Origin of the sequence: Limnohabitans sp. MMS-10A-192 (assembly GCF_003063335.1) — a bacterium.
Lineage (GTDB): Bacteria > Pseudomonadota > Gammaproteobacteria > Burkholderiales > Burkholderiaceae_C > Limnohabitans_A.
Genome location: NZ_NERX01000010.1, coordinates 1 through 56513 on the forward strand (window position 1 = coordinate 1; position 56513 = coordinate 56513).

General features: G+C 63.4%; 52 protein-coding genes and 1 pseudogene. 35 read left to right on the forward strand and 18 right to left on the reverse strand.

From position 1 onward, the window contains the following. Positions 1-38 precede the first annotated feature (38 nt). On the reverse strand, positions 39-449 hold the full coding sequence (locus B9Z43_RS15810; RefSeq protein WP_108326916.1) for a DUF3489 domain-containing protein: 411 nt from the start codon (positions 447-449) through the stop codon (positions 39-41). After that, entirely contained in the window at positions 446-664 is a 219-nt protein-coding gene (locus B9Z43_RS15815) for a hypothetical protein (RefSeq protein WP_108326917.1), read from the reverse strand. Before B9Z43_RS15815 ends, B9Z43_RS15810 begins: the two co-directional genes overlap by 4 nt. A gap of 107 nt (positions 665-771) precedes the next feature. Here B9Z43_RS15815 and B9Z43_RS17580 point away from each other — a divergent pair, with 107 nt between their 5' ends. Beyond that, positions 772-1152, forward strand: coding sequence for an HNH endonuclease (locus B9Z43_RS17580; protein ID WP_108326918.1), 381 nt, complete (start codon positions 772-774; stop codon positions 1150-1152). A 568-nt stretch (positions 1153-1720) separates the two neighbouring features. Here B9Z43_RS17580 and B9Z43_RS15825 read toward each other — a convergent pair. Both B9Z43_RS15825 and ytfE read right to left on the reverse strand, forming a co-directional pair. Beyond that, positions 1721-2947, reverse strand: coding sequence for a nitronate monooxygenase family protein (locus B9Z43_RS15825; protein WP_108326919.1), 1227 nt, complete (start codon positions 2945-2947; stop codon positions 1721-1723). A 3-nt stretch (positions 2948-2950) separates the two neighbouring features. Continuing rightward, on the reverse strand, positions 2951-3649 hold the full coding sequence (gene ytfE, locus B9Z43_RS15830) for an iron-sulfur cluster repair protein YtfE (protein ID WP_108326920.1): 699 nt from the start codon (positions 3647-3649) through the stop codon (positions 2951-2953). 164 nt (positions 3650-3813) lie between these two features. On the opposite strand from ytfE, the gene B9Z43_RS15835 reads away from it, so the two are divergent. The 21 genes and pseudogenes from B9Z43_RS15835 to B9Z43_RS17285 form a co-directional block, all read left to right on the forward strand. Beyond that, positions 3814-5133, forward strand: a complete 1320-nt coding sequence (locus tag B9Z43_RS15835) for an acyl-CoA dehydrogenase family protein (protein WP_108326921.1) — start codon at positions 3814-3816, stop codon at positions 5131-5133. Between the two features lie 179 nt (positions 5134-5312). Continuing rightward, positions 5313-7778: an adenosylcobalamin-dependent ribonucleoside-diphosphate reductase gene (locus tag B9Z43_RS15840; protein WP_108326922.1), complete on the forward strand. Its 2466-nt coding sequence runs from the start codon at positions 5313-5315 to the stop codon at positions 7776-7778. 269 nt (positions 7779-8047) lie between these two features. After that, the gene (locus tag B9Z43_RS15845) at positions 8048-8680 is read left to right on the forward strand and encodes a TetR/AcrR family transcriptional regulator (protein ID WP_255417105.1); all 633 of its coding nucleotides are present in this window, start codon (positions 8048-8050) and stop codon (positions 8678-8680) included. Further along, on the forward strand, positions 8677-9870 hold the full coding sequence (locus B9Z43_RS15850; protein ID WP_108326923.1) for an efflux RND transporter periplasmic adaptor subunit: 1194 nt from the start codon (positions 8677-8679) through the stop codon (positions 9868-9870). The genes B9Z43_RS15845 and B9Z43_RS15850 overlap by 4 nt, the downstream gene beginning before the upstream one ends. After that, on the forward strand, positions 9867-11069 hold the full coding sequence (locus B9Z43_RS15855) for an ABC transporter permease (protein ID WP_108326924.1): 1203 nt from the start codon (positions 9867-9869) through the stop codon (positions 11067-11069). Before B9Z43_RS15850 ends, B9Z43_RS15855 begins: the two co-directional genes overlap by 4 nt. Positions 11070-11079: 10 nt before the next feature. Then, complete coding sequence (locus B9Z43_RS15860) at positions 11080-11796, forward strand: ABC transporter ATP-binding protein (RefSeq protein ID WP_108326925.1); 717 nt, start codon at positions 11080-11082, stop codon at positions 11794-11796. 174 nt (positions 11797-11970) lie between these two features. Beyond that, positions 11971-12456, forward strand: coding sequence for an Rrf2 family transcriptional regulator (locus B9Z43_RS15865; RefSeq protein ID WP_108326926.1), 486 nt, complete (start codon positions 11971-11973; stop codon positions 12454-12456). After that, on the forward strand, positions 12453-14363 hold the full coding sequence (locus B9Z43_RS15870; protein WP_108326927.1) for a type IV pili methyl-accepting chemotaxis transducer N-terminal domain-containing protein: 1911 nt from the start codon (positions 12453-12455) through the stop codon (positions 14361-14363). Before B9Z43_RS15865 ends, B9Z43_RS15870 begins: the two co-directional genes overlap by 4 nt. Next, positions 14360-15046: a response regulator gene (locus tag B9Z43_RS15875; protein WP_108326928.1), complete on the forward strand. Its 687-nt coding sequence runs from the start codon at positions 14360-14362 to the stop codon at positions 15044-15046. The genes B9Z43_RS15870 and B9Z43_RS15875 overlap by 4 nt, the downstream gene beginning before the upstream one ends. Before the next feature lie 141 nt (positions 15047-15187). Next, positions 15188-16465, forward strand: coding sequence for a nitrate/nitrite transporter (locus B9Z43_RS15880; RefSeq protein WP_108326929.1), 1278 nt, complete (start codon positions 15188-15190; stop codon positions 16463-16465). A 22-nt stretch (positions 16466-16487) separates the two neighbouring features. After that, positions 16488-18128, forward strand: a complete 1641-nt coding sequence (locus B9Z43_RS15885; RefSeq protein WP_108326930.1) for an MFS transporter — start codon at positions 16488-16490, stop codon at positions 18126-18128. Between the two features lie 60 nt (positions 18129-18188). Further along, positions 18189-21983 carry a nitrate reductase subunit alpha gene (locus tag B9Z43_RS15890; RefSeq protein ID WP_108326954.1) on the forward strand — a complete coding sequence of 1265 codons (3795 nt, stop codon included), beginning with the start codon at positions 18189-18191 and terminating at the stop codon, positions 21981-21983. 12 nt (positions 21984-21995) lie between these two features. Continuing rightward, positions 21996-23528 (forward strand): nitrate reductase subunit beta, encoded by a 1533-nt coding sequence (narH, locus tag B9Z43_RS15895; RefSeq protein ID WP_108326931.1) that lies wholly within the window; start codon positions 21996-21998, stop codon positions 23526-23528. Positions 23529-23540: 12 nt separating this feature from the next. Then, positions 23541-24221, forward strand: coding sequence for a nitrate reductase molybdenum cofactor assembly chaperone (gene narJ, locus B9Z43_RS15900; RefSeq protein ID WP_108326932.1), 681 nt, complete (start codon positions 23541-23543; stop codon positions 24219-24221). Then, positions 24218-24937: a respiratory nitrate reductase subunit gamma gene (narI, locus tag B9Z43_RS15905; RefSeq protein ID WP_108326933.1), complete on the forward strand. Its 720-nt coding sequence runs from the start codon at positions 24218-24220 to the stop codon at positions 24935-24937. The genes narJ and narI overlap by 4 nt, the downstream gene beginning before the upstream one ends. Positions 24938-24979: 42 nt before the next feature. Continuing rightward, on the forward strand, positions 24980-25948 hold the full coding sequence (locus B9Z43_RS15910) for a peptidylprolyl isomerase (RefSeq protein ID WP_199222328.1): 969 nt from the start codon (positions 24980-24982) through the stop codon (positions 25946-25948). Beyond that, complete coding sequence (locus B9Z43_RS15915; RefSeq protein ID WP_108326934.1) at positions 25945-26643, forward strand: carbonic anhydrase; 699 nt, start codon at positions 25945-25947, stop codon at positions 26641-26643. Before B9Z43_RS15910 ends, B9Z43_RS15915 begins: the two co-directional genes overlap by 4 nt. A gap of 36 nt (positions 26644-26679) precedes the next feature. Then, positions 26680-27279, forward strand: coding sequence for a nitroreductase (locus B9Z43_RS15920; protein ID WP_108326935.1), 600 nt, complete (start codon positions 26680-26682; stop codon positions 27277-27279). After that, positions 27261-27854 carry a hemerythrin domain-containing protein gene (locus B9Z43_RS15925; protein WP_233250060.1) on the forward strand — a complete coding sequence of 198 codons (594 nt, stop codon included), beginning with the start codon at positions 27261-27263 and terminating at the stop codon, positions 27852-27854. The genes B9Z43_RS15920 and B9Z43_RS15925 overlap by 19 nt, the downstream gene beginning before the upstream one ends. 265 nt (positions 27855-28119) lie before the next feature. Next, on the forward strand, positions 28120-28257 hold the full coding sequence (locus B9Z43_RS17185; RefSeq protein WP_158270135.1) for a hypothetical protein: 138 nt from the start codon (positions 28120-28122) through the stop codon (positions 28255-28257). A gap of 184 nt (positions 28258-28441) precedes the next feature. Beyond that, positions 28442-28576, forward strand: a pseudogene (locus B9Z43_RS17285) (glycerol-3-phosphate dehydrogenase); the annotation flags it as partial. Between the two features lie 74 nt (positions 28577-28650). Here B9Z43_RS17285 and panC read toward each other — a convergent pair. Both panC and panB read right to left on the reverse strand, forming a co-directional pair. Further along, positions 28651-29508 carry a pantoate--beta-alanine ligase gene (panC, locus tag B9Z43_RS15935; protein WP_108326937.1) on the reverse strand — a complete coding sequence of 286 codons (858 nt, stop codon included), beginning with the start codon at positions 29506-29508 and terminating at the stop codon, positions 28651-28653. 31 nt (positions 29509-29539) lie between these two features. Next, positions 29540-30427, reverse strand: coding sequence for a 3-methyl-2-oxobutanoate hydroxymethyltransferase (panB, locus tag B9Z43_RS15940; RefSeq protein WP_108326938.1), 888 nt, complete (start codon positions 30425-30427; stop codon positions 29540-29542). 65 nt (positions 30428-30492) lie between these two features. On the opposite strand from panB, the gene nadC reads away from it, so the two are divergent. From nadC to pabB, 4 genes are read left to right on the forward strand one after another with little or no spacing between them, the layout of a single operon-like run. After that, positions 30493-31368 (forward strand): carboxylating nicotinate-nucleotide diphosphorylase, encoded by an 876-nt coding sequence (gene nadC, locus B9Z43_RS15945; RefSeq protein ID WP_108326939.1) that lies wholly within the window; start codon positions 30493-30495, stop codon positions 31366-31368. Next, on the forward strand, positions 31368-32474 hold the full coding sequence (gene nadA, locus B9Z43_RS15950) for a quinolinate synthase NadA (protein WP_108326940.1): 1107 nt from the start codon (positions 31368-31370) through the stop codon (positions 32472-32474). The genes nadC and nadA overlap by 1 nt, the downstream gene beginning before the upstream one ends. 13 nt (positions 32475-32487) lie before the next feature. After that, entirely contained in the window at positions 32488-33111 is a 624-nt protein-coding gene (locus B9Z43_RS15955; RefSeq protein ID WP_158270137.1) for a chorismate lyase, read from the forward strand. Next, a complete protein-coding gene (gene pabB / locus B9Z43_RS15960) occupies positions 33095-34819 on the forward strand; it encodes an aminodeoxychorismate synthase component I (protein WP_108326941.1) in 1725 nt (574 codons plus the stop codon). Before B9Z43_RS15955 ends, pabB begins: the two co-directional genes overlap by 17 nt. Positions 34820-35150: 331 nt before the next feature. Here the strand turns inward: pabB and B9Z43_RS15965 are convergent, their stop codons facing one another. The 9 genes from B9Z43_RS15965 to nadB form a co-directional block, all read right to left on the reverse strand. Further along, positions 35151-36389, reverse strand: a complete 1239-nt coding sequence (locus tag B9Z43_RS15965) for a cytochrome P450 (RefSeq protein ID WP_108326942.1) — start codon at positions 36387-36389, stop codon at positions 35151-35153. Then, on the reverse strand, positions 36386-37426 hold the full coding sequence (gene bioB, locus B9Z43_RS15970) for a biotin synthase BioB (RefSeq protein WP_108326943.1): 1041 nt from the start codon (positions 37424-37426) through the stop codon (positions 36386-36388). Before bioB ends, B9Z43_RS15965 begins: the two co-directional genes overlap by 4 nt. Before the next feature lie 32 nt (positions 37427-37458). After that, complete coding sequence (gene bioD / locus B9Z43_RS15975) at positions 37459-38247, reverse strand: dethiobiotin synthase (RefSeq protein ID WP_108326944.1); 789 nt, start codon at positions 38245-38247, stop codon at positions 37459-37461. Continuing rightward, positions 38244-39461: an 8-amino-7-oxononanoate synthase gene (gene bioF / locus B9Z43_RS15980; RefSeq protein WP_108326945.1), complete on the reverse strand. Its 1218-nt coding sequence runs from the start codon at positions 39459-39461 to the stop codon at positions 38244-38246. Before bioF ends, bioD begins: the two co-directional genes overlap by 4 nt. Beyond that, positions 39427-40818 carry an adenosylmethionine--8-amino-7-oxononanoate transaminase gene (bioA, locus tag B9Z43_RS15985; RefSeq protein ID WP_108326946.1) on the reverse strand — a complete coding sequence of 464 codons (1392 nt, stop codon included), beginning with the start codon at positions 40816-40818 and terminating at the stop codon, positions 39427-39429. Before bioA ends, bioF begins: the two co-directional genes overlap by 35 nt. A 403-nt stretch (positions 40819-41221) precedes the next feature. Further along, positions 41222-41602 carry an aspartate 1-decarboxylase gene (gene panD / locus B9Z43_RS15990; RefSeq protein WP_108326947.1) on the reverse strand — a complete coding sequence of 127 codons (381 nt, stop codon included), beginning with the start codon at positions 41600-41602 and terminating at the stop codon, positions 41222-41224. A gap of 60 nt (positions 41603-41662) precedes the next feature. Further along, on the reverse strand, positions 41663-42031 hold the full coding sequence (locus B9Z43_RS15995; protein ID WP_108326948.1) for a 6-carboxytetrahydropterin synthase: 369 nt from the start codon (positions 42029-42031) through the stop codon (positions 41663-41665). Positions 42032-42045: 14 nt separating this feature from the next. Further along, positions 42046-42684, reverse strand: coding sequence for a 7-carboxy-7-deazaguanine synthase (queE, locus tag B9Z43_RS16000; protein WP_108326949.1), 639 nt, complete (start codon positions 42682-42684; stop codon positions 42046-42048). Continuing rightward, the gene (nadB, locus tag B9Z43_RS16005) at positions 42681-44288 is read right to left on the reverse strand and encodes an L-aspartate oxidase (protein WP_108326950.1); all 1608 of its coding nucleotides are present in this window, start codon (positions 44286-44288) and stop codon (positions 42681-42683) included. The genes queE and nadB overlap by 4 nt, the downstream gene beginning before the upstream one ends. A gap of 105 nt (positions 44289-44393) precedes the next feature. Between nadB and B9Z43_RS16010 the strand changes: the two genes are divergently transcribed. The 3 genes from B9Z43_RS16010 (at position 44394) to B9Z43_RS16020 (ending at position 46220) form a co-directional block, all read left to right on the forward strand. Beyond that, a complete protein-coding gene (locus B9Z43_RS16010) occupies positions 44394-44984 on the forward strand; it encodes a branched-chain amino acid ABC transporter permease (RefSeq protein WP_108326951.1) in 591 nt (196 codons plus the stop codon). 633 nt (positions 44985-45617) lie between these two features. Further along, positions 45618-45914 (forward strand): type II toxin-antitoxin system RelE/ParE family toxin, encoded by a 297-nt coding sequence (locus B9Z43_RS16015; RefSeq protein WP_104801852.1) that lies wholly within the window; start codon positions 45618-45620, stop codon positions 45912-45914. A 3-nt stretch (positions 45915-45917) separates the two neighbouring features. Beyond that, positions 45918-46220, forward strand: coding sequence for an addiction module antidote protein (locus tag B9Z43_RS16020; RefSeq protein ID WP_104801853.1), 303 nt, complete (start codon positions 45918-45920; stop codon positions 46218-46220). 662 nt (positions 46221-46882) lie between these two features. Here B9Z43_RS16020 and B9Z43_RS16025 read toward each other — a convergent pair. Beyond that, the gene (locus B9Z43_RS16025) at positions 46883-47791 is read right to left on the reverse strand and encodes a hydrogen peroxide-inducible genes activator (RefSeq protein ID WP_104801849.1); all 909 of its coding nucleotides are present in this window, start codon (positions 47789-47791) and stop codon (positions 46883-46885) included. Between the two features lie 132 nt (positions 47792-47923). On the opposite strand from B9Z43_RS16025, the gene B9Z43_RS17195 reads away from it, so the two are divergent. Both B9Z43_RS17195 and B9Z43_RS16030 read left to right on the forward strand, forming a co-directional pair. Next, positions 47924-48064, forward strand: a complete 141-nt coding sequence (locus B9Z43_RS17195) for a hypothetical protein (RefSeq protein WP_158270138.1) — start codon at positions 47924-47926, stop codon at positions 48062-48064. A 29-nt stretch (positions 48065-48093) separates the two neighbouring features. Next, entirely contained in the window at positions 48094-48522 is a 429-nt protein-coding gene (locus B9Z43_RS16030) for an organic hydroperoxide resistance protein (protein ID WP_104801850.1), read from the forward strand. Positions 48523-48773: 251 nt separating this feature from the next. On the opposite strand, the gene B9Z43_RS16035 is transcribed toward B9Z43_RS16030, so the two are convergent. Together B9Z43_RS16035 and fabR are read right to left on the reverse strand one after the other, a co-directional pair. Next, positions 48774-50105, reverse strand: a complete 1332-nt coding sequence (locus tag B9Z43_RS16035) for a D-alanyl-D-alanine carboxypeptidase family protein (RefSeq protein WP_233250061.1) — start codon at positions 50103-50105, stop codon at positions 48774-48776. 7 nt (positions 50106-50112) lie between these two features. Continuing rightward, positions 50113-50790, reverse strand: coding sequence for an HTH-type transcriptional repressor FabR (gene fabR / locus B9Z43_RS16040; RefSeq protein WP_104801857.1), 678 nt, complete (start codon positions 50788-50790; stop codon positions 50113-50115). Between the two features lie 63 nt (positions 50791-50853). Here fabR and B9Z43_RS16045 point away from each other — a divergent pair, with 63 nt between their 5' ends. From B9Z43_RS16045 to B9Z43_RS16060, 4 genes are read left to right on the forward strand one after another with little or no spacing between them, the layout of a single operon-like run. Continuing rightward, complete coding sequence (locus B9Z43_RS16045) at positions 50854-52254, forward strand: 3-oxoacyl-ACP reductase (protein ID WP_104801858.1); 1401 nt, start codon at positions 50854-50856, stop codon at positions 52252-52254. 1 nt (position 52255) lies between these two features. Further along, positions 52256-53170 (forward strand): MaoC family dehydratase, encoded by a 915-nt coding sequence (locus B9Z43_RS16050; RefSeq protein ID WP_158270139.1) that lies wholly within the window; start codon positions 52256-52258, stop codon positions 53168-53170. A gap of 8 nt (positions 53171-53178) precedes the next feature. Further along, complete coding sequence (locus B9Z43_RS16055) at positions 53179-54489, forward strand: acetyl-CoA C-acetyltransferase (protein WP_104801860.1); 1311 nt, start codon at positions 53179-53181, stop codon at positions 54487-54489. Positions 54490-54491: 2 nt separating this feature from the next. After that, positions 54492-56312, forward strand: a complete 1821-nt coding sequence (locus B9Z43_RS16060; RefSeq protein WP_108326952.1) for an acyl-CoA dehydrogenase C-terminal domain-containing protein — start codon at positions 54492-54494, stop codon at positions 56310-56312. The last annotated feature ends 201 nt before the right edge of the window (positions 56313-56513 follow it).

Below are 56513 nucleotides of genomic sequence, written 5' to 3' on the forward strand. Positions count from 1 at the left end.
TTGAAATAGGGGCTCTCATCATGCGCGTGACATTTTTTTTATGCCGACTTCATCGCAACTCTTTCCGCTACACAGGCCGGATTTCCGACGCAGGTCGGCATAACCAGGACATCGGCGTAATGAACCTGCCAACCTGTGGCCTCGGTCATCTGGGGCAGCGTGGCACCTTCTGCGCGTGTGAGCAGCTCAATCAGCACAGCTTGCTTGGTGCCTTCACGTTTGGCGCGCGGCGCTTGACTCGTGAAGCCAATCGCCTGCAGTCCTGTGGCTGTGGCCACAAACACCTCAGGCTCTGCGGCGCTTGGCTCGATGAGCTCTGCGTTGTGCATCGAGGTCAGCACCTTGATGCGAGCCCCGCCTTTGAGGGTGTCGGGGAAGTTGATCAGTTTCTTTTGTGGATGCTGCGCAGCCGCTTCGAGCAGCGCGCGTTGGGTATCCGTGAGTTTCATTGTTTGCCTTTCGATGTTGTTGATGTGTTTTTTGCTGCGCCGTTACCTGATGCTTTACCTGCGGCGTAAGCAGCCTCCAGTGCGCTCTTGATGGCCCAGACCGCGACGTCGTGGAAGTCCGATCGATCGCTGTTTTGTGTCTCAAGCGTCTCAATGAACAAATGCTCTTTGGCGATCTGCGCGAGCAGCTTGTTCAGGTCCTTGTTTTGTTTCATTGGCTTGATTCCTTTCGTTCATCCAATGTGATGGATTGACGCTCTGAATCAAGATGAAGCCAAGTCAATTTTTGAAGCTGTCGCTTATTCCTTGAAAGACGATTGAGATGCCGCGAAGTGCGCCCACTCCATGCAGATATCCGGGTTGCGCGCAGGTGCTGAACGTGCCTGGGTACTGCACCAATCACCAGTCGCAAGTGCACCGTGAGTACGGGCGTGCGCGCAGAGGGTTTGATACGGAGCTGGGCTTTTATCAATCGGCCAGGTGGCGTAACACCCGTGCAGCGGTGTTACGGGATAACCCGCTTTGCTTTAGGTGCCAGGCCAAAGGGCTGTTGCAACCGGCCAAGGTCGTAGACCACATCGTTGCGGTCAAGCAAGGCGGCGAGCGCTTTGAGCGAGCGAACCTGCAGAGCCTGTGTGTGTCCTGTCACAACGCCAAGACCGCCTCAGAGACGGCATCCCTGCGCAACCAGGCCCCGTCCTGAGGGGGTAGGGGGGATGAATCTCTACAGACTGCCTTCGAAGATGCGTTGGCCTGCGCAAATTTTTGTGCGTGCAAATTGAACAAGGGGGGGTACTCACTTATTCTTGACTGCCTGTGGATATTTCTTACGCATGCTTTAGGTGTGGGGGGGCATTCCAGGAGTTTTCGGTCCACTTGCCCTGTGCATTGAACAAAGGTCCGTGATAGCCGCATCTGACACTGTCACCGGCTCGAATACGAGGACCCTCGTGGCAATCAGGGGTTGTGCAAGGCCCTGCAAGCCCGCCTGTGCCAAACGCGGGGGCTGTCGTGCTCGGTCGAGCAATTGATGATTGTCAACGGCTCTTCGCAAGCTCTCGATCTGTGAGCGCGTTTGCTTGTCAATCCAGGTGATGACGTAGTCGTTGAAAACCCGGGCTACCAGATGGGGCACCGGGTATTTGAAGCCTACGGGACAAATTTGCACGTTGTCAATGTAGACGATCAGGTTCTAGTTACTGATCACTTGCGTCTTTTGATTAAAATTTCATAAAGTCTTTTGAACGGCTGTTGTGCTCTTGGCAATTGATTCAAGTCTCATTTGAAATGGCTAATCTTGGCGTGAGAAGGTGATGCACCAGGTCGGCCACTCCACGGATTTGTTCGCCAAAGGGCAGGCGACCGGCCCCCCGGAAGAACAGGCCGCGATCAGCGTCACCCGCCATGGCGTGCCCCAACTGCTGGTCGATGCAGAACTGGCCGATGCCCGAAATGCCATCGCGCAAGCCGCAGGTTTGCAGGCAATCAAACGACATATTGCATTTGGCCTTGGGGTGGGCGCGCTCTTGCAACACCGGCAGGATGCGCAGGTATTTTTCCAGCCAGGGCGTGCGCACGGCACGGGCGGGCAAACCGGCCACGCTGGTGAATTCGACCAGATCTTGCGGCCCGGCTTGCGCCAGGATGCGTTTGAAGACGGCGGACGCGTCGCATTCTTCGGTCACGGCAAAGGCGGTGCCCAGCTGCACGCCTGCAGCGCCCAGGCCTTGCAGTCGCACGATGTCGGCATGGCAGCCGATGCCGCCCGCCGCAATCAAGGGGATGTCGCGCTCGTACCCGGCCTGGCGAAAGAATTCGCGCACCTGCGGCAGCACCACTTCGAAGTCAAAACGCGCATCGCTCAGGTCGGCCACCTTGGCCGCACCCAGATGGCCACCGGCCAGACGCGGGTTTTCGATGACGACGGCATCGGGCAGGCGGCCTTTCTTTTCCCACTTGCGCACCAGCAACTGCACACCACGGGCGTCCGACAAGATCGGAATCAGCGCCACATCGGGGTGATCGCGGGCCAGATCGGGCAAGTCCAGCGGCAGGCCTGCACCCACCACCAGGGCATCGGCACCGCTGTGCAGGGCTTGCCGCACATAGGCTTCGTAGGCGCTGAGGGCCTTCATCACGTTGACGGCTATCCAGCCGCGGCCTTGCGCCGCTTCGCGTGCGGCGCAGATTTCGCGGTCCAGCGCGATCAGGTTGGCTGCGTTGATGCGTTCGCCTGCATCCGGCTCTTTGTCCAGATGCGCGGTTTGCACCATCAGGTCCGCATGGCGGCGGCGCAGGTCCACCGACGAGATGGTACCCATGCCGCCCAGTCGGGCCACGGCCGAAGCCAGACCGGAAGCCGACACGCCCACGCCCATGCCGCCTTGCACGATGGGCAGCAAGGTCTTGCCGCGTATGCGCAGAGGCTTCAGACCGGCAGCCTCGGTCATGGGCAGCCATGAGGCTGTCTCAGGGTGCAGGCCCAGGTTCGTCGCCATGGCTCAGTGCTGCGCCTGGCCTTCAAAGGCCGGGAACAGCAGGTTGTTCTCAAGGTGGATGTGCTCGATCAGGTCTTCGGTCAAGCGGGCGGTGCCTGCATAAAGCGCCTGCCAGGTGTTGCAGGCACCGGCGGGTGGCTGGTGCTGGGTGGTCAACTCGGCCAGTTGTTCCAGCTGGGCCCCGTGGCTCACATGTTCGTGGCGCATCATGCCAATCGGGTGCACCACCATCGGGTGGCCGCCTTGCTTGAGCAGCGGGAACAAGATCTGTTCTTCCTTGGCCATGTGTTCCAGCAGTTCCTGTTCCATAGTTTCGAGCTGGTCGGCCAGCCCGTGCGGCACTTGGGGGTGATCACGGTGCACGGCCTCGACACGGCGGGCCATGCGGATGAGCTCGGGCAGTTGCTGGCGGTGCACCTCGTGGTAGCGCTGCAAGATGTGGTCCACCAAATCGCTGGCCGAGGGGGCAGGGGGCAGCTCGTCGCTGCACTGCAATGCGTTCAGGGCTTGCAGCACTTCTTCGGTGTTCAGGCCTTTGTCCTCGCAGGCTTTGGCCAGAGGCTGTTGACCGCCGCAGCAAAAGTCGAGCTTGAATTTGCGGAAGATGGCGGTGGCCCCGGGGATCTGCATCGCCAGCGAGCCGATGCTTTGTTGGGCCTGGCTTGCAGGCTGGGCGGTGTTCTGGACTGCAACTGGTGTCATGTGTTTTCCTTTAAAAATTTATTTTTGGTGAATCTATTATCAGATAAGATTCATTTCATGTGAATATTCACCTTGTTGACTTTCAGGTCTTTGCATCCCACCAAAGAACGATGGCGCTTTGTGCCCGGTTGGGGCACGCTGTAGGTTCTGTCTGGAGTAATTCCATGGATTTTTCGCCGTCTCCTCAAGCGCAGCACTGGCATCAGCGTCTGCAAGCTTTCATGGACCGCTACCTCTTGCCCTACAACGCAGCGTGGCACCAGTCGGTGAAAAACAGCGAGTTCCCGCCGCCCTTCATGGCGGACCTGCAGGCGCTGGCGCAAGAAGAGGGACTGTGGAATTTGTTTCTGCCCTGCTTGAAGCCGGATGAGCCCGGAACGGGCCTGAGCCATCTGGATTACGCTCCTCTGGCCGAAACCATGGGCCGATTGCCTTGGGCGGCTGAGGTGTTCAATTGCAATGCGCCCGACAGCGGCAACATGGAACTCTTGCACCGCTTTGCCAGTCCAGCGCAGCGCGTGCGCTGGCTGGAACCCTTGCTGCATGGCCAGATCCGCTCGGCTTTTGCCATGTCCGAACCCGATGTGGCCTCGTCTGATCCGACCAATTTGCAAACCACGCTGCGCTCGGACGGCGGCGACTGGGTGCTCAATGGGCGCAAGTGGTTCATCACCGGCGCGGCGCACCCGCATTGCCAGCTGCTGATCGTCGTGTGCAAAAACGAAGGACCCTCCGGGCTGGCCGCAGCAGATGTGCAATGGCCGCCAGAGCAAGCCGCGCACCACCAGCACAGCATGGTGCTGGTGCCCATGGGCACGCCGGGCGTGCAGGTGCTGCGCAACATTCCGGTGGTGCACCACCTGGCACCCGAAGGGCATTGCGAGATCGTGTTTCGCCAGGTGCGCATCCCCAAAGACCATTTGCTTGGCGGTTGGGGCCAAGGCTTTGCCATGGCGCAGGCGCGCCTGGGGCCGGGGCGGGTGCACCACTGCATGCGCACCATTGGCCAATGCGAGTTGGCACTGGAAATGGCGACCGAGCGCGCACTGGAGCGCACCGCATTTGGCAAGCATTTGTCCGACCAATCCAATGTGCAGGACTGGCTGGCCGAGTCGCGCCTGGAGATCGATCAGGCGCGACTTTTGGTGCTCAAGACCGCCTGGCTGCTGGACCGGGGCGACGCGCCTGCCGCCGAGCTGCGAGCCCAGGTCTCGGCCATCAAGGTGGTGTCGGCCCGGCTGCAAACCCGCGTGGTGGACCGTGCCATGCAGGTGTTTGGTGCCATGGGTTTGTCGCCCGACACCCCGCTGGCTTATTTCTGGACTTGGGGGCGTGCCATGCACTTGATGGACGGCCCTGATGAAGTGCATCTGCGCACCCTGGCCCGGCATGAGCTGCACAAGGCGCGTGAGCGTCTGGGGCAGACCGCGGCCTACTTCACCACGCCCGAGCAAATGCGCGCAGTGCCGCATCTGTCGGCTTGATGGGGTGGCCTGATATGACGAATTTGTCTGTGGGCTGGCGTACCGAAAAGGCCTTGATGCAGCGCTGTTTGACGCAAGGCAAATCCAGACCCGCTGAGGGTCGATAACCTGCCAGTGAGATCGGCCAGCAGACTTTGCAAGCCCACCGAACCCCTCCAAACTTCCAAGGATCACCCTGAATGAACCGCCCCGCTGAAGACCCTCAGTTGTCTGCCATCTTGCCCCTCATGGCCGCGCAGCCCATCAGCACTGATGTGCTGAAAGAAAAATACCTCAAGGCCGACGAAAGCAGCGCCAGTAAGTTGTTCGACCGCGTGGCGCGTGCTCTGGCCAGCGTTGAAAAACCCGAGCTGCGTCCCGAATACGAGCAAAAATTCCGGTGCAATCTGGACGCGGGAGCGATTGGTGCAGGCCGCATCATGAGTGCAGCGGGCACCGGTATCCAGGCCACCTTGATCAACTGTTTTGTGCAGCCCGTGGGCGATTGCATTCAGGGTCGTGATGAGGGCGGCTACCCCGGCATTTACGAGGCACTGCGAGAAGCGGCTGAAACCATGCGCCGAGGCGGTGGCGTCGGCTATGACTTTTCGCGCATCCGGCCCAAAGGAGCGCGGGTCAAGGGCACGGCCTCCACGGCGTCGGGGCCATGCAGCTACATCAATGTTTTTGATCAGTCCTGCGCCACGGTGGAAAGCGCAGGCGCCCGGCGCGGCGCCCAAATGGGCGTGCTGCGCATCGACCACCCGGACGTGATCGAGTTCATCACCGCCAAGCGCACGCCGGGGCGCTGGAACAATTTCAACGTGTCGGTTGGCGTGAGCGATGCTTTCATCGAAGCGGTGCATCAAGGCCGCAGCTGGGATCTGGTGCACGCCGCACACCCCGGGCAGGATTTGATTGACCAGGGTGCGCACCAGCGCGAAGACGGCCAATGGGTCTATCAGAGTCTGCCCGCGCAAGACCTGTGGGACGCCATCATGCGCTCAGCCTACGACTTTGCCGAGCCGGGCATTTTGTTTCTCGATCAAATCAACCGCGACAACAACCTGCGTGCGATCGAGTCGATCAGCGCTACGAATCCCTGCGGCGAACAACCCTTGCCGCCTTATGGCTGCTGCGATTTGGGGCCGGTCATCTTGCCGCGTTTTGTGCGTCGGCCTTTTGACCATGGCGGGCCTGCCGAGTTCGATTTTGAAGCCTTCGCGCAAAGTGTGGCCCTGCAGGTGCGCGCTTTGGACAACGTACTGGACCTGACCCATTGGCCCTTGCCCGAGCAGCAAGAAGAAGCCCGCATCAAGCGCCGCATTGGCGTGGGCTTCACCGGGCTGGGTGATGCCCTGGTGATGCTGGGCCTGCGCTACAACGCCGCCGAGGGCCGCGAGATGGCGCAAAAAATCGCACGCTGCATGCGCGATGCCGCCTACACCGCTTCGGTGGCACTGGCCCGTGAGAAGGGCGCGTTTGAGTTGTTCGATCCCGACGCTTACCTGGCCGATGGCACCTTTGCCAGCCGCCTGCCCGAAGCGCTGAAGGCCGACATCCGGGCTCACGGCATCCGCAACAGCCATTTGCTGTCGATTGCGCCCACCGGCACGGTGAGTCTGGCTTTTGCCGATAACGCATCCAACGGTATCGAGCCCGCATTTTCGTGGACTTACACCCGCAAAAAGCGCGAGGCCGATGGCACGCGCAGCGAATACGAAGTGCAAGACCACGCCTGGCGTCTCTACAAAATGCTGGGCGGCGACACCACCCAGTTGCCACCGGCTTTTGTGGGCGCCATGGACATGAGCGCCAACGAGCACATCGCCATGATGCAAGCCGTGCAGCCCTTTGTGGACACCGCGATCTCAAAAACGGTGAACGTGCCTGCCGATTACCCTTACCAAGAGTTCAAGGGCCTGTACCTGCAGGCCTGGCGCTCGGGCCTGAAGGGCCTGGCCACTTACCGACCCAATGCCATTTTGGGATCGGTGCTGGAACTCACGCCATCACCCGCCACCGCCAAAGCCGAGGTGCCTGCTGCCGCCACCACAGACCCGATGCGCACCGTGATCGAAAGCCGCCCCAACGGTGCGCTGGATGCGGTGGCCGAAAAAATCGAGTACTGGACCAGCGAAGGCGCCAAGTCGCTGTACCTGGTCGTGTCGTTTTTGCCGGTCTCGCGTGGCGAGGGCTTGGGCACGGTGGACCGCGCCATCGAGTTTTTCATGCCGGTGGGGCAAAGCGGCGAGTCGCAGCAGTGGATCACGGCCAGCATGCGTTTGCTGTCACTGGCCGCGCGCGGTGGTTTTCTGGAGCGGGCCTTGTCGGACATGCGCAAAGTGGCCTGGGACCGTGGCCCTGTGCGTGGCGGCTACAAAGTGCGCGAAGACGGCACCCGCGTGCCGATGTGGCACGACTCCGAAGTGGCGGCGATGGCCTGGGCGATCCAGAACATCCTGGCGCAGCGCGCTCAGCGTCAGGGCACAGCCGAGCAAATGCCCTTGCCGCTGCCCGAGGTGCCAGAGCCCACGCCAGCACCCGCCATGGGAGCCAGCGTGATGGCGGGCAAAAAATGCCCTGATTGCGGGGCCCATGCCGTCATCAAGAAAGACGGGTGCGAGTACTGCACGCAATGCGGTTTTGTGGGCGCTTGCGGTTGAGCATCGCTATTCGGTAGCTGTTGCCCAATACAAAAGCACCTGCTTTCAGCCAGCTGAATGAAATGAATGCAGTGGTTGCAGCCGATCAATCTTTGATTTTCAAGGGCGGTAGTCGGCCAGAAGCCGTCCGCCGCTGCCTTTCGCGATAGCTGTCGTTCATGATCAAGCTTCGTTTGCTCCACCCCAGCGATCTATAGCAGTCCCGCTTACCTTCTGGACCCATCAGTTTCGTGATAAAGTAATTCATTAATTACTTATTAAAAGTCAATGTGCTGACCCGTACCAAGCTCAAAACAGAAGACCGTCAAGCCGAGTTAGTCCAAGCCGCTTTGGATTTAGCGGCTATGAAAAGTCCTGCAGAGATCACGACAGGTGACCTGGCACAGGCCATCGGGATCACGCAGGGTGGCGTGTTCAAGCACTTCGAGAGTAAGGAAGCGATTTGGCTGGCGGTGCTCGATTGGGCACACCAGACCTTGATTGGAAGATTGCAGCAGGTAGCGCAGGCGCAACAGACCAGCCCTGTGCAGGCATTGCGCGCAGTTTTCACGGCCCACATCGGTTTTGTGCAGACATACCCCGGAGTTCCACGGCTGATTTTTCAGGAGCTACAGCATGCCAAGCCTACGGCACTTAAGGGCAAGGTTCAGCTGCTCATGGCCGACTACCGTGGCTTGGTTGCCGGATTGCTGGCACAAGCGCATGAGGAGGGTCTGATCACAGCCGAGGTGGATCCCAAGGGTGCGGTCGTTCTTTTCATGGGGGCTGTTCAAGGGCTGGTCATGCAGTCACTCGTCACAGGCCGCCTCAAAGACATGGCACGTCATGCCCAGGCGGTTTTCAACATTTACGAGGCCGGTTTACTGATGCAGTCTGCGGCCGAATCAAGGAAGCGCAAATGATCCTCTTCAAATTGAACAAGCGACAGGTCGTGATCGTCCTCGGCCTTGCAGCAGCGGTGCTTGCATTCGGATTCGTTGTCTTTCGCATGGGGCCGTTGGCTCCCACCAGAATCACTGTCGCACAGGCCAGCAACGAGCGCCTGACGCCGTCGGTGTTCGGCATTGGCAGTGTGGAAGCTCGCCAAAGCTGGCTCATGGGGCCGACGGTGGCCGGACGCGTGCTGCATGTGCATGTGGATGTAGGACAGACGGTCAAGGCCGGACAACTCTTGGCCGAGATGGACCCGGTGGACCTGGACCAGCGCCTGCAGGCGCAGGATGCTGCCCTGACCAAGGCAGTCAGTGTTGAAGCGGCAGTCAACGCCCAGGTGGCTGACACACAAGCGCGACGCGCATTGGCCATGACCAACCTGAACCGGCAAAAAGAGCTGGCCCGGCAAAACTTCATCAGCCCCTCGGCTCTGGAAGGCAGGGAGCAGGAGCTGCAGTCTGCCGATGCTGCGCTGGCGGCGGCGCAAGCCAACTTGCAGGCAGCCAAGCAGGACACACGACGTCTGCAGTCTGAACGCGCAGCAGCATCGCTTCAAAAACAGAACACTCGGTTGCTCGCTCCTGCCGATGCCGTGGTGATCAGCCGGGATGCCGAATCAGGCAGTACGGTGGTTGCCGGACAACCGGTGCTCCGACTGGCCAACCCCGACAGCCTCTGGGTCAAGTTGCGGGTAGACCAGGCTCGGTCAACTGAGCTGGCTGTCGGCTTGCCAGCCCAAATTGTGTTGCGCTCACGGCCACAGCAGGTTCTGGCAGGCAAAGTGGATCGGGTTGAGTTGCAGGCGGACGCTGTGACAGAAGAGCGGATTGCGCAAGTGGCGTTCGAGCAGATTCCTGCGGCGCTTTCGATTGGCGAGATGGCTGAGGTCACTCTCCAGCTCCAGCCGACCGAGCAGGCGCTGGTGGTGCCGCAGGCCAGTGTACAGACCCATCAGGGCCGCACAGGCGTATGGCGTCTCAAAGACAGCGCACTCGATTTTGTGCCTGTCCAATGGGGCGCCGCCAGCCTGGATGGGCGTGTGCAGGCGCTCAGCGGCTTGGCATCAGGCGATACGGTGGTGGTGTACAGCGAAAAACCGCTGTCCGCAGGGGCGCGCTTCAAGGTGGTCGATACGCTCGTGAAAAAGGCCAAACCATGATCAGCCTGGCGGCGCGCGACATTCAGCACAGTTGGGCTAAGTTCGTGCTCACCGGGCTGGGGCTGGGTTTGCTCATTGGTGTGACGCTGACCATGGCCGGTGTGTTTCGCGGCATGGTGGACGATGCGCAGGCTTTGCTGAACAACAGCGGCGCCGACTTGTGGGTGGTCCAAAAGGACACGCAGGGGCCGTATGCCGAAGCTTCCAGCCTCAAAGACGATGTGGTGCGCAGCATTGCGGGTATGCCCGGTGTTGCTATGGCAGCCAACATCACTTACTTCACCATGCAGATCAAAGCCGTGGGAGGCAAGGAGGCCCGAGCCATGGTGGTCGGCATTGAACCCGGTGCTGCTGGGTTGCCCGGGCAACCTGGCCATTTGCTGGCAGGTCGGCACCTCACTCGCAGCCACTACGAAGCAGTGGCAGACATCAAGACAGGGCTGTCGCTGGGCGACAAGGTCGAGATCCGGCGTCACACCTACGAAGTGGTGGGCTTGACGCGCCGCATGGTGTCCTCCGGTGGAGACCCGATGGTGTTCATTCCGCTCAAGGACGCTCAGGAAGCGCAATTCATCAAGGACAACGACGCCATCGTGAACGACCGGTCGCGCACAGCGGCCAACCCCGCGTTCAATCGGCCTGCGGTACCAGGTCTGCTCGATGCCGTGCAAAACCTGCAAACCAGCAGTCGCAACGTCAATGCGGTGCTGGTGCGCGTGACCGAGGGCTGGTCAGCTGCGCAGGTAGCCGAACCGATCCGGCGCTGGAAGCATCTGACTGTCTTCACCCGCGAGGACATGGAAGACATCCTGGTCGACAAACTGATTGCAACCTCGGCGAAGCAGATCGGCATGTTTCTGGCCATCCTGGCCGTGGTCAGTGCAGCGATTGTGGCCTTCATCATCTACACCATGACGTTAGGCAAGATTCGCGAAATTGCCGTTCTCAAGTTGATCGGCACCCGCAACCTGACCATTGCGTCCATGATCCTGCAACAGGCCCTGGGCCTCGGTGTGATCGGCTTTGTGGTGGGCAAAGTGGCCGCTACCCTTTGGGCACCAGTCTTTCCAAAGTTCGTTCTTTTGCTAACGCAAGATGCCGTGTTGGGCTTTATCGCCACCATGCTCATTTGCACTCTGGCAAGTACCCTGGCCATCCGGATTGCCCTGCGCGTCGATCCTGCACAGGCCATCAGTTGAGGCGCGCCCCATGAACAGCACACCAGGCGGTATCCGCATCGAAAACCTGCGCAAGGTCTATGGCCATGGCGACACTGCCGTGGAAGCGCTCAAGAACGTCAACATGCAGGTCGCGCCGGGCGAGGTGGTGGGCTTGGTGGGGCCATCGGGCTCGGGCAAGAGTACCTTGCTCAAATGTCTCGGTGCGATCATTGAGCCCACGTCCGGGCGCATGACGCTAGGCGATGAAGTCATCTACGACAATGGCTGGAAGACGCCCGATCTGCGCGCCCTGCGCCGCGACCGGATCGGATTTGTGTTTCAAGCGCCCTATCTGATTCCGTTTCTGGACGTGACTGACAACGTGGCCCTGCTACCCATGCTGGCAGGTGTGCCCAATGCAAATGCGCGGCAGCGCGCACTGGAATTGCTCGATGCCCTGGACGTGGCGCACCGCGCCCAGGCCGAGCCTGCACAACTCTCAGGCGGCGAGCAGCAACGGGTGTCGATTGCCCGTGCACTGGCCAACAAGCCACCGGTGATCCTGGCCGACGAACCTACGGCCCCGCTGGACAGCGAACGTGCACTGGGCGTGATGCGCATCCTTAACAATATGGCACGGCAGGCGCAGACGGCCATCATCGTCGTGACCCACGATGAGAAGATCATTCCGACTTTCAAGCGGATTTATCACATTCGTGATGGTCAAACGATAGAGGAGCAAGGTGAGGGAAGAGCACTGGATTAAGTTCGAAATCTCAATTGTTGACGCCCCCTTGATGACAATGGGCGACAGTTACCCAATGCGTTGAACATGAGGTTTGCCAGGCACTCAAAAGCGCTTGGTGTCAGGTGTCGGTCATAAAATGCATTCAAAGAGAATATTTGAGGCATCCTCCTCAAGAACTAGGACTTCAGAACGATGCGACTGACCCACTGGACCGACTACAGTTTGCGTGTGCTGATGTATTGCGCGCAATGCGAGGCGCAACAAAGCGTGGCGACCATCCAAGCGATTGCAGACCAACATGGCATTTCCAAGAGTCACCTGACCAAAATTGTCATGACGCTGGCCGCCGATGGCTACCTGCAAACCAGTCGGGGACGGGGCGGTGGCATTTGCCTGGGGCGGCCTGCTGCGCAGATTGTGCTGGGCGAGGTGGTGCGCAAGACCGAAACGGATTTTCAGATGGTTGAATGTTTTGGTGAAGGCCAAAGCCACTGTGCCTTGCTGCCAGCCTGCCACTTGAAAAACGTGTTGGCGCAAGCTCTGGAAGCTTTTTTTGCAACCCTAGATGGGATCACCCTGGCCGATTTGATGGACACCACACAAGCCCGAATGGCGACGCTGCAAACCCTGGCCTTCAAGCCCCAGGCGGCCAGGTCACGCAAGGTCGTCATGACATGAAGCACACAGCGTCCCTGTCGGCCAAACTAGTGCGCATTGGTGCCGGTTTGCTGGTGGTTGCCCTGATCTCGATTGGCCTGACCTTGTGGGTGACCTGGAAGCTCAGTGGCGGTGCGGCCGCCCTGAACGAGGCGGGGCGCATGCGCATGCAAACCTGGCGACTGACCAGCGAAGTGCAGGCGCAGTTGCCAGCAGCACACATTGAGGCCTTGACCCGCGAATTTGACAGCAGCATGCAGTTGCTCAAAAACGGCGATGCCAGCAGGCCGCTGTTTGTGCCTTGGGATGATCACGTCAGGCTGCGATATGGCGAGGTGGAGCGCCTGTGGCAAAACCAGAAAACCCGCTTCATGGCGCAACCGTCCATGGACCATGCCAGTCTGGTTCAGCATGCCAATACCTTTTTGACCTCGATTGATCGGTTTGTCTTGTCCATCGAAGGCCAGATGGCGGGCTTGACCGCGATCCTCAACCTGTTCCAGTTTGTGATGATGGCGCTGGCCATCGGCGGTGCCGTCATCATGCTCTACACGGGTTATATGTATGTGATCAACCCCTTGAGCAATCTGCGCGATGGTCTGCGCAAAATTGAGTCAGCACAGTTTGCCACCCGGGTCGATGTGGCCTCCAACGATGAGTTTGGCCAAGTGGCTTCGGGTTTCAATCGCATGGCGGCGACCCTCCAGTCCTTGTATGGCAACCTCGAAGCTCAGGTGGCAGCCAAGACGCAACGCATCGCTGCGCAAAAAGAACGGCTGGAGGGGCTTTACGGCATGAGTGCTTTCCTGGCCCAAAGCAATGACTTGAACGAGTTGACGCAAGGCTTTGCACAGCACGTGCGCCTGCTCATGAAGGCAGATGCGATTGTCCTGCGATGGTCGGGCGAAGACGCCAGCAAATTGCTCCTGCTGGCATCGGACGCTTTTCCGCTGGCCATGCAGGAGGAAGAAAAATGCCTGATGGCAGGGGCTTGCGCCTGCGGCCAGCCCCAGAACGATGCCCGCACGCGGGTAATCCCCATCATGAACAGCGAGGTGGCCCCCTTGCAGCACTGCGCCCGCATAGGCTATGTGGGCATGACCTCGGTGCCCGTGCGCATGCACCACAAGGTGCTGGGTGAGATCAACCTGTTCTACAAAAGCCAGGTCAGCCTGCCTGCCGAAGAGCTGGAGCTGATGGACACCCTGGCCAGCCACCTGGCCACGGCGGTGGAGGGTTTGCGTGCTGCGGCCTTGGACCGGGAGGCCGCCATCTCGGGTGAGCGTGCTTTGCTGGCCCGGGAGCTGCACGACTCGATCGCGCAGTCGTTGGCGTTTCTCAAGATTCAGGTGCAGCTGTTGCGCAACGCCATGGCCAAAAACGATGCCGACAAAACAGCACTGGCCCTGGGTGAACTTGACAGTGGCCTGAAGGAAAGCATTGCCGATGTGCGCGAGTTGCTGTTGCACTTTCGCACCCGCACCCAGGCCGATGACATTGACCGAGCGGTGCAGGAGACTCTCCAGAAATTTCAGCACCAGACCGGTCTGCAGGTCAGTCGCAAGGTGATAGGTGAGGGTCTGCCTTTGCCGCAGGATGTTCAGATTCACGTTTTGCATGTCTTGCAGGAGGCGCTGTCCAATGTCCGCAAACACGCGGGTGCGCGTGGCGTCGAGATCGAAATCCACAAGGGCGACTCCTGGCGCTTTGTGGTGCGCGACGACGGGGCCGGTTTTGACGAAGGTGGCCAGCGCAGCGAACTGCAGGTGGGTCTGAAGATCATGCGCGAACGCGCCGACCAGATCGGTGCCTCGGTGACGGTGGACTCCGCTGTGGGCCAAGGCACCGCCGTTACCCTTAGGGTGCCTACCGCCCAATCTCCCAAAACCCAACCGAGCGGGGAGATGTCCCCCACTTTGTACGCATGACCGAACCGATTGCACTTCTTGTGGTCGACGACCACACCTTGTTTCGCCGTGGCCTCATTGCCTTGCTCTCGCAAGACGAGCGTTTTCGGGTGGTAGGCGAGGCTGGTGATGTGGGCGAAGCCCTGCGCGTACTGGCCAAAATCCAGCCAGACCTGCTCTTGCTGGACAACCATTTGCCGGGCGTGAAAGGGGTGGATGCCATCGGGGCGCTCAAGCAAGCCTCGCCCGATTTGCACATCCTGATGCTCACCGTGAGCGAAGATGAGGACGACCTGTCCAAAGCCCTGCAAAACGGGGCCGACGGGTATTTGCTGAAAACCGCGGAGTCAGACCAGCTGTGTGAAGCCCTGGTCAAAGTGCATGAGGGGCATTCGGTCATCAGCCCGGCCATGCTCAACAAGCTGGTGTCGGGTCTGCGCCAACCCGCAGGTGCCAGCCAGCCGCCAAATGAGCGGATTCAAGCCGCCACAGCCCATCCCTTGCAGGAACTGGACAAACTCTCGCCCCGCGAAAAGGACATCTTTTTGCTGATCGCCAAGAGCCTGCGCAACAAGCAAATTGCGCGCGAGCTGGACATTGCCGAGACCACGGTAAAGATCCATGTTCAACATATTTTCAAAAAAATGAATCTGACATCACGGGTGCAAATTGCCATTTTTGCTGCAAGTAACGGCATGAGTTGATAAATATCAAATTTGATAGTTTTATGGGAGGGTGAAGGCAGGTTCTTCATCCTCCTTTTGCTTTGGGGGTAGATACCTTCAGACGGATACCCAAGGCTGCGCCAAAAAACCACACTCGGTGCATGAGTTTGGAGAATAAAAATGGCGAATGAATTGATCCAGCAGCGCAAAGCCTGGTCGGTGCTGATTGTCAGCACCCTGGCGTTCACGGTCTGTTTCATGGTGTGGATGATGTTTGGCGTGATCGGGGTGCCGATCAAGAAAATGCTGAACCTCAACGCCACCGAGTTTGGCCTGTTGATGGCCATGCCGGTGCTGACCGGCTCATTGGTTCGGGTGCCATTGGGCATCTGGACCGACCGCTACGGCGGGCGCATCGTCATGGCGGTGCTGATGGCGCTCACGGTGCCGGCCATCTGGCTCATGTCTTACGCCACCGCTTACTGGCATTTTCTGGTGATTGGCCTGTTTGTGGGTCTGGCGGGCGGCTCGTTTTCGGTGGGCACGCCCTATGTGGCGCGCTGGTTCTCCAAAAACAAGCAGGGCATGGCCATGGGGGTTTATGGCGCGGGCAACTCGGGCTCGGCGGTCAACAAATTTGTGGCCCCGGTGATTCTGGTCGCCTTTGGCTGGGCGGCTGTGCCGCAGGTGTATGCGGCCATCATGGCGGGCACGGTGGTGCTGTTCTGGCTGTTCAGCCACAGCGATCCGGCACACCTGGTGCCCAGCCAGGTGTCGTTCATGGACCAACTCAAAACACTGAAAGACCCCCGCGTGCTCAAGTACTGCCAGTACTACAGCATCGTGTTTGGCGGCTATGTGGCGCTGGCACTGTGGATGGTGCAGTACTACATCGGCGAATACGGCCTGGACATCCGCGTGGCGGCTTTGCTGGCTGCGTGCTTTTCGCTGCCCGGCGGCGTGTTGCGCGCCGTGGGTGGGGTGTTGAGTGACAAATACGGCGCCCACAGCGTCACATGGTGGGTGCTGTGGGTCAGCTGGATTTGCCTGTTCTTGCTGTCCTATCCGCAAACCGAATTCACGATTGCCACCGTCACCGGGCCGCAGACCTTTGTGATTGGCCTGAACGTGTACGTGTTCACCGGCTTGATGTTCATCCTGGGCATTGCCTGGGCCTTTGGCAAGGCCAGTGTCTTCAAGTACATCGCCAACGACTACCCCGACAACATCGGTGCCATCAGCGGCATGGTGGGTTTGGCCGGGGGTCTGGGTGGTTTTGTGCTGCCCATCCTGTTTGGCGCGCTGGTCGATCTTACCGGTGTGCGCAGCAGTGCCTTCATGTTGATGTACGGCGTGGTCTGGGTCTCGCTCATCTGGATGTACTGGACCGAGGTGCGCAAAACCGAATTTATGGGCCAAGCCCCAGCCGACATCACGCAACCAGGCCTGCGCGCCTGAACCCTGCATAAGGAACAAAAAAATGAATACCGCATCCAAGCCAACGGCCAACAGCGCGGCCGACATCAACGACTGGCGTCCCGAGGACGAGCAGTTCTGGGAAAGCACCGGCAAGCGCATCGCTTACCGCAACCTCTGGATCTCGGTGCCGGCGCTGTTGTGCGGCTTCGCCATCTGGGGCATGTGGGGCATCATCACGGTGCAGATGCTTAACCTGGGCTTTCCGTTCAGCCAGGCTGAGTTGTTCAGCCTCACCGCCATCTCGGGCCTGGCGGGCGCGACCATGCGCATCCCGGCTTCGTTCCTCATTCGCCTGTCGGGTGGTCGCAACACGATTTTCCTGACCACCGCGATGCTGCTGGCTCCGGCCACGGGCACGGGCATTGCCTTGCAGCACCCCGAGTGGCCTTTGTGGGTGTTCCAGCTCATGGCCCTGTGGTCGGGCGTGGGCGGCGGCAACTTCGCCAGCTCCATGTCCAACATCGGCACCTTTTTCCCCAAGCGCCTGCAGGGCACAGCGCTGGGTTTGAACGCGGGCCTAGGCAATTTTGGCGTGACGACCATGCAGATCGTCATCCCACTGGTCATGACCGTCAGCCTGTTTGGCGGCCTGGGCGGAGAGCCCATGACGCTGGTGAAAGACAGTGGCTGGATTTTCGGCAAGATCGCCGCAGGCACGCCCACCTGGGTGCAGAACGCGGGCTTTGCCTGGCTGCTGTCGCTGGTGCCTTTGTCGGTGATCTGCTTTTTCGGCATGAACAACCTGACCACCGTCTCGCCCAACATTGGCAGCACCATTCCTGCATTTCTGAAGATCATCTGGCTCTACACCCTGTCCTTTGTGCCAGCAGGCATTGGCCTGTATTTGTACCTGCCTGCACCCAGCGGCCTGGGCGTTCTCAACATGTGGCTGGCCATGCCGCTCATCATCGTGAGCACCTTGATGGTGATGAAGCTCACCGCTTTCGGCACGATGAAGGACAACATCGCCGCCCAGTTCTCGATCTTCAAGAACAAGCACACCTGGGCCATGACGGTGCTGTACATCGTCACCTTCGGCAGTTTCATCGGTTTTTCGATGGCCTTGCCGCTGTCGATCACTGTGATCTTTGGCATCAGCCATGTGCCCGATGCCAGCGGCGTGCTGCAGCACACCCTGAAAAACCCCAACGCCCCTTCGGCCCTGACCTACGCCTGGATCGGTCCTTTTGTGGGCGCACTGGTGCGTCCTGTGGGCGGCTGGTTGTCTGACAAAACAGGCGGATCGATTGTCACGCAGTGGATCTCTGCCTTAATGGTGGTGGCCTCGGGCGCAGTGGGTTATGTGATGTGGTTGGCCTACCACTCGGCCACGCCCGAGCAGTATTTCCTGACCTTCATGCTGCTGTTTGTCCTGTTGTTCACGGCCAGCGGCATTGGCAACGGCTCGACTTTCCGCAGCATCGCCGTGATTTTTGACCGCCAGCAGGCCGGCCCTGTGCTGGGCTGGACCTCGGCCGTGGCGGCTTATGGCGCTTTCATCGCCCCGGTGGTGATTGGTCAGCAAATCAAGGCAGGCACCCCTGAAGTGGCGATGTACGGCTTTGCAGTGTTTTATGCCTTGTGCCTCTTGCTCAACTGGTGGTTTTACCTGCGCGCCGGGGCTGAAATCCGCAACCCCTGAAACCGACTGATCATTGTTTGCAAACGGGGCTGAACCAGCCCCGCTGAATTGGAGAAAAAGATGAGCCATTTTCTGGACCGACTGAATTACTTTTCAAACCCCAAGGAGTCTTTCTCGGGCGGGCACGGTGTCACCACCGGCGAAGACCGCACCTGGGAAGACGCTTACCGTGCCCGCTGGGCGCACGACAAAATCGTGCGCAGCACGCACGGCGTGAACTGCACGGGTTCGTGCTCGTGGAAGATCTACGTCAAGGGCGGCATCGTCACCTGGGAAACCCAGCAAACCGATTACCCCCGCACCCGCGCCGATTTGCCCAACCACGAGCCTCGCGGCTGCGCCCGTGGCGCTTCGTATTCGTGGTACCTGTACAGCGCCAACCGCGTCAAATACCCGATGATCCGCGCCCGCCTGCTCAAGCACTGGCGCGCCGCGCTGGCCGTGGCCAAGAGCCCGGTGGACGCCTGGGCCAGCATCGTGCAAAACGAAGAAGCCCGCCGCGAGTGGCAGCAGCAGCGCGGCTTGGGCGGCTTTGTGCGCAGCACCTGGGAAGAGGTCAACCAGCTCATCGCCAGCGCCAACGTTTACACCGCCAAGCAATATGGGCCGGACCGCATCATCGGCTTTTCGCCGATTCCCGCCATGTCCATGGTCAGCTACGCCGCAGGCAGCCGCTACCTGTCGCTGATCGGTGGCGTGTGCATGAGCTTTTACGATTGGTATTGCGACTTGCCACCGGCCAGCCCGCAAATCTGGGGCGAGCAGACCGACGTGCCCGAATCGGCCGACTGGTACAACTCGACCTTCATCATCGCCTGGGGCTCCAACGTGCCGCAAACGCGCACGCCCGATGCGCACTTTTTCACCGAGGTGCGCTACAAGGGGGCCAAGACCGTGGCCATCACGCCCGACTATGCCGAGATCAGCAAGCTGGCCGATCTGTGGATGCACCCCAAGCAGGGCACTGACGCCGCGATTGCCATGGCCATGGGCCATGTGATCCTGAAAGAGTTTTACTTTGACAAGCGCAGCGCCTACTTTGATGACTATGTGCGCCGCTACACCGACATGCCCAACTTGGTGCAGCTTGAAGAGCGCACCTTGCCTGATGGCCGCAAGGTCACGGTGCCCGGTCGCTACCTGCGTGCCAGCGATTTCAACGGCAAGCTGGGCCAGGACAACAACCCCGAGTGGAAAACCGTGGCCCTGGATCAGAACGACCGTGTGGTGCTGCCCAACGGCTCGATCGGTTTCCGCTGGGGGGCCGAAGGCCGCAGCGATGCCGGCAAATGGAATCTAGAAAACAAAGAGGCACGAGGCGACAGCGAAGTCAAGCTCAAACTGAGCCTGATGGAGGGGGAGGGCAGTGAATACGAAGTGGGCGACGTGGCTTTCCCGTATTTCGGTGGCATCGACACCCCCAACTTCAGTGCCAACAAGCAAGCCAGCGCGGTGGACGATGTGCTGGTGCGCCAGGTGCCGGTGCGCCGGATCAAGCTGGGCAAGGCGGGCGAAGAACGCTACGCCCTGGTGGCCACGGTGTTTGACCTGACGGCCGCCAACTATGGCGTGGCCCGGGGTTTGCCCGGCGAAAACGCCGCCACCAGCTACGACCACGACACGCCTTACACCCCCGCCTGGCAGGAAAAAATCACCGGCGTGAAGCGCGACCAGGTGATCGCCGTGGCGCGCCAGTTTGCCGACAACGCCGACAAGACCCGTGGCAAGTCCATGGTCATCATCGGTGCGGCCATGAACCACTGGTACCACAGCGACATGAACTACCGGGGCATCATCAACATGCTGATGATGTGCGGCTGCATTGGCCAAAGCGGTGGCGGCTGGGCCCACTATGTGGGCCAGGAAAAGCTGCGTCCCCAAACCGGCTGGACCGCGCTGGCCTTTGCCTTGGACTGGGTGCGCCCACCGCGCCAGATGAACAGCACCAGCTTCTTTTATGCGCACACCGACCAGTGGCGCTACGAACGGCTGGGCGTGGAAGAAATCCTGTCGCCGTTGGCCGACAAGTCCCAATTTGGCGGCAGCATGATCGACTACAACGTGCGCGCCGAACGCATGGGCTGGCTGCCCAGCGCGCCGCAGTTGCAAACCAACCCCATGCAGGTCGTCAAGGACGCGCAGGCTCAGGGCATGGACCCCAAGGACTACGCGATCAAGGCGCTGAAAGATGGCAGCCTCAAGATGAGCTGCGAAGACCCGGACCACCCCCTGAACTGGCCGCGCAACATGTTCGTCTGGCGCTCCAACATTCTGGGTTCGTCGGGCAAGGGGCACGAGTACTTCCTCAAGCACTTGCTGGGCACATCCCACGGCGTGCAGGGCAAAGACCTGGGTGCAGAAGACGCCAAACCGACCGAAGTGCAATGGCACGACCGCGCACCAGAAGGCAAGCTGGACCTGCTGGTGACGCTGGACTTCCGGATGAGCACCACCTGTTTGTATTCGGACATCGTGCTGCCTACCGCCACCTGGTACGAGAAGAACGACCTCAACACCAGCGACATGCACCCCTTCATCCACCCGCTGTCCACCGCGGTGGACCCGGCCTGGCAAAGCAAGAGCGACTGGGAAATCTACAAAGGCTTTGCCAAGGCCTTCAGCGAGGTGTGCGTGGGCCATTTGGGCGTCGAAAAAGAGCTGATGCTCACGCCGCTGATGCACGACACACCGGCCGAGCTGGCCCAGGCCTTTGACGTGAAAGAGTGGAAAAAAGGCGAGTGCGAGCTGATCCCCGGCAAGACTGCACCGCAAATCTCGGTGATCGAGCGCGATTACCCCAACACCTACAAACGCTTCACGGCGCTCGGTCCTTTGATGGAGAAGGTCGGCAACGGCGGCAAGGGCATTGGCTGGAACACCACCGACGAGGTGCACCAGCTGGGCGAACTCAATGGCAAAGTGCGCGCCGAAGGCGTGACTCAGGGCATGCCCAGCATCAGCACCGACATCGACGCTTGCGAGGTGGTGCTGCAGCTTGCTCCCGAGACCAACGGCCATGTGGCCGTCAAGGCTTGGGAGGCACTCTCCAAGATCACCGGACGTGACCATACGCACCTGGCCTTGCACCGCGAAGACGAAAAAATCCGTTTCCGCGACATCCAGGCGCAGCCGCGCAAGATCATCAGCTCGCCCACCTGGTCGGGGCTGGAGAGCGAAAAGGTGTCGTACAACGCCGGTTACACCAACGTGCACGAATACATTCCGTGGCGTACCCTGACCGGTCGTCAGCAGTTCTATCTGGACCACCCCTGGATGCTCGCTTTTGGCGAAGGCATGAGCAGCTACCGTCCACCAGTTGACTTGAAAACGGTGGATGAAATGATCAACCGCAAGCCCAACGGCCACAAGGAAATCTCGCTCAATTTCATCACGCCGCACCAGAAGTGGGGCATTCACAGCACGTACAGCGACAACCTGCACATGCTCACGCTCAACCGGGGTGGCCCGGTGATCTGGCTGAGTGAAGACGATGCGAAAAACGCAGGCATCGTGGACAACGACTGGGTCGAGCTGTTCAATAGCAACGGCGCCATTGCTGCGCGTGCGGTGGTCAGTCAGCGGGTCAACCCCGGCATGGTCATGATGTACCACGCGCAGGAAAAAACCATCAACACCCCAGGCTCCGAAATCACCGGCATCCGTGGCGGCATCCACAACTCGGTGACCCGCATCGTGACCAAGCCGACCCACATGATCGGCGGCTACGCCCAGTTCAGCTACGGCTTCAATTACTACGGAACCATCGGCACCAATCGCGATGAATTTGTCGTGGTGCGCAAGATGCGCAAGGTGGATTGGCTCGACGGTGAAGCCCCTGCCACCGTGCAGGCTTGAAGGAGAAACAACATGAAAATTCGCGCACAAATTGCGATGGTGCTGAATCTGGACAAATGCATTGGCTGCCACACCTGTTCGGTCACCTGCAAAAACGTCTGGACCAGCCGACCCGGCATGGAATACGCCTGGTTCAACAACGTGGAAACCAAGCCCGGCATCGGTTACCCCAAGGACTGGGAAAACCAGGACCGCTGGAATGGCGGCTGGACCCGAAAGGCCGATGGCTCGATCGAGCCCAAACAAGGCGGCAAGTGGAAGCTGCTGATGCGGATTTTTGCCAATCCGAACATGCCCCAGATCGACGACTACTATGAGCCTTTCACCTACGACTACGAGCACCTGCAAGGCGCACCCGAGTCCAAGGCCACGCCCACGGCGCGTCCGCGCAGCCTGATCACAGGCCAGCGCATGCAAAAAATCGAATGGGGCCCCAACTGGGAAGAAATTCTGGGTGGCGAGTTCAGCAAACGCAGCAAGGATGCCAACCTGGCCAACTTCGACCAAGTGCAAAAAGACATGGTCGGCCAGTTTGAAAACACCTTCATGATGTACTTGCCCCGGCTGTGCGAGCACTGCCTGAACCCGGCTTGCGTGGCCTCGTGCCCCTCGGGCTCGATCTACAAGCGCGAAGACGATGGCATCGTGCTGATCGACCAGGACAAGTGCCGTGGCTGGCGCATGTGCGTGAGCGGCTGCCCGTACAAAAAGATTTACTACAACTGGCAAAGCGGCAAAGCCGAAAAATGCAACTTCTGCTACCCCCGCATTGAGGCAGGCCAGCCCACCGTGTGTTCGGAAACCTGTGTGGGCCGCATCCGTTACCTGGGTGTGGTGCTGTACGACGCAGACCGCATTGCCGAAGCGGCCAGCACCGAAAACGAGAAAGACCTGTACCAGGCGCAGCTGGACATCTTCCTGAACCCGCACGACCCCCAGGTGATCGAGCAGGCCCGTCTGGACGGCATTCCCGAGGCCTGGTTGGAAGGTGCACGCAACAGCCCGGTCTACAAAATGGCGATCGACTGGAAGGTGGCCTTGCCGCTGCACCCCGAGTACCGCACGCTGCCCATGGTCTGGTATGTGCCGCCCCTGTCGCCCATCACCTCGGCGGTCAATGCCGGCCATGTGGGCATGAACGGCGAGCTGCCCGATGTGTCGCAGATGCGCATTCCGGTGCAATACCTGGCCAATTTGCTCACGGCCGGTGACACCGCACCCGTGACCCGTGCCCTGGAGCGCATGCTGGCCATGCGCACTTACCAGCGCGGCAAGCACGTCGATGGCGTGGACAACCTGGCGGTGCTGGAGCAAACCGGCCTCACGGTGGCCCAGGTCGAAGAGATGTACCACGTCATGGCGATTGCCAATTACGAAGACCGTTTCGTGATCCCCAGCTCGCACAGGGAGTACGCCGAGAACACTTTCGACATGCGCGGCGGCTGCGGCTTCTCGTTTGGCAATGGCTGCTCGGACGGTCAGTCCGAAGCCAGCCTGTTCGGTGGCGACAAGCGCCGCACCATCCCCATCCAGCCTGTGGTCTGAAGCGAGGTTAACATGAAAAACAACCGTTATTCCTTGCGCGTTTTGTCCTTGCTTCTGTCTTATCCGGACGCAGCGCTGCGCGAACAACTGCCCGCCCTGTTGCCAGCGCTGGCCGAAGAGGGCGCATTGAGCACTGCGCGTCAGGCCGAGCTGCAGACTTTGGTGACGCACCTGCTGCGCGTGGACAGCATGGATTTGCAAGCACGTTATGTCGAGACCTTTGACCGGGGCCGCGCCACCTGCCTGCACCTGTTCGAGCATGTGCACGGGGACTCGCGTGACCGGGGCCCGGCCATGATCGACCTGACCCAAACCTACGAGCAGTCGGGTTTGTTCCTGTCGCCCGACGAGTTGCCCGACCATTTGTGCGTGGTGCTGGAGTTCGCATCGACCCAGACGCCCGAGGTGGCCAAGGCTTTTCTGGGCGAGATGGCGCACATCCTGAACGCGATTTTCAGCGCGTTGCTCAAACGCGAAAGCCCTTATGCCGTGGTGCTGGCCGCCGTGCTGGAGCTGGCCGGGCACAAGGCCCAGGCGGTGCAGATCGCGGCCGACGAAGCGCTGGACGAGAGCTGGCAAGAGCCCGAAGCCTTTGACGGCTGCAGCACACGTGGCCAGGCACGGCCGGGCGAGGCCCAACCCATTCACATCGTGAGAAAAACCACCACCCAGACCCGGGGAGTAGCAGCATGAGTTACCTGGACCACTTCATCTTTGGCATTTACCCCTACATCGCGCTGAGCGTGTTTTTGCTCGGCAGCCTGATCCGTTTTGACCGCGATCAGTACACCTGGAAGAGCGATTCCTCGCAATTGCTGCGTGGAGGCCAGCTGCGCTGGGGCAGCAACCTGTTCCATGTGGGGGTGTTGTTTTTGTTTGGCGGGCACACCGTGGGCATGCTCACACCGCATTTCATGTATGAACACTTCATCAGCGCGGGCGACAAGCAATGGATGGCCATGGTCTCGGGTGGCCTGTTCGGCGTGCTGGGTTTTGTGGGCGTGACGCTGCTCTTGCACCGCCGCTTGTTTGACGCGCGTATCCGGGTCAACAGCCGAACCAGCGACATTGTGCTGCTGGTCTTGCTGTGGGCACAGTTTGCGCTGGGCCTGGCCACCATCCCGCTGTCGGCCCAGCACTTGGACGGCAGCATGATGCTCAAGCTGGCCGAATGGGCGCAGCGCATCGTCACCTTCCGTGGCGGTGCCGTGGAGTTGCTGACCGAAGCCAGCTGGGTGTTCAAGACCCACATGTTCCTGGGGATGAGCATCTTCTTTATCTTCCCGTTCACGCGGCTGGTGCACGTTTGGAGTGGCTTTGGCACGCTGGCTTATGTGGTGCGCCCTTATCAGGTGGTACGCAGCCGCCGTGTGGGCATGACGCCACGGCCTCCGTTTGGGCGCGGCTGATTGGACGCCAACATTCTTGAAACCATGCATCAGGGGCTTCACATGACTTTTGACACATTGACAGACAAACCGCTGGACACCGCCGGCGCATCCGGTTCATGCGGTAGCGGTTCTTGTGGCTGCGGGAGCACGTCCTCGTCTTCATCTTTGGCTTATGAACGCACGGCCGCGGCCATGCCTGCGACGGCGTTTGCAGTCCAGGCAGAAGCGGCCAACGATGTTTTGCTGGCCGAGGCGTCTGCCACTCCACCTTCCATCAACGGCATCGCCTTGCTGTCCCCTGGCGAGATCTTGTCAGCAGAAGACCTGCTGGAGCGGGCGCATGCTGAATTGCTGCGCCAAGAGGCCGTGCGGCTGGGTTTGTTGCCTGCCCATGCGGGTCTGATCGCCCCCGATCTGAGTGCCGACGAGCAGGCCATGATCGACCGCATGCTGGACCAGGAAGTGACTTCGCCCCAGCCCACGCCCGAAGAAGCGCAGCGCTACTACCACGCGCACCAGGCGCAATTCATGGTCGGGCAGGGCAGGCGGGTGCGCCACATCCTGTTTGCCGTCACGCCCGGGGTGAACATGCCTGCGCTGGCGCAACGCGCCGAAGCGGTTTTGCTGGAGTTGAGCCACAAGTCGGTAGCACCCGAGCGTTTTGAGCAATTGGCCGCCGAGTTGTCCAACTGCCCCACGGGTGCGCAGAGCGGCGATCTGGGCTGGCTCACGCCGCAGGACTGTGTGCCTGAATTGGCCAAAGAGTTGTTTTATTCGGCCGAATCCAGCCAAAGCACAGGCCTGCGGCCACGTTTGGTGCACACCCGGTTTGGTTTTCACATCGTCGATGTGCTGGAGGTCAACCTCGGTCATTTGCCTGCGTTTGAGCAGCTGCAGGCACAAATCGCTTCGCGCCTGCAATGGCAGTCGCGGGCCACGGCCCTGGGCCAATACATGCGCCGCCTGGTCGGGTTGGCCCTGGTCGAGGGCATCGAGCTGGACGGGGATGCCTCGCCCCTGGTGCAATGAGCGAGCAGGTGCTGCCAGACACCTCCGATGAGCTGCTGCTGCGTTTGCAGCGCTTTCATGCGGATTATTTTCCGCTGCACCAGCAGCGGTTTCAGGATCTGGTGGCACAGGGGCAGCACCCCAAAACCTTGTTCATCGGTTGTTCCGATTCACGCCTGGTGCCGTATCTGCTGACCGGCACAGGCCCAGGCGAGTTGTTCATTGTGCGCAATGTGGGTGCCTTGGTGCCGCCCTACGACGGTTCGCACGGACTGCACGGCACCATGGCGGGCATCGAGTTCGCGGTGCTGCAATTGCATGTACAGCGCATCATCGTGTGTGGTCACAGCCACTGCGGGGCGATTCGTACCGCCTACGAAGGCGCGCCCGAAGAGGCCAAGGCTCTGCAAAGCTGGCTGAAGCTGGCCGACGAGGCTTTGCTGCCGGTGCGGCCCAGCCCCGAGGCCTTGCTGCGCACTGAACAGCGCTCGGTGGTGCTGCAACTGGAACGTCTGATGGACTACCCCATGGTGCAGCGCGAGGTGCAAGCAGGGCGCTTGACCCTGCACGGCTGGCACTATGTGATCGAGGAGGGCGAAGTGCATGTGTTCGATGTGCAGCGCGGCGATTTTGTGCCAGCATCGCAGTCCTCACACAGCGGCACGGGGCCGTTCCCGCCTTATGTGGAGCATGATGGCCAGATCATTGCGGATTGAACGCGGTGTGTGAGCAGCCCATGGAAAAATATCTGAATGAGTGATACCGACAAAGACACCGCCACCCGCTTGGCCAGCCAGTTGATGGCCTCGCGCCAGACCGTGCTACCCAAACGCCTGGTCGCACCCGGCCCGGATGCGGCAGAACTAACGCAGCTGTTTGAGGCGGCGGCTTCAGCGCCCGATCATGACCTGATCAACCCCTGGCGGTTTTTGATCATCCTGGCGCACAAGAGGGCCGATCTGGGTGAGTTGTTTGCCCAAGCCCTTATTGAACGTGATCCGAGTGCTTCTCAGGAGCAGATTGAACAAGCCCGTGAAAAAGCCATGCGTGCGCCCTTGCTGATGCTGCTCATCGTGGACGAAGCCAAGGGAGATGCCGAGATTGACATGCATGAGCGTGTCCTGAGCGCGGGCTGCGCGGTGCAAAACATCATGCTGCTGGCCAACGCCATGGGCTATGGGTCGGGCCTGACCAGCGGCAAGGCGCTCAAGGCGGCATCGTTCAGATCGGGTTTGGGTTTGCAGCAGCATGAGCAGGCGCTTTGCTTTTTGAGTCTGGGCACGGTGAGTTCGCGCAAACCGTTCAAACCGCGGCCTGATGTTCACAAGTTCACATGCATTTGGGGGAAGTGATCATGGTCGATTCAACGCCCGTGGGTGTCGCCTTCCCGGGGCATCGCGCTCCGGCTGTAGGTTTTGAAGCACCTTTTGAGATGCTTTCGGCATGCCATGAGCGAGTGGAACGCATGCTGGATTTGCTGTCCAAACTCCGAAAGCACTTGGCCCAAAACGGTTGGGATGCACAAGCAGCGTCTGCCGCAGAAGATGTGATGCGCTATTTCGATTTGGCGGCACCGCAGCATCACCTGGACGAGGAAATCCATGTCTTCCCTGCTGTTCTGGCTTTGAATAATGGACGGTTGGACCTTCTGGTTTATCGACTCAAGCAAGAACATCTGGAAATGGAAAAGCTTTGGGTCGGCGTACGCAGTGCGTTGGATTCTGTCGTGCATGCAGATGCTCAGAGCTGGACGGGCTTTAGTGATGCGATGAACGTCGACATGGAGCTATTTTTCGCGGTCTACAAGGACCATATCAATGACGAAGAAATTTATGTCTATCCGGCTGCTGCCAAGGTGCTCAACCCGGAACAGCTTGAGGGCATGTCGCATGACATGGTGCGCCGCAGAAGTCATTCAAGCACTTGAGTTTTTGATATGGATTGTGAAATTCTGAAGCGTTCTTGGATATCGGCATTTTATTGTGTGTATCGATTGCTGGAAAACGCTGGATTTGCTCGCGATCGATCAACGAGCCCTTAGGACTGCAGTTCATCCAGGTCGACGTTTCTCAGCTGGCATAGCGACGGTCAATGACGAGTGACCCAGTCTGGCCGAGGCTGTGTGAAAACCCTCTCCCCGTCAGTGGTCGAACTCTGTAGTGTTGGTAGACATATTGAACAGCGAGGTCAATATGTCCAGATACATCGAAGGTCAGGACAGGCAGCAGGTGACTTTGCTGCCGGAGTGCCTGGATGACTTCATCGCCGAAGACAACCCGATACGCGTGGTCGATGCGTTTGTTGCCGAGCTGGTCAACAAGAAGAAGTGATCTAAGAAAATGCGGCCTTCGGACCGTTTTCTTTTTGAGTCACCCCCTGAAGCCCGGAGTTGCACATGTCCATATTTGTCAACCAACTCAAAACGGAAATCAGCCGCCTTGCCAAGAAAGAGGTCCGTGCCGAGATCCAAGTCCTCAAAAAGACCTCTACCCAGCACCGCAGTGAGATTGCAGCTACAACGCTCGCACCGTGGTGCAGCGCGCGCGTCACCTGGGCGTGGACATGCCGATCAGAGAAGGCATGGTGGCGCTGCTGGACGGCCATTTGCAGCCGGCCGAAGCGGTTGCCGCGCTGATGGGTCGCGAGCCCCCGGGGCGAGTCAGTCTGAACCCTCAGACCGTGGACTCGCAACCTGCGGACTTGCAGATCCGTCCGGTCAAAGATCAGACCTCGAAGTTGTCGATCAAACGCGTCGTGCCCAGCCGCGCTGCACCCAGCACCACCAGCGACTGTCCTGTGTCTCCGGCTTGCGGTGCCTGCAGGTCGGCGCGGCGGCGTAGCGTGAGGTAATCGGGCCGCCAGCCTCGCGCGGCCAAGGCCTGCAGGGCGCGCTGCTCCAAGCCTGGCAGTTGTGCCGGCAGAGCATTCGCCGCGGCCAGCGCATCGCTCGCCAGGGTGCGCAGCGCCAGCGAGAGCTGAACCGCCTCGGCGCGCTCGGTCTCGCTCAAATAGCTGTTGCGTGAACTCAGCGCCAGGCCGTCGGCGGCACGGCCGGTTGGGCCACCGACGATCTCGATCGGCAGCGTGAACTGGCGCACCATCTGGCGGATCACCATGAGCTGCTGGTAGTCCTTCTGGCCGAACAGCGCCACGCCTGCCGCGTGGCCGCTGAACACGGCCGAAAACAGCTTCATCACGACGGTGCTGACGCCGGTGAAGAACCCGGGTCGGAACTGACCCTCCAGGATGTCAGCCAACGCCGGGTCCGGGTGCACCTTGAAGGTCTGGGGCTCGGGATACAGGTCGGTTTCGCGCGGCGCGAACACGATGTCGCAGCCGGCCGCCTGCAGCTTGGCGCAGTCGGCGTCCCAAGTGCGCGGGTAGCTGTCGAAGTCCTCGTGCGGCAGGAACTGCAGGCGGTTCACGAAGATGCTGACCACGGTGGCGTCGCCCAGCAGCCGGGCCTGTTTGACCAGGGCCAGGTGGCCGTCGTGCAGGTTGCCCATGGTCGGGACGAAGGCAGGCTTGGCGTGCGCGGACAGGAGCTGGCGCAATTCTGGGATGGTGCGGGCGATTTCCATGATCGGTGTGGATGTGGGCGGCGGGCCGAGCTTACCAGGCGTGCAGCTTGTCGTCGGGGAAGGTGCCGCTCTTGACGGCCTGGACATAGGCCTCGATCGCCGCCTTCACGTTGCCGGCATCTTGCATAAAGTTATGCACGAACTTGGGTATCTTCCCCAGGTTGATGCCGAGCATGTCGTGAAGCACCAGCACTTGGCCGGCCGTGCCCTTGCCGGCTCCGATGCCGATGGTGTGGCAGTGGTGCAACTCGGATGTGAGTTCGGCCGACAGCCTCGCCGGCACCATTTCCAGCACCAGCATGGTGGCGCCGGCGTCCTGCAATTCATGGGCATGTTGCTTGAGCGTGCGCGCCGCCGCTTCAGTCTTACCCTGCACGCGGTAGCCGCCCAGCGCGTGCACCGTTTGCGGCGTCAGGCCCAGGTGGGCGCAGACCGGGATGCCCCGCTCGACCAGGAATTTAACCGTAGGCGCGGTCCAGCCGCCGCCTTCGAGCTTGACCATGTGGGCACCGGCCTGCATCAGCTGGCAGGCGCTGCGCAGCGCCTGTTCGCGGCTTTCGGCGTAGCTGCCGTGGGGGAGGTCGGCGATCAGCCAGGCCGTGCCCTGCACCCGGTGCAGGCCGCGCGAGACGCTTTCGGTATGGTAGCGCATGGTCTCCAGCGTCACGCCCACGGTGCTGGGCAGGCCCTGGCAGACCATGCCCAGCGAGTCGCCTACCAGCAGGCACTCCACGCCAGCGGCGTCGGCCACGGCGGCGAAGGTGGCGTCGTAGGCTGTGAGCATGGTGATTTTCTCGCCCGACTCCCGCAACTGCTGCAGGCGTGGCAGGCTGACGGGGCGACGCTGCGGCAGCGGCGAGGCCGGGGGCAGGGTGCCGTAGGGCGTGGCGCTGGCGGGGGCCGTTGGGCTGGGGTTCATGGTGGGGCTGCAAGTCAAGTCAGTCGGTGTCGGGAGTCTATTCGATTCGGCTATGCTTCAGGCTCATGACACATTTTACCGATGAATCGCAAAAAGCCATTGCCGAGCTGGCCCGGCAGGATGCGGCGCGCGCGCTGCAGGAAGATGTGGGCAATGGGGATCTGACCGCCGGCCTGATCGACCCGGTCCGGCGCGCGCGGGCGCTTATCCTTGCGCGCGAAAGCGCCGTGCTGTGCGGCGCGCCCTGGCTCGAAGAGGCCGTGCACCAGCTGGACCCGCAGGCGCGCATCACCTGGCTAGTGGCCGAAGGCCAACGCTGCGTGGCGGATCAGGTGGTGGCGGAGATCGAGGGCCAGGCGCGCGCGCTGCTCACCGCCGAGCGCACCGCGCTGAACTACCTGCAATTGCTCAGCGGCGTGGCGACCACCACGGCCATGTATGTGGACGCCGTGAAGGGCACCCGAGCGCGTATCGTGGACACGCGCAAGACCCTGCCCGGTCTGCGGCTGGCGCAAAAGTACGCGGTGCGCACCGGTGGCGGCACCAACCATCGCATCGGCCTGTACGACGCGGTGTTGATCAAGGAAAACCATATCGCCGCGGCGGGCGGTGTGGCGCCGGTGCTGCAGGCAGCGGCGCAATTAATGAGGGAGGGTGCGGCGCAGGCTGCCTTCGTGGAGATCGAGGTCGAAACTCTGGTCCAGCTCGACGAGGCGCTTCAAGCCGGCGCGACCATGGTGCTGCTCGACAACATGGATATCCCTGGACTGAATGAGGCTGTGCGCCTGAATGCCGGCCGCGCGATACTGGAAATATCGGGTGGCGTGACATTGAAGAGCCTGCGCGCCCTTGCAGAAACGGGGGTCGACCGCATCTCCATCGGAGCCCTCACCAAAGACGTGAAGGCGATCGACTTTTCCATGCGTTTTCAGGAGTTGTGATGGGAGCAGTGATCTATCCGGTCATCGATGTGGAATTCGAGCAGCCGGCCTGCCCGACCCGCCATGCCTGGGCCCGCGTGCCGCCCGAGCCGTCGCCGGTGGAGCGCGCGGCGCTGAAGGACCGTATCCGGCAGTTGCTCAAGGCGCGCAATGCGGTCATGGTGTCGCACTACTACGTGCACCCCGACCTGCAGGACTTGGCCGAGGAAACCGGCGGCATCGTCAGCGATTCCCTGGAAATGGCGCGTTTCGGCCGCGACCACGCGGCGCAGACCCTGATCGTGTCCGGCGTGCGCTTCATGGGCGAGACCGCCAAGATCCTGAGCCCCGAAAAGCGCGTGCTGATGCCCGACCTGGACGCCACCTGCTCGCTCGACCTGGGCTGCCCGAACGAGGATTTTTCCGCGTTCTGTGACGCGCACCCGGACCGCACCGTCGTGGTCTACGCCAACACCAGCGCGGCGGTGAAGGCGCGCGCCGACTGGCTGGTGACGTCCAGCTGCGCGCTCGACATCGTGCGCGCTCTCAAGGACAAGGGCCACAGGATCCTCTGGGCGCCCGACAAGCACCTGGGCGCCTACATCCAGCGCGAAACCGGCGCCGACATGGTGCTCTGGCAGGGCTCGTGCATCGTGCACGACGAGTTCAAGGCCTTTGAGCTGGAAGCCCTGAAGAAGGAACACCCCCGAGCCAAGGTGCTGGTGCACCCGGAAAGCCCGGCCGAGGTGGTGGCGCTGGCCGATGCGGTGGGTTCGACCTCGGCCATCCTGAAGGCCGCGCATGAGCTGGACGCACCGGAATTCATTGTCGCCACCGACAGCGGCATGATGCACAAGCTGCGCGCGCTGAACCCCGGCAAGACCTTCATCGAAGCGCCCACGGCCGGCAACAGCGCCACCTGCAAGAGCTGCGCGCACTGCCCCTGGATGGCGATGAACAGCTTGGCGGGTGTACCCATGTGCTGGACCGGCGTCAATGAAGTGCACGTGGACCCGGCCCTGGGCCTGCGCGCGCGGGTGCCGATCGACCGCATGCTGGCCTTCACCGCCGCGCTCAAGGCTGGCCAGCCGGCGGGCGCGCTGGTGCCCCGGATCGGCGCCGCCTGAGGTCGGCGCGTCCGTGAAACCCGCGCATTCCGTGTCGCTGCGGCGCTGGCTGGCCGCGCCGGGCTCGCTGAGCCGCCACCTTGCGGCGCTCGGTTCGGACTACCGTGTGCGGCCCTTGCGCGAAGGCGGGCTGCGCCTGCTGCCCGACGAGGGTGCTGGTTCGAGCCGCGCGCGTTCGCAACGGTATTGGGGCCGCGAAGTCCTGCTCTACGTCAATGGCCAGCCCCTGGTGTTCGCGCGCAGCTTCACGCTCGCACGCGCGGTGCGGGGGCCGTGGCGGGCGCTGCGCCGCCTTGGCACGCGGCCGCTGGCCGACTTGCTGTTCGGCGTGCGCCCGGCGCACCGCGAGGTCCTGCCGCCGCTGCGCCTGCCGCCGGCATCGCCCTGGCACAGCCGGGTCGGGCGCGCGCTGCGGAACTACCCGGCCAGTCCGCAGCCGCGTCTGGGCGTGCTCTGGATGCGCCGCGCCCTGTTCGCCCAGCGCCGGGGCGGCCCGGCGCTGATGGTGCAGGAGGTGTTTCTGCCGGCCATCAGCCGGCGCGCCGGCCCGGGTGGCCGTTCTCCGGCCACGGCTCGGGGGTGGGCGACCGGGCCCGCAGCGGCTTCACATGCGCTGAGCCATGCCAACGCTGATTGACTTTGCCGCCCCGGCGGATGGCGCTGCGCCGCTGCGCTGCGCCTTCGGCGCGCCGCGCCGGGTGCTGGCGGCCCATGCCATGGAAGAGGTGCGCCCCGTACTGGAAGCCGTGGATGCGCTGGCCCGGCAGGGCCGTTGGTGCGTCGGCTACCTGCGCTACGAGGCCGCGGCGGCCTTTGACCCGGCGCTGGCAGTGCATCAGGCCGACGGCCCGCTGGCCTGGTTCGGCGTGCACGACGCCCCGCGGCACTGGCCCGAAGCCGAGGCAGGCGGCACGGCCGAGGCGCAGTGGCAGGGCGGCCTGTCGCGGGCCGCTTTCGACCGAGGCATGGCAGACATCCACCGCGCCATCGCCGACGGCGAGCTCTACCAGCTCAATTACACGGCGCAGCTGCACGGGGTGCTGCGCGGCGCACCACGCGATCTGTTCATGGCGCTGCGGCGGGCGCAGCCGGGCGGCTACGCCGCCTTCATCGACACCGGCGACGAGCAGCTGCTGTCGGTCTCGCCCGAGCTGTTCTTCGACTGGGACGGGGAGCGCATCCTGGTACGCCCGATGAAGGGCACGGCCCCGCGCGGCGCCACGCCCGAAGACGATGCGGCACTGGCCGCGCGGCTGCGCGCCTCGGCCAAGGAGCAGGCCGAGAACGTGATGATCGTCGACCTGATCCGCAACGACCTGTCGCGCGTGGCCCAGCCCTTTTCCGTGCGCGTGCCGCGGCTGTTCCGGCTCGAGGCGCTGCCCAGCGTCTGGCAGATGAGCTCGGACGTCGAGGCGCGCACCCGCGCCGGCACGACGCTGGCCGAGGTGTTCGCGGCCCTGTTTCCCTGCGGCTCGGTGACCGGCGCGCCCAAGGTGCGGGCGATGCGCATGATCCGTGCGCTGGAGCCCGAGCCGCGCGGCGTCTACTGCGGCGCGATCGGCGTGGTCCGGCCCGGCGGAGCGGCCACCTTCAATGTCGCGATCCGCACCGTGGCGGCGCGTGAAGGACGGCTGCGCTGCGGCATCGGCAGCGGCATCACGGCCGATGCCACAGCCGACGGCGAGTGGCAGGAGTGGCGCCACAAGCGTGCCTTCCTGGACCGCGCCAGCCAGTCCTTCGAGCTGCTCGAGACCCTGGCGCTCGAGGACGGCGTGCCGCGCGAGGCGCCGGCGCACCTGGCTCGCATGGCCCGCGCGGCCGCGCATTTCGCCTATCCCTGGGACGAGGCGCAGGCCCGGCAGGCCTTGGACCGGCTGGCCCGGGCCCATCCCCAGGGCCTGTGGCGAGCGCGGCTGCTGCTCGACGCCCAGGGCAGGCTGCAGGCCCAGGCTTTCGCCATGCAGGCCACGCCCGCTCCTGTGCGCCTGCAGCTCGCGGACCGGCCCTTCGAGGCCGCCGACAGCGAGTTCGTGCGCTTCAAGACCACGCGGCGCGCGCACTACGAGGCCTTCGAACCGAGCGCGCCCGGCGTGTTCGACACCCTGCTGTGGAACACGCGCGGCGAGCTCACCGAATGCACGCGCGGCAACATCGCCCTGTGCCTGGACGGCCGCTGGCTCACGCCGCCGCTGGCCAGCGGCCTGCTGGACGGCGTGGGCCGCCAGCGCTGGCTGCGCGAGGGCCGCATCGCCGAGGCGGTGGTGCGCGTCGAGGACCTTGAGCGCGCGAGCGGCCTGGCCTTCTTCAACAGCCTGCGCGGCTGGCTGGCAGCGGAGCTGGTCTGAACGTACCGGTTCGTCTCATCGTGCTGCGACGCGGTGCCGTGTTCCGTTCATGTCCCCCGGCGCCGGCCTTCGGCCGCCACCTCCTCCTTGACTTCACTGCACACGACACCGCGCCGCAGCGCTCCGGCCTGCGTCGTGGTGCGCGAAGCAGCGGCGCGAGAGCGGTGGTGGACCCGAAGGGGACGGTGGGTGAATGGCGCAGTGAAGTCAAGGAGGAGACGAGGGCGGTACGCCCTCGTCGGGGGACATGAACGGAGCCGTTCGCCCGCCGTCCCCGCCTCCCTTAACGCAGGCAGGGACCTCTTTTTGTACCTCTGCTCGCAAGTCGGTATCAGGCGCGCCGTAGCGGCAGCGCCGCGAGGCCACGGTAGGCGGGGTTCGCGCACCACTGCGGCTGGGTGCTGGCCAGTTGCAGGTCAGGCCAGCGCACGAGCAGGCGGCCGAGCACCACCTCGGCCTCCAGCCGCGTGAGCGCCGCGCCCAGGCAGACATGGACGCCTGAGCCGAAGGACAGCGCGCCCGGGTCGGCCCGCGTGATGTCGAGCGCCTCGGCCAGGGCGTGGCGCGCCGGGTCACGGTTGGCCGAGCCGATCAGGGCCAGCACCAAGTCGCCGCGGCGCAGCCGCTGGCCGTGCAGCATCAGGTCCGTCGTGACGCGCCTTCCCGTGTACTGCACCGGGCTGTCGTAGCGCAGCAGCTCGCGCACCGCGCCCGGCACCCCCGCCGGGTCCTGCCGCAGCCCCGCCCATTGCTCGGGGTGGCTCAAGAGCGCGAACAGGCCGTTGCCCAGCAGGTTGCGCGTGGTCTCGTGGCCGGCGAACAGCAGCATCGCGCATTGGGCCAGCAGCTCGGCATCGTCACGGATCTCGCCGCGCTCGCGCGCTTTGAGCAGCTCGCTCAGCAGGTCGTCCCCCGGCGCGGCGCGCTTGGCCGCCAGCTGCGCCTGGAAGTAGCGCGTCATCGCCAGCAGGCTGGCCTGGGCGCGGCGCGCCTGTTCCTGGCTGGGCTCGGGCGCGCCGATGAAGGCCGCCAGGTCGTCCGACCAAGCCATGACCTCGGCGCGGTCCGCGCCCTCAATGCCCAGGATGGCCGAGATCACGCGCACCGGCAGCGGGCGCGCGAGCCGGGCGATGAAGTCGAATTCATCGGCATGGTCCAGGCCGTCGATCAGCTCGTCGGCAATGCGCGCGATCTGGGGCCTGAGCCGCGCCAGCGCCTCGGGCCTAAAGGCAGGCTGCAGCAGGGCGCGCAGCCGCCCATGGTCGGGCGCGTCGAGGAACAGCAGGGCACGCGCGAACAGCTGCTGGAAGCCCGCCAGCGCGCCGCGCTCGGCCGCAGCCTGGTTCACCCAGCCGCCGGTGCGCTGGGCCGCAAAGCGCGGATCGCGCAGCACGCCTTCCACGTCGGCATGGCGCGTGAGCAGCCAGGCGCCGCCAAAGAATTCCTCGCTCCAGTGGATCGGCCCGGCTTCGCGCAAGGCCTGGTAAGTCGGATATGGGTTGGCCAGAAACGCGGCGTCGACGATGGGGCGCCCCAGCGGATGGGGCGGCGATGTCAGGACGGCGCTCATTCGCTCTGATCGTTGCGCGCCGCGGGCCGCTCACCCTGCGCCTTCAAGCCCAGGCGCTCGAACAGCCGGCGGTCCCGCTCGGCCTGGGGATTGCTGGTGGTCAGCAGCTTGTCGCCGTAGAAGATCGAATTGGCGCCGGCGGCGAAGCATAGCGCCTGCAGGGCCTCGTCCATCTGCTCGCGCCCGGCCGACAGGCGAACCATGGTGCGCGGCATGGCGATGCGGGCCACCGCGATGGTGCGAACGAACTCGAACGGATCGAGCGGCGCGGTATCCGCCAGCGGCGTGCCTTCGACCTGGACCAGGTTGTTGATCGGCACCGACTCGGGGTACGGGTCGAGGTTGGCGAGCTGAGCGATCAGCCCGGCGCGTTCGGTCCGGCTCTCGCCCATGCCGACGATGCCGCCGCAGCAGACGTTGATGCCGGCATCGCGCACGTGGGCCAGCGTGTCCAGCCGGTCCTGGTAGTTGCGGGTGCTGATGATGTTGCCGTAGAACTCGGGCGCGCTGTCCAGGTTGTGGTTGTAGTAGTCCAGTCCGGCCGATTTGAGTGCCTGCGCCTGCCCGGCTTCGAGCATGCCCAGCGTCATGCAGGTCTCCAGGCCCAGGGCCCGGACCTCGCGCACCATCTCGGTCACTTTCTCCATGTCGCGCTCCTTCGGGCTGCGCCAGGCCGCGCCCATGCAGAAGCGGGTCGCGCCCTGGGCCCTGGCGGCCTGCGCAGCCTCCACGACCTCGGCCAGCGGCATCAGCTTGCTGGCCTCGACGCCGGTTTCGAAATGGGCCGATTGCGGGCAGTAGCCGCAATCCTCGCTGCAGCCGCCGGTCTTGATCGACAGCAAGGTGGACAACTGCACTTCGTTCGGGTCGAAGTTCTCGCGGTGCACCTGCTGGGCCTGGTGCAGCAGGTCCATGAACGGCAGCGCGAACAGCGCCTCGACGTCGGCGACGCGCCAGCGCACCGCGGCGCCCGGGCTGTCGGGCGGGGTGCTGCGCGCGCGCAGGCCAGAAATGTCGATGGTGGCTAAGGTGGTCATGTCAGGTCCTTCATGCGAGGGGGTGAAACGTTTCAGGGAGCGGCGAACACGGTGCGCAGCGCCGCGTCGTCCAGGTGCGCGGCCACGGCAGCCGCGCCGGTTGCGGACAGCCGCGGCACGAGGCCGAGGCAGGGGGCCTGGTGCTGCCGCCACAGGCGTTCGCGCAGACAGGCGATGTTCTCATCGATCCAGGGCATGCTGGCGTCAACGACGTTGCCGATCCAGCCAACCGGGCGCAGTCCGCGCGCGCGCACCGCTTCGGCGGTGAGCAGCGCATGGTTGATGCAGCCCAGGCGCAGGCCGACCACCAGCACCACGGGCAGGCCGAGGTCGGCAGCCAGACCGGCCGTGTCCCATTCCGGGCCGAGCGGCACGCAGAAGCCACCGACGCCCTCGACCACCAGCACGTCGGCGCGCGCCGCCAGGTCGTTCGCGGCCTGCAGGATCACGCCGCGCTCGATGGCGCGGCCTTCCAGCGCCGCCGCGATGTGCGGCGCGCAGGCGGTGTCGAACTGGTAGGGACCGACCTCGGCGTCGGTCAGCGCGAGCGAACTGGCCAGGCGCAGGGTGCGCACGTCGTCGTTGACGCGCACGCCGTCGACCAGCTCGGTGCCGGCCGCCACCGGCTTGAACCCGGCGCTGCGCCAGCCCTGCCGGGCGCACCAGTGCAGCAGCGCCGCGCTGATGCGGGTCTTGCCGACCTCGGTGTCGGTGCCGGTGACGAAGCAGCCGCGCGGCCTTGGCGAGAGGCTCACTGGAGTACCTTCGTGCTGCGCACTGCGGTGCGAGCTTGCTTGGGGACGGCCCGGCGCGGCGCTCATGCGAGGTCCTTCGCAGCGTGGGCCAGGCCCTGGACCAGGCGCTGCACGTCGTCCGCGCTGTGCGTGGCACTGAGCGTGATGCGCAGCCGCGCTGTTCCAACCGGTACGGTGGGCGGGCGGATCGCCGGCACCCACAGGCCTTGCGCGTCAAGCGCGGCGGCCAGCGCCATCGCGGCGGCGTTGTCGCCGACGATCAGCGGCTGTATCGCGGTGGCCGAGTCGGCCAGGTGCCAGCCGAGCGCGGGGTGCGCTTCGGTCAGCGCGGTGAGTCCACTGCGCAATTGCGCGATACGCTGCTGCAAATTCGCACGGCGCCGGTCACCTTCCTCGCCGCCGATCAGCCGCAGGCTTTCGCGCAAGCCATGGGCCACGGCCGGCGGTGCTGCCGTCGTGTAGATGTAGGCGCGCGCCGCCTGGACCAGCCAGTCGATGATGGTGGGGTGCGCGGCCACAAAGGCGCCGCCCAGGCCGGCGGCCTTGCCGAGCGTGCCCATGACGATCAGGCGCTCGCTGCGCAGGCCAAAGTGCGCCAGGCTGCCGCGGCCTTGCGGCCCGAGCACGCCGAAGCCGTGCGCGTCGTCCACGATCAGCCAGGCATCATGGCGTTCGGCCAGGGCGAGCAGCCCGGGCAGGTCGGCCAGGTCGCCATCCATGCTGAACACGGCGTCGGTCACGATCAGCTTGACCGGCGTGGTGCAGCGTTCGAGCTGGCGCGCCAGCACCGCGAGATTGCCGTGGGCGTAGCGCTGCATGGCCGCCTTGGCCAGCAGGGCGCCGTCGATCAGCGAGGCGTGGTTGAGCTTGTCGGCAAAGATCGTGGCGCTGGCGTCGCCCAGCGCGGTGAGCAGCGCCAGGTTGGCCATGTAGCCGGTGCAGAAGCTCAGCGCCCGCGCGCCCGGAATGGACGGCGCCAGCCAGGCGGCCAGGTCGTCTTCGAGCGCGGCATGGGCGCGCGAGTGGCCGCTGATCAGGTGCGAGGCGCCGCTGCCCGCACCATGGCGCCGCGCGCCCTCGGCCAGCGCCTCGATCAGCGCCGGGTGGTTCGCCAGGCCCAGGTAGTCGTTGCTGCAGAACGCGAGCAGCTCGCGCGCCGGTGCGTCACCCACGCTGACGCGCTGGTGCGGCGCGCAGGGCGATTCGGCGATACGCCGCTGGCGCCGCAGCGCCTGCGCTTCGCGCTCACGCAGTTGGCGGTTCAGGTGGTCTATCAGCATCGGAGCGGCGCTGGTTCAGCACGTCGTCGAGTGTGGCCATCACGCGCCCGGCCAGCCAGGCTGACAGTTCGTCGTCGAGCACATAGGGCGGCATCAGGTAGACCGTGCGGCCGATCGGTCGGATCATCAGCTCGCGTTCGCGGCCGGCCAGATGGAAGCGCTCGGCAAAGCGCGGGCCCGCGAAGGGCTCGCGCACGTCGAAGGCCCAGATCATGCCGCGCTGGCGGAAATGCTCGATGCGCGGGTCGGCTTGCAGCGGCGCGAGCGCGGCCGTGAGCATGGCGGCGCGTTCACGATTGCGCTGCAGTACCTGCTCCTCCTCGAAGCGGTCGAGCACCGCGAGTGCCGCGCGGCAGGCCAGCGCATTGCCGGTGTAGGAGTGGGAATGCAGGAAGCCACGCGCCACGTCGTCGTCGAGGAAGGCTTCGTAGATGCTGTCGCGCGAGAGCACCAGCGACAGCGGCAGGTAGCCGCCGCTGATGCCCTTGGACAGGCAGACCAGGTCGGGCCAGATCGGAGATTCTCCCGGCAGCGCGGCCTGCTCAAAGGCAAAGAAGGTCCCGGTGCGGCCGCAGCCAACCGCGATCTCGTCGGCGATCAGGTGCACCTGGTACTGGTCGCACAGTGCGCGCGCGGTGCGCAGGTAGGCGGGGTCGTGCATGGCCATGCCCGTGGCGCCCTGCACCAGCGGCTCGAGGATCAGGGCGGCTATGTGCTCGTGGCGCGCTTCGAACAGTGCCTGCAGGTCCGCTGCGGCACGCTGCGCCACGTCGGCGGCGGACTCGCCGGGCGCGGCCTGGCGCGCGTCTGGCGACATGACCTGGTGCGCGCGCATCAGCAGCGGATCGTAGGCGTCGCGGAACACCTGGACGTCGGTGACCGCCAGTGCGCCCAGGGTTTCGCCGTGATAGCCCTGGCGCAGGCAGACGAACTCCTGCTTGGCCGGCCGGCCGCGGTTGCGCCAGCAGTGGAAGCTCATCTTCAGCGCGATCTCGACCGCCGAGGCGCCGTCGCTGGCGAAGAAGCAATGGCCGAGCACGCTGCCGGTCCGTGCCGACAGGCGCTCGGCCAGTTCGACCGCCGGCTTGTGGGTGCAGCCGGCCAGCATCACGTGCGGCAGGGTGTCTAGCTGGTCCTTGATCGCCGCGTTGATGCGTGCATCGTCGTGGCCGAACAGGTTGACCCACCAGGAGCTGATGGCGTCGAAATAGCGGCTGCCCTGGTCGTCGAACAGCCAGGGGCCCTGGCCACGCACGATAGGCAATGGCGGCATCTGGGCCGCGCGCTGCATCTGCGTGCAGGGATGCCAGATATGAGTCAGGCTGCGCTGTTGCAGGTCGGAAGAGGCGTGGCGCATGACTCGCTAAGTGAGGGGGTTGGCAAGGGCTCGCATCCAGGCACGGGTGCGGGCGTTTCTGTGACCGACGGAAGCCCGAGCGGCGGCACAGTGGCCTGGGCCGGCGATGCGATGTGGCCTTCGCATGCGGCAGAGGTGTAATCCATTTTACTGAATCTCCTCAGCAACAGTGATTCGGGCTGGCTTGCGGGTAATCTTAATTAATTATTATAGATCACATTGAATGAATCCGCAGCGTTATCACGGCACCGCCCGCGCGCGATGCGGTGCCGAGGTTCGGCAACCCTTTACTTCTTTTCCGAGAAGGTCCTTCTCCCACGCCGATCTGCCAGGCGCTGGCGAACGCATGAGTCAGCCGTCGATGAGGCGTGTGAAGCGGCGGGCTGGCCACCTTCGCGCGCCATCAAAGGTGCTGGGTCGGCACCTTGTGGCGCAGCTCGGTCTGCCGGTTCTTGTCGTCGACGAACACCAGCTGGGGTTCATGGCCGGCAAGCTGGTCGTTGTGCACCTGGGCGAAAGCCGCAATGATGATCAGGTCGCCCACGGCGGCGCGGCGCGCGGCCGAGCCGTTGACGGAAATCATGCCGGAGCCGCGTTCCCCCCGAATGGCGTAAGTGACGAAGCGCTCGCCGTTGTCGATGTTCCAGATGTGGATCTGTTCATTTTCGGCGATGTCGGCGGCGTCCAGCAGGTCTTCATCAATGGCGCAGGAACCTTCGTAATGCAGCTCGCACTGGGTCACGGCAACGCGGTGGATCTTGGACTTGAGCAGGGTGCGGAACATGGGGTTTCCTCGGAATCAAAAAGTGGACGGAACAGGGCGGCAACGCCTGGCGCGTCGGACTCAGGGCTTGAGCTCCAGCGTGCAGGCGTCGCCCAGCGCCTCGCGCCAGACGCGCACGCGGGACAGGCGGGGGCTAAAATCGGGCATCTCGTTGGCGATGAACAGGCAGAGGTTTTCCAGCGTCGGCGCGCCCAGGCCGGGCACCTCGTCGAGCATGTGGTGGTCCAGCAGTTCGCGCACCTCGTCCAGGCGCCGGCGCAGCAGGCCCAGGTCGATCACCATGCCGGTGTCCGGGTTGCGCGGGCCGGCCAGCCAGACCTCGGCGTGGTAGGTGTGGCCATGGATGCGGCGGCTGCCTTCGGCCTCGATCTCGCGTTTCAGGGTGTGGGCCGCATCGAAGAAAAAGCGTTGGCTGACGGTGAACAACATGAGTCTCTCGGCTTTCAGCGGATGCCGCTGATCTTGTGGGTTTGCAGGCTCAGCCGCCAGACTGGGTCGCGCAGGCAGGCGGCGATGCAGGTGGCGGTGTTGGCGGCCTGGGCGGGTCCGTCCATGGGCTGCAGGAAGCGGTGGGTGAATTGTCCGGTGCGGGCGATGGCCTGCAGGTCCAGGCCCGGCTGGGGCCAGACCAGCTTGAGCTCTTGGCCTTGACGCTGCACCCAGGGCGCGCTGGCCTTGGGGCTCACGCAGAGCCAGTCGATGCCGGGTGGCGCGGCGACCGTGCCATTGGTTTCCACGGCAATGCGGAAACCGCGCGCGTGCAGCGCGTCGACCAAGGCCTCGTCCACCTGCAGCAGCGGTTCGCCACCGGTCAGCACCGTCAGGCGGTGAGCATCATCGCCGGCCGGCCACTGCGCCGCGATCAGTGCCGCCAGTTCGTCGGCCTGCGCGAACTTGCCGCCCAGCGTGCCGTCGGTGCCGACGAAGTCGGTGTCGCAGAAGCGGCAGACGGCGTCGGCGCGGTCCTCCTCGCGGCCGCTCCAGAGGTTGCAGCCGGCAAAGCGGCAGAACACGGCGGGCATGCCGGTCTGCGCGCCTTCGCCCTGCAGGGTGTAGAAGATTTCCTTGACGCTGTAAGTCATGCGCCCTCCATGCCGGGACCCGAGGGCGTCAGCACCGTGTTGACCGCCTGCGGCAGCTGCGCCGGGTAGTCTCGGCTGAAGTGCAGGCCGCGGCTTTCGTGGCGGGCCTGGGCGGAGCGCACGATCAGGTCGGCCACCTGCACCAGGTTGCGCAGTTCCAGCAGGTCGCGCGTGACGTGAAAGGCGCTGTAGTACTCGTCGATTTCCTGCTGCAGCAACGCGATGCGGTGCGCCGCGCGCTCCAGGCGCTTGTTGGTGCGCACGATGCCAACGTAGTCCCACATGAAGCGGCGCAGTTCGTCCCAGTTGTGCGAAATCACCGCGGTCTCATCGGCGTCGGTGACGCGGCTATCGTCCCAGTCGGGCAGGGCGGGCGGGGCGGCGCGCGGTGATTGCGCGATGTCTTGCGCCGCCGCGCGCGCGAAAACCATGCATTCGACCAGTGAATTGCTGGCTAGCCGGTTGGCGCCGTGCAGGCCGGTGCAGCTGGTCTCGCCGATCGCATACAGGCCGGGCAGGGTGGTTCGGCCGGCCAGGTCGGCCAGCACGCCGCCGCAGGTGTAGTGCGCGGCTGGCACCACGGGAATCGGCTGGTTCGTGATGTCGATGCCCAGTTCCAGGCAGCGCGCATGGATGTTGGGGAAATGTTCCCGGATGAAGGCGGCTGGCTGGTGCGAGATGTCGAGGTAGATGCAGTCCAGACCGTGCTTCTTCATTTCGAAGTCGATGGCGCGGGCCACGACGTCACGCGGGGCCAGCTCGGCGCGCGCGTCGTGCTGCGGCATGAAGCGCGCGCCCCCGGCCGATTCGGGTAGCAGCAGCCGCCCGCCCTCACCGCGCACCGCCTCGGAGATGAGGAAGGACTTGGCGTGCGGGTGGTACAGGCAGGTCGGGTGGAACTGGATGAACTCCATGTTGGCCACCTGACAACCGGCGCGCCAGGCGGCTGCGATGCCGTCGCCGGTGGCGGTGTCGGGGTTGGTGGTGTAGAGGTAGACCTTGCCCGCGCCGCCGGTGGCCAGGATGGTGTGGGGCGCGCGGAAGGTGATCACCCGGTCGGTCGCTTCGTCCAGCGCGTAAAGGCCCAGGCACTCGTCGTGCGCCAGACCGAGCTTTCGGCCGGTGATCAGGTCCACCAGCGTGTGGTTTTCCAGCAGCGTGATGTTCGGCGACTGGCGCACGCGCTCGATCAGTGTGCGCTGCACTGCCGCACCAGTGGCATCGGTCACGTGCACGATGCGGCGCTGGCTGTGGCCGCCTTCGCGCGTGAGGTGCAGCTGACCGTCCTCGCGCGAGAACGGCACGCCGAGTTCTTGCAGCCAGACGATGCTTTCGGGCGCATGCTCGACGACGAAGCGCGTGGCGGCCGCGTCGCAGAGGCCGGCGCCCGCGACCAGTGTGTCCTCCACGTGCGCCTCGAAGCTGTCGCCCTCGGCGAGCACGGCGGCGATGCCGCCCTGGGCCCAGGCGCTGGAGCCATCGCCCAGCGTGCACTTTGTGATCACGGCGACGTGGTGCGTAGCGGCCAGGTGCAAGGCCGCGCTGAGGCCCGCCAGGCCGCTGCCGACAATCAGCACATCGAAAGAGCGGGAAATTTCAGCCATGAAGGGTCTTGATTGAGGAAGGATGTTGAATGGCAACGCAAAGTGAGCCACTATTTGCAACCAATATTGAGCCACCGGTTTTTAAATAATTTAGCCTAGTCGGTTGTGGACAATTTTAACTGCTCTGCGTTTTTTGCCTTGTTGCGAGAAAACTTGGCGCTGACCCTGTTTGGCGAAAAGCAGCGCGGTGTGCCACCGGTGGTGGATGGCGCTTTCATCTACGGTGACATCACCGAGGGTGGGGCGATCCTGACCTATCCGAACGTCATGGTCACGGTGCTGGCCATCGTGTTCATCGTGGCGCTGCTGTTGTTCGTGCAGTACACCCGGCCGGGCCGCGCCCTGCGGGCGATGGCGCAGGACAAAGAGGCTGCGCGCTTGCAAGGTGTAGATGTGAAAGCCACCACTACCCTTGGCTTTGCCATTGGTATGGCGCTGGCGGGACTGACCGGCGCGCTGTTGGTCACGGTGTATGGCGTGACCTCGGGCGTGGGCACCAACATTTCCACCAAGGCCTTCATCATGATCATGATCGGCGGTGCGGGCGTGACTTCGGGGGCCATCGTCGTCGGAATCTTGCTGGGTTTTGCCGAAGCCATTGGCTACGACCTGCTGCCCGGAAGCCTGGCTTATTTGCTGATTTTTGTGGGAATGATCGTGTTCCTGGTGTTCAAGCCCAATAGTTTGTTTGGCTAGCCTTGGGGCTGAAGGGAGTCAAGAAGTGAACCCTCATGGATACTGGAAAGTTTAACAATCCACACGTCCATCTTGACGGCATCAGGTTCGGCAAGGCTTTGCGCAGGGGGTGAGATGGATTTGACGACTCCATCTTGATGGATGGATTTCTCGGCTCAGGGGCGCTCGAATCTTGCCCAGAGGGCAGGCGATTTCCATAATCTGACCTGCCTTGACGGTGCTTGCGCCAGTAGTCCGGATTTTTTTTTCGGTCCAGGCCTTCTGCGCACGAGACTGGTTGTCTCGGTAGTCTGGGTCGGATTGAAGCTTGCTTTTGTGCCATTGCCGCCTACGCTCTTTCTGGCAATTGGCCTTTGAGCAATACGCTTGGTTTGGCACCTGCGGCGCTGGGATGAAACGAGCGCCACAGTGGGCGCAACGAAGCTTGGTCATGGATGTTCTCCAGTCAATTGAGGGACTAGAAACATCGCTCGATGCGAGGGGCAGGGGGAGAGGTTCGTGATGGCAGGCTTGTTGAAGAGCCCTTGAATGTGCGTCAGTAAATTAAAGACTCCTTTAATGTGATGGCGATGAGTCGAGTTTTGACGTTTGGATGAGATTGACAGTCATGTATCCCAATTGATACAATGTTTCATGAAGACGATCTATACGACCGAAATTTTTGATGGGTGGTTTGACTCCTTGCGAGACAAACAAGCAGCCCGTCGGATTCAGGTGCGTATTGATCGGGCGGAAGAAGGAAATTTCGGAGACCATAAATCTGTGGGTGACGGCGTTTCCGAAATGCGAATTCATCACGGTCCAGGCTTTCGGGTGTATTTCACGCTACGAGGTTTGGAAATCGTCATCCTTTTGGCCGGAGGAGACAAGTCGAGTCAGGCCAAAGATATTCAAACCGCGCAGGAGCTAGCGCGTCAACTGAAGGAGTAAGAGATGACTGCTCTTAAGCTACGTAAATGGGATAGCGCAGAACACCTCAAAACCGAAGAGGACATGGCGCTTTATCTGGAGGCATGCCTGCAAGAGGCGGGGGATGATGCGGCCTTTATTGCCAAGGCTCTAGGCACCATTGCCCGAGCCAAGGGCATGTCACAACTTTCACGCGATACGGGGCTGGGCAGGGAAAGCCTCTACAAGGCGTTGTCAGGGGAGGGCAACCCCAGCTTTGCCACCATCTTGAAAGTCACGGCTGCGCTGGGAATCAAGCTCCACGCACAGCCGTTGCATGTGGGCTAAGTGCGGTAGTTGTGGATTTGGGTTCAATTCCGGTGAACGGATTTGAAGTTGAGTCGGTACAGTTCGTTGATGTAAGTCTGATCTATCGGTTGGCTAAGTCACTACCTCGCATTCACGCCCTAGTACTCTCTGGCACGCTTGAGTGCTAATAGAAAGTTCCTGAGTGGTCAACCATCCACCACCATATGCATTTCCATGGATGCCCTCTATGGAAAACCGAACACCCCGCTAAGGCCCAGTCCTGGCGGGGTTTCGCGTTTTTGCGTGTGGATTTTGAGTCCCACAAAACCCGCATTTTTCGCCCTTCACGCCCTGTTTTGGCTCTCTACTCTCCGAAGTCATTGGATGAGAGAGGGCAACATCCACACGCACGGCTCCTTATAAATCATGGGCTTACGAGCGTTGTCACAATTCCATTTTTTTACAGGAGTGGTGGAGCAATTTGAACTTTCAAATGCACTCCATCCAGCTTGCGCAATTATCAATTTGCAGATGGGCACAGCGATTCGCAACAGTTAAGGCGATGTCTGTTTAAGGCTGATAGCGGTCCCTCGCAGCGAGTCCTAGACCGACAGCAGCCGACCCCAAGCAGTCGGTGAGCAGCGTTTGCTGCATGTCCGCCTTTCAATTCATCGATACGGCAGTTGTGTAACGGTAGGCTTCTAATTCTTTTTACGATGGACAGCAACCATCACCTTCGCAATCGCTTCGAACTCGGCCGAGTGGGCGGATGTGGCGCGAGTCACCAATGCAATTACCCGCTTGGGGGCAGGGTTTGCCAGAGGCATTGCTTTGAGCGATAGATTTTGAAGAAGGCCGCTCTTGATCGCCATCTCCGGCAGTAAGGCCACGCCCATGCCTGAGGCGACCATCTGAACCAGCGTCAGTAGACTGGTGGCTTCCATTCCGTCCACACTGGCAACCTCTGCCGTCCGGCAGGCCTGCAGAGCGTGGTCGCGCAGGCAATGCCCTTCCTCGAGCAGCAGCAACCGCTTCGTCCATGCGCTGCTGAGCTGGATCGCTTTGCCGGTGATGGCGGGGTCTTGCTCTCGTCCCACCAGCCAGAACTTGTCCTTGTAGAGCGGTTGCACGCGCAGGTCATCCGTGTCGTAGGGCAGTGCGATCAGTGCGAAGTCCAGCTGGCGGTCGCGCAGCCGCTCCAGCAGATGGGCGGTCAGGTCTTCGCGCAAGGCCAACTGCAGCTGCGGGAATTTCTCGCGAAGGGCGGGCATGACAGTCGGCAGCACAAATGGGGCAATGGTGGGGATCACACCCAGGCGCAGCTGCCCTTGCATGGGTCGTGACGCGTCCGATGCAAAGTCGCTCAGGTCTTCGGCAGCAGCCAGCACCTGCCGCGCACGGGCCACCACCTCTTTGCCTACCGCCGTCAGCGCCACGGTCTGTTTGTCCCTCTCCACCAGTTGCACACCCAGGGTGGATTCGAGTTCCTTGAGTCCCGTGCTCAGGGTGGACTGGCTCACAAAACTCGCTTCGGCTGCGCGGGTGAAGTTCAGGTGCTCGGCCAGGGCCAGCAGGTAGCGCAGTTGTCTCAGAGAGGGCAGGGCAGCCATGGTCGGGTTCCTTGGGGCTTTGTTATCTGAATTTTAGATTGATTCAGTTGAAATTATGCGTTGGACCGATTGATCGCCGAAATCCACAATTCATCCCATCGCAACACATCTTCACCACCAAGGAGCTTAAAAATGGCACGTCCTGAAATCAAAACCTGGCAGAACCTCGAAGCCGCATTCGTGGGCGAATCGATGATTCGCCCTGGCAGGCCAGGCTACAACGAACAAAACTGCTTTGCAGAAAAGCTTGCCAGCGCTGCTGGCGTGAATTGATTTTTTAACCCCTGAAATGGAGAAATGACATGACCACGAAACTCGACAAAGTCCTCTACACCGCCAAGGCACGTACGACCGGAGGCCGCGATGGCCGCGCCGTGTCCGACGACGGCTTGCTTGATGTGAAACTCGCTCCGCCAAAGGAACTGGGTGGCATGGGCGGCGCGACCAACCCCGAGCAGCTGTTTGCGGCGGGCTACTCGGCCTGCTTCATGGGCGCACTCAAGCATGTGGCCGGCATGAAGAAGGTAGCCGTGCCTGCTGATGCCAGCATTGAAGCCAGTGTGGACATCGGCCCGATCTCCCAGGGCTTCGGCATTGCCGTGCAGATGACCATCAACCTGCCGGGGCTGGACCGTGCGGTGGCGCAGGACTTGGTGGATACAGCGCACCAGGTGTGCCCGTATTCGAACGCGACGCGCGGCAACATCGTGGTCGATCTGACCTTAGGGTGATCTGCCGATCCTCAGGCGTGCACTGAGCAAGGAGTACCGTGCCTTGAGTAGCTGTTCGCCCCAGAACGGACTTCCAGGACGAGCATGCCGGCGACCGCTTCTGGCCGGTAGCAGCCAGCAGGTCTGAGCCAACGATAGTTCCCGTTGCGACGCCGATATCCTCAGCTGCCAGCCTGTGGCCTGTCGGTATGCGTTAAGAACCAAGGGACCGCAGAGGTCCCCCGCGTCAGCCCTCCGCTGCGTTCAAGCCATCACTTGCCGAACCACTTGGCCACGTACTGCCATGTGCGCAGCAACAGACCGGCGCGCTCCACATCGGCCTGCGCCACGAGCGGGGTTTCGCCCAGCGGCTTGCCGTTCGAGGTGGCGACCACCTTGCCGACCACGGCGCCCTTGGCCACGGGCGCTTCCAGGCCCGGTTTCAGTTCCACCGTGGCCTGCACCTGCTGGCCGCGTGGCACGGTAAGCATCCATGGCGCGCCCAGGACCGCACCCACGGTGTCGGCCTTGCCAAAGCTCACCTTGGCCGTTGTGACCACTGCACCTGGCTGGATCGGGACAGCTTTTTCGAAGCTGCCAAAGCCCCAGCCGAGCAGCGTGCGCGTGTGGTCGGCTCGTGCCTGTGCGCTGTGGGTGTTGAGGATGACCGAGATCAAGCGCATATCGTTGCGCTTGGACGAAGTGACCAGGCAATAACCGGCCTCAGCGGTGTGGCCGGTCTTGAGGCCGTCCACAGTGGGGTCGGTGTAGAGCAGGGCGTTGCGGTTGCCTTGCTTGATGCCGTTGTATTTGAAATCGTGTTCGGCGTAGATGGGGTAGTACTCGGCGCTGTCGCGAATGATGGCGCGCGCCAGTATGGCGAGGTCACGCGCGGAGGACTTGTGCTCCGGATCGGGCAGACCCGTAGGGTTGACGAACTGGGTGTACGTCATACCAAGGCGCTGGGCCTCGGCGTTCATCAGCTTGGCAAAGCCGGCCTCTGAACCGGCCATGTGTTCGGCAATCGCTTTGGAGGCATCGTTGCCTGACTGGATGACAATGCCGCGCAGGATGTCAATGACGGTGGCCTGGCTATTGAGCGGCAGGTACATGCACGACTCGGTGCCCGAACCGCGGCACCAGGCGTTCTGGCTGACTGTGACCAGATCGGTCTGCTTGAGCTTGCCTGAGCGCAGCGCTTGCTCGACGATGTAGCTGGTCATCATCTTGGTCAGCGATGCGGGGGGCAGCGGCTCGTCGGCGTTGGCCGAAGCCAGCACCTCGCCGGAGTCAAAGTCCATCAGCAGCCAGGCCTTGGCAGGCAGCGCCGGCGGGTTGTCGGCCAGGGCCGTCTGGGCGGCCAGAGGCGGCAGGGCGTTTGCAGAGGCTGCGGCGGCCGCAGCCTTTTTGTGCGCTGCAGGCTTGGCGGCAGCGGGGTGTTTGGCCGCGAAGGACGCCGAGCTGGGCAACAGGGTGCCCACAGCGATGGCCAGGGCGATGGGGAGAAGAGAGAAAGTCTTGGCTTGCAGGGTGTGGTTCGGTAGAGCATCGATTGTCGCGGATTGGGGGCGGGTTTCTTGGGATGGCTGCCGATTGGCAGTCACCGCCGCTTCAGCGCCGCTCTGCCTCGCGCCAGCTGGCCGCGCCCAGCAAGATGATCTGCAACTGCTGCACGAAGTCCTGCACCATCGCCTGCTCGGACTGAGGCTCGTCGGCGGGCAGATCCAGAACCTCGGGGGCGGCGGCCAGCAGGGTGTTGACCATCAGGCCGCAGACCATGTGCAGGCTGGCCTGCGACAGGCCCTGGTAGGCCTCCAGCGGCGCCAGGTCGCGTGCCGTGTCGTCCACAAAACGCTGCACCTCGTGGCGGATCGCCAGCCGCAGCACCCGGCTGCCACCCGCGCGCTCGCTCGAGATGAAGCGGAACAGCACCCGGTTGTCGCGCACGTACTGCAGGTACACCTGCACCGACTGGCGCACCACGCTGGTCTGGGCCGAACTCGGCTGGCGCGCCTGGCGCAGCAGGCCGCGAAGCGTGGCCCCCACCTCGTCCACCAGGCTCAGGCCCAGCTCGTCTGGGCTGCGAAAGTGCCGGTAAAACGCATTGGGCACCATGCCGGCCTCGCGCGCGATCTCGCGGATGCCCAGGCTGGTGAAGCTGCGTCCCTCGCCGATCAACCGCAGCGCGGCCTGCACCAGGCTTTGGCGGGTCAGGTCCTTGCGGTCTTGCCGGCTCAGCGGCGGCTCGGGCGTGGCGGGGGCGGGGGTGTCGGGACGGGCGTTCGGCATGGACGGATTTGGCGGTTTGGGTTTTTCGGTGTACGATCGTACACAAACAAAGGAGCCCTGTCCATGTCCGACGCTTACCTCAACTTTGCCAACTCGGCCTTTGGCGCGCGCCTGGCCGGCATGCTGGGCCTGCCGCGTCCCGTGCCGCTCGAGCGGTTCGAAGCCGGCCAACCGGTGGTTGCTGGCGACGTGCTGGTCGGCGCCGGTGGTACGCCCGAACTGCTGCCCGCGCTGCTGGCTGCCTTCCGCGCCATGCGGGCCGCCACCGTGGCGCACCGCAGCGTGCAGGGCTGGACCGCGATGGCCAACCAGGCCGGCTTGATGAGCGGGCTGTGGAGCACCGGCGAGCAGCCGGGCGGTCCCCTCAAGGCCGTGGTGTTTGACGCCACCGGCCTGGCCACCGTGGCCCAGGCCGAGGCGCTGTACCAGTGCTTCCACGACGCGGTGCGCTCACTGCAAAGCTGCGGCCGCGTGCTGGTGCTGGGCCGCCCGCCCGAAGCCTGCCCGGTTGCCGAGCAGGCCACGGTACAGCGCGCTCTGGAAGGTTTTGTGAAATCGCTGGCCAAGGAGGTCAAGCGCGGCATTGCGGTGCAACTGGTCTATGTGGCGCCGGGAGCCGAGGCGCAACTCGAAGGCACACTGCGCTTCTTTTTGTCGCCGCGCAGCGCCTATGTGTCGGGCCAGGTGGTGCGGCTGGCACCCTTTGAGGCCCCGGCCCCGAGCGACTGGGTGCAGCCGCTGGCGGGCAAAAAGATTTTGGTGACCGGCGCGGCGCGCGGCATTGGCGCGGCCATTGCCGAAACCCTGGCGCGCGATGGCGCCCAGGTGGTCTGTCTGGACGTGCCGCAGGCCCAGGACGCCTTGCAGGCCGTGGCCGAGCGGCTGCAGGGCCGCGCGCTGGCGCTCGACATTGCCGATCCGGCGGCCGCCGGGCAGATCGCCCAGGCGGCCCTGGCTGACGGCGGCTGGGACGGCGTGGTGCACAACGCCGGCATCACCCGCGACAAGACCATCGCCAAGATGCCGCCGCACCTGTGGCAGACGCTGGTGCAGGTCAACCTGGTGGCGCAGCAGGCGATCAACCAGGCCTTGCTGGAGCGGGGCGCGCTCCAACCCCAGGCACGGCTGGTGTGCGTGTCGTCCATCTCGGGCATTGCCGGCAACCTGGGGCAGACCAACTACGCGTTTTCCAAGGCTGGCGTGATCGGCCTGGTGCACAGCCAGGCGCCGCGCCTGCCCCGCGGCATGGCCATCAACGCGGTGGCGCCGGGCTTCATCGAAACGCAAATGACCGCCGCCATCCCGCTGGCCATCCGCGAAGCCGGCCGGCGCATGAATTCCATGGGGCAGGGCGGCCAGCCGGTCGATGTGGCCGAAACCATCGCCTGGCTGCTCAGCCCCGCCTCGCAGGGCGTGAATGGGCAGGTGGTGCGCGTGTGCGGCCAAAGCCTGCTGGGGGCTTAAGGTGCAGCGCCAGAACATCACACCCGCCAGCACGCTGAGCAACTTGGCCCGTGCGCTGGCCAGCAGTTTCAAGCGCCCCGGGCCGGTGCGCGCGCTGGCCCCGGTCACGCTGGTGCTGCCGCGCGTCGTGGTCGACGCCGCGCACCTGGCGCGTTACGCCGAGGTCTGCGGTTTTGCCCCGAGTGCGCAAGCGCCGCTCACCTACCCGCAGATGCTGACTTTCCCCCTGGTCATGACCTACATGACTTCGCCCGCCTGCCCCTGGCCTGCCATGGGCACGGTGCACCTGGCCAACGCCATCACCCAGCATGCGCCGCTGGCCGCAGGCGATGCGGTGCGGGTGGAGCTGAGCAGCGGCGAGCTGCTGGCGCACGACAAGGGGCAGGTGTTCACGCTGCACCTGCGCGTGCTACGCGAGTCAGATGGCGAGGGCGATGGCCAATGCGTCTGGCAGGCCACACAAACCCTGCTGCGCCTGGGCGTGAAGTCGCCCGTGGGCGCACCGTTCAACGGCGCCGTGGGGCCGGAACTCGCCCTGACCCAGGCCGGTGCATTCGACGCCCCCGCCGACACCGGCCGCCGCTACGCCCCGGTGTCGGGCGACTACAACCCCATCCACCTGTCGGCGCTGAGCGCGCGCTTGTTCGGCTTTCCGCGCGCCATCGCGCATGGCCTGTGGACGCAGGCGCGCGCGCTGGCCCTGTTGCAAGCCGCCGCGCCGGCCACTGTGCTGCAAGCCGCTTCGCTCACCACCGTGTTCAAGCGGCCCGTGCTGCTGCCGACACGCGCCTCGCTCTGGCAGGCGCAGGCCAGTACAGGCCAGACCGTGTTCGAGGTGCGCGACGCACGCGGCGAGCAGGTCCATCTGCGTTCCGAACTCCGCGCCGAACCCGCGCATCAACCCACCATTTCCTGAGCCCCACCATGACCCCCAACAGCACCCTCCGTCGCGTCGCCATCGTGGGTGGCAACCGCATCCCGTTTGCGCGCTCCAACACCGCCTACAGCCGCGCCTCCAACCTCGATATGCTCACGGCCACGCTGCAAGGCCTGGTGGACCGCTTCAACCTGCATGGCCAGCGCCTGGGCGACGTGGCCGCAGGCGCGGTGATGAAGCATTCGCGCGACTTCAACCTGGTGCGCGAAGCCGTGCTCTCCACCACGCTCTCGCCCGAGACCCCGGCCTTCGACCTGCAGCAGGCCTGCGGCACCGGGCTGGAGGCCGCCATGCTGGTGGCGCACAAAATTGCGGTGGGCCAGATCGAATGCGGCGTGGCCGGCGGGGTGGACACCACCTCGGACGCGCCCATCGCCGTCAATGACCAACTGCGCCGCACCCTGCTCGATGTTTCGCGCGCGCGCAGCCCCTGGCAGCGCCTGCAGCGGGCGCTGCGCATCCGCCCGGGGCAGTTCTTCCAGCCCGAGCTGCCGCGCAACGGCGAGCCGCGTACCGGCCTGTCGATGGGCGAACACGCCGAACTCATGGCCCGCGAATGGGGCATCACGCGCGAAGCGCAAGATGCCCTGGCCCTGCAAAGCCACCACAACCTGGCGCGCGCCTATGGCGAAGGTTTCTTTGTCGACCTGATGACGCCCTTCCTGGGCGTGAAGCAGGACAACAACCTGCGCCAGGGCCTGAACGCTGAACAGCTGGCCAAGCTCAAGCCGGTTTTCGACCGCAAGGTGGCGCCCGGCCAGGGCACGCTGACGGCAGGCAACGCCACACCGCTGACCGATGGCGCCTCGGCCGTGCTGCTGGCCAGCGAAGCCTGGGCGGCCGAGCGTGGTCTGCCGGTGCTGGCCTACCTCACGTTCAGCGAGGTGGCGGCGGTGGACTTTTTCAACCCCGACCCGGCCAAGAAAGAAGGCCTGCTGATGGCCCCCGCCTACGCCGTGCCGCGCATGCTGGCGCGCGCTGGGTTGACGCTGCAGGACTTCGACTTTTATGAAATCCACGAAGCCTTTGCCGCCCAGGTGCTGTGCACCCTGCAGGCGTGGGAAGACCCGGCGTTTTGCCGCGACAAGCTCGGCCTGGCGCAGCCGCTGGGCGCCATTGACCGCAGCAAACTCAATGTGAACGGCAGCTCGCTCGCCGCCGGTCACCCGTTTGCCGCCACCGGCGGGCGCATTGTGGCCACGCTGGCCAAGCTGCTCGCGCAAAAAGGCAGCGGGCGCGGTTTGATTTCCATCTGCGCCGCTGGCGGCCAGGGCGTCGTGGCCATTCTGGAGAAATGAGCATGTTGAACTACAAAGCCCCGCTGCGCGACATGCGCTTTGTGATGAACGAGGTGTTCGACTACCCGGCGCACTACCGCGCGCTGGGCAGCGGCGAAGACGCCTCGCCCGAGGTGGTGGACGCCATTTTGGAGGCCGCCGCCACCTACTGCGAAGAGGTGCTGGCGCCGCTCTACGTCTCGGGCGGCGAAGAGGGCTGCCACTTTCAGGCGGGCGAGGTCACCACGCCCAAGGGCTTCAAAGCGGCGTATGCGCAGTTCGTCGAGGGCGGCTGGCAGGGCCTGTCGTTCCCCACGGCTTACGGCGGGCAGGGCCTGCCCGTGTCGCTCAACCTGCTCAAGAGCGAGATGATGGGCACGGCCAACTGGGCCTTCAGCATGTACCCCGGTCTGAGCATCGGCTGCATCAACACCATCTTGCAGTACGGCACCGAGGCCATGCGCCAGCAGTACCTGCCCAAGCTGGTGGCGGGCGAGTGGGGCGGCACCATGTGCCTGACCGAGCCGCAGTGCGGCTCTGACCTGGCGCAGGTCAAGACCCAGGCCAAACCGCTGGGCGACGGCAGCTACGCCATCACCGGCACCAAGATCTTCATCTCCAGCGGCGAGCACGACTTGACCGACAACATCGTGCACATCGTGCTGGCGCGCCTGCCCGAGGCGCCCGCCGGCACGCGCGGCATTTCGCTGTTCATCGTGCCCAAGTTTCTGGTGGGCGAGGGTGGTGCTTTAGGCACGCGCAACGCGGTGCACTGCGGCTCGATCGAGCACAAGATGGGCATCAGCGCCAGTGCCACGGCGGTGCTCAATTTCGACGGCGCCATCGGCACCCTGATCGGTGAACCGAACAAGGGGCTGGAGGCCATGTTCACCTTCATGAACACCGCGCGCATCGGCACCGCCATCCAGGGCGTGGCCCATGCCGAGCTGGCTTACCAGGGCGCGCTGGCCTATGCCTGCGAGCGCCGTTCCATGCGCGCGCTCTCGGGCAAAAAGGAGCCCGAGCAGGTGGCCGACGCCATCGTCTGGCACCCCGACGTGCGGCGCATGCTGCTCACCCAAAAAGCCATCGCCGAAGGTGGCCGCGCCATGATCTACGGCGCCGCGCAACTGGCCGACAAGATGTTTGCCGCTGCCTGGGCCGGCGACCAGGCCGGCTACAAGCGCCACGACGGCGAACTGGGTTTCTTCACCCCCATCCTCAAGGGCTTTTTGACCGAAATGGGCCTGGAAGCCGCCAACCTGGGCATGCAGGTGTACGGCGGGCACGGTTACATCCGCGAGCATGGCATGGAGCAGATCGCGCGCGATGCCCGCATTGCCACGCTGTACGAAGGCACCACCGGCATCCAGGCGCTGGACCTGCTGGGGCGCAAGGTGCTGCTGCAAACGCGCGGCCAGTGCGTGCGCGACTTCACCGCCCAGATGTGGGTGCTGGCCCGGCCGGGCCTGCTGGCTGGGGGCTTGCGTGGCCGCATGGCCCGCGCCCTGGCGCGCCGCGCCGTGCAATGGAATACGCTCACCCTGCGCCTCATGCTCAAGGCCAAGGCCGACCCGGAGCAAGTGGGCGCGTCGTCGGTGGACTACCTGATGTATTGCGGCTACGTGATGATGGCCTACCACTGGGCGCTGATGGCCCAGCGCGCCGAGCAGGCCCTGCACAGCGGCCAGGGGCCAGAGTCAGCGGCGTTCTACCAGGCCAAGCTGCAAACCGCGCAGTTCTACTTTGAACGCCTGCTGCCCCGCGCCGACGCCCACCACCGCATGGCGCTGGCGCCGGCCAGCACGCTGCTGCAGATGCCGGTGGCGGCGATGGCGGGTTGAACCCGCTTCACCGCTTGGCGGCATGGACAGCAATGTATCTCAATGGATACAGAGCGCCATAAAAACGATCTATGTGACCTGCCCCCTCTGGCCGTACCAATCAATCGGAAGTAGTCCAAGGGTTCAAGGTTAATCCAAAACTTGAGGGTTGAGATTTGCAGCGGCATTGGTTTGAATCCTTTGCTGCTGCGCGAACTGAGC

What these genes read in the sequence shown, in the direction of transcription:
- B9Z43_RS15810 (WP_108326916.1), bottom strand. Translation starts at nt 449, where the DNA reads ATGAAACTCACGGATACCCAACGCGCGCTGCTCGAAGCGGCTGCGCAG.
- B9Z43_RS15815 (WP_108326917.1), bottom strand. Translation starts at nt 664, where the DNA reads ATGAAACAAAACAAGGACCTGAACAAGCTGCTCGCGCAGATCGCCAAA.
- B9Z43_RS17580 (WP_108326918.1), top strand. Translation starts at nt 772, where the DNA reads ATGCCGCGAAGTGCGCCCACTCCATGCAGATATCCGGGTTGCGCGCAG.
- B9Z43_RS15825 (WP_108326919.1), bottom strand. Translation starts at nt 2,947, where the DNA reads ATGGCGACGAACCTGGGCCTGCACCCTGAGACAGCCTCATGGCTGCCC.
- ytfE (WP_108326920.1), bottom strand. Translation starts at nt 3,649, where the DNA reads ATGACACCAGTTGCAGTCCAGAACACCGCCCAGCCTGCAAGCCAGGCC.
- B9Z43_RS15835 (WP_108326921.1), top strand. Translation starts at nt 3,814, where the DNA reads ATGGATTTTTCGCCGTCTCCTCAAGCGCAGCACTGGCATCAGCGTCTG.
- B9Z43_RS15840 (WP_108326922.1), top strand. Translation starts at nt 5,313, where the DNA reads ATGAACCGCCCCGCTGAAGACCCTCAGTTGTCTGCCATCTTGCCCCTC.
- B9Z43_RS15850 (WP_108326923.1), top strand. Translation starts at nt 8,677, where the DNA reads ATGATCCTCTTCAAATTGAACAAGCGACAGGTCGTGATCGTCCTCGGC.
- B9Z43_RS15855 (WP_108326924.1), top strand. Translation starts at nt 9,867, where the DNA reads ATGATCAGCCTGGCGGCGCGCGACATTCAGCACAGTTGGGCTAAGTTC.
- B9Z43_RS15860 (WP_108326925.1), top strand. Translation starts at nt 11,080, where the DNA reads ATGAACAGCACACCAGGCGGTATCCGCATCGAAAACCTGCGCAAGGTC.
- B9Z43_RS15865 (WP_108326926.1), top strand. Translation starts at nt 11,971, where the DNA reads ATGCGACTGACCCACTGGACCGACTACAGTTTGCGTGTGCTGATGTAT.
- B9Z43_RS15870 (WP_108326927.1), top strand. Translation starts at nt 12,453, where the DNA reads ATGAAGCACACAGCGTCCCTGTCGGCCAAACTAGTGCGCATTGGTGCC.
- B9Z43_RS15875 (WP_108326928.1), top strand. Translation starts at nt 14,360, where the DNA reads ATGACCGAACCGATTGCACTTCTTGTGGTCGACGACCACACCTTGTTT.
- B9Z43_RS15880 (WP_108326929.1), top strand. Translation starts at nt 15,188, where the DNA reads ATGGCGAATGAATTGATCCAGCAGCGCAAAGCCTGGTCGGTGCTGATT.
- B9Z43_RS15885 (WP_108326930.1), top strand. Translation starts at nt 16,488, where the DNA reads ATGAATACCGCATCCAAGCCAACGGCCAACAGCGCGGCCGACATCAAC.
- B9Z43_RS15890 (WP_108326954.1), top strand. Translation starts at nt 18,189, where the DNA reads ATGAGCCATTTTCTGGACCGACTGAATTACTTTTCAAACCCCAAGGAG.
- narH (WP_108326931.1), top strand. Translation starts at nt 21,996, where the DNA reads ATGAAAATTCGCGCACAAATTGCGATGGTGCTGAATCTGGACAAATGC.
- narJ (WP_108326932.1), top strand. Translation starts at nt 23,541, where the DNA reads ATGAAAAACAACCGTTATTCCTTGCGCGTTTTGTCCTTGCTTCTGTCT.
- narI (WP_108326933.1), top strand. Translation starts at nt 24,218, where the DNA reads ATGAGTTACCTGGACCACTTCATCTTTGGCATTTACCCCTACATCGCG.
- B9Z43_RS15910 (WP_199222328.1), top strand. Translation starts at nt 24,980, where the DNA reads ATGACTTTTGACACATTGACAGACAAACCGCTGGACACCGCCGGCGCA.
- B9Z43_RS15915 (WP_108326934.1), top strand. Translation starts at nt 25,945, where the DNA reads ATGAGCGAGCAGGTGCTGCCAGACACCTCCGATGAGCTGCTGCTGCGT.
- B9Z43_RS15920 (WP_108326935.1), top strand. Translation starts at nt 26,680, where the DNA reads ATGAGTGATACCGACAAAGACACCGCCACCCGCTTGGCCAGCCAGTTG.
- B9Z43_RS15925 (WP_233250060.1), top strand. Translation starts at nt 27,261, where the DNA reads ATGCATTTGGGGGAAGTGATCATGGTCGATTCAACGCCCGTGGGTGTC.
- B9Z43_RS17185 (WP_158270135.1), top strand. Translation starts at nt 28,120, where the DNA reads ATGTCCAGATACATCGAAGGTCAGGACAGGCAGCAGGTGACTTTGCTG.
- panC (WP_108326937.1), bottom strand. Translation starts at nt 29,508, where the DNA reads ATGGAAATCGCCCGCACCATCCCAGAATTGCGCCAGCTCCTGTCCGCG.
- panB (WP_108326938.1), bottom strand. Translation starts at nt 30,427, where the DNA reads ATGAACCCCAGCCCAACGGCCCCCGCCAGCGCCACGCCCTACGGCACC.
- nadC (WP_108326939.1), top strand. Translation starts at nt 30,493, where the DNA reads ATGACACATTTTACCGATGAATCGCAAAAAGCCATTGCCGAGCTGGCC.
- nadA (WP_108326940.1), top strand. Translation starts at nt 31,368, where the DNA reads ATGGGAGCAGTGATCTATCCGGTCATCGATGTGGAATTCGAGCAGCCG.
- pabB (WP_108326941.1), top strand. Translation starts at nt 33,095, where the DNA reads ATGCCAACGCTGATTGACTTTGCCGCCCCGGCGGATGGCGCTGCGCCG.
- B9Z43_RS15965 (WP_108326942.1), bottom strand. Translation starts at nt 36,389, where the DNA reads ATGAGCGCCGTCCTGACATCGCCGCCCCATCCGCTGGGGCGCCCCATC.
- bioB (WP_108326943.1), bottom strand. Translation starts at nt 37,426, where the DNA reads ATGACCACCTTAGCCACCATCGACATTTCTGGCCTGCGCGCGCGCAGC.
- bioD (WP_108326944.1), bottom strand. Translation starts at nt 38,247, where the DNA reads ATGAGCGCCGCGCCGGGCCGTCCCCAAGCAAGCTCGCACCGCAGTGCG.
- bioF (WP_108326945.1), bottom strand. Translation starts at nt 39,461, where the DNA reads ATGCTGATAGACCACCTGAACCGCCAACTGCGTGAGCGCGAAGCGCAG.
- bioA (WP_108326946.1), bottom strand. Translation starts at nt 40,818, where the DNA reads ATGCGCCACGCCTCTTCCGACCTGCAACAGCGCAGCCTGACTCATATC.
- panD (WP_108326947.1), bottom strand. Translation starts at nt 41,602, where the DNA reads ATGTTCCGCACCCTGCTCAAGTCCAAGATCCACCGCGTTGCCGTGACC.
- B9Z43_RS15995 (WP_108326948.1), bottom strand. Translation starts at nt 42,031, where the DNA reads ATGTTGTTCACCGTCAGCCAACGCTTTTTCTTCGATGCGGCCCACACC.
- queE (WP_108326949.1), bottom strand. Translation starts at nt 42,684, where the DNA reads ATGACTTACAGCGTCAAGGAAATCTTCTACACCCTGCAGGGCGAAGGC.
- nadB (WP_108326950.1), bottom strand. Translation starts at nt 44,288, where the DNA reads ATGGCTGAAATTTCCCGCTCTTTCGATGTGCTGATTGTCGGCAGCGGC.
- B9Z43_RS16015 (WP_104801852.1), top strand. Translation starts at nt 45,618, where the DNA reads ATGAAGACGATCTATACGACCGAAATTTTTGATGGGTGGTTTGACTCC.
- B9Z43_RS16020 (WP_104801853.1), top strand. Translation starts at nt 45,918, where the DNA reads ATGACTGCTCTTAAGCTACGTAAATGGGATAGCGCAGAACACCTCAAA.
- B9Z43_RS16025 (WP_104801849.1), bottom strand. Translation starts at nt 47,791, where the DNA reads ATGGCTGCCCTGCCCTCTCTGAGACAACTGCGCTACCTGCTGGCCCTG.
- B9Z43_RS17195 (WP_158270138.1), top strand. Translation starts at nt 47,924, where the DNA reads ATGGCACGTCCTGAAATCAAAACCTGGCAGAACCTCGAAGCCGCATTC.
- B9Z43_RS16030 (WP_104801850.1), top strand. Translation starts at nt 48,094, where the DNA reads ATGACCACGAAACTCGACAAAGTCCTCTACACCGCCAAGGCACGTACG.
- fabR (WP_104801857.1), bottom strand. Translation starts at nt 50,790, where the DNA reads ATGCCGAACGCCCGTCCCGACACCCCCGCCCCCGCCACGCCCGAGCCG.
- B9Z43_RS16045 (WP_104801858.1), top strand. Translation starts at nt 50,854, where the DNA reads ATGTCCGACGCTTACCTCAACTTTGCCAACTCGGCCTTTGGCGCGCGC.
- B9Z43_RS16055 (WP_104801860.1), top strand. Translation starts at nt 53,179, where the DNA reads ATGACCCCCAACAGCACCCTCCGTCGCGTCGCCATCGTGGGTGGCAAC.
- B9Z43_RS16060 (WP_108326952.1), top strand. Translation starts at nt 54,492, where the DNA reads ATGTTGAACTACAAAGCCCCGCTGCGCGACATGCGCTTTGTGATGAAC.